The organism is Sphingomonas hengshuiensis (assembly GCF_000935025.1).
In the GTDB taxonomy this organism is placed as follows: Bacteria; Pseudomonadota; Alphaproteobacteria; order Sphingomonadales; family Sphingomonadaceae; genus Sphingomonas; species Sphingomonas hengshuiensis.
The window spans coordinates 57,672-114,123 of the sequence record NZ_CP010836.1; the positions used below are offsets into that span (position 1 = coordinate 57,672).

General features: G+C 65.3%; 53 protein-coding genes and 3 pseudogenes (2 of these 56 only partly in view). 24 read left to right on the forward strand and 32 right to left on the reverse strand.

The annotated features are described in order from the left end of the window. The 5 genes in view from TS85_RS00270 to cyoA are tightly spaced (at most 18 nt apart) and all read right to left on the reverse strand, a layout consistent with a single transcriptional unit that may run on beyond the window. Nucleotides 1-173, reverse strand: partial view of an SURF1 family protein gene (locus TS85_RS00270; protein WP_052507647.1) — the beginning only. The gene continues 547 nt to the left of window position 1, outside the view; 173 of the gene's 720 nt are visible here — the first part of the coding sequence; it begins with the start codon at nt 171-173; its stop codon lies beyond the left edge, outside the window. Next, entirely contained in the window at nt 170-547 is a 378-nt protein-coding gene (gene cyoD, locus TS85_RS00275; protein WP_044329685.1) for a cytochrome o ubiquinol oxidase subunit IV, read from the reverse strand. Before cyoD ends, TS85_RS00270 begins: the two co-directional genes overlap by 4 nt. Continuing rightward, nucleotides 544-1,173, reverse strand: coding sequence for a cytochrome o ubiquinol oxidase subunit III (gene cyoC / locus TS85_RS00280; protein WP_044329686.1), 630 nt, complete (start codon nt 1,171-1,173; stop codon nt 544-546). Before cyoC ends, cyoD begins: the two co-directional genes overlap by 4 nt. Before the next feature lies 1 nt (nt 1,174). Further along, nucleotides 1,175-3,187: a cytochrome o ubiquinol oxidase subunit I gene (gene cyoB, locus TS85_RS00285; RefSeq protein WP_044329687.1), complete on the reverse strand. Its 2,013-nt coding sequence runs from the start codon at nt 3,185-3,187 to the stop codon at nt 1,175-1,177. Nucleotides 3,188-3,205: 18 nt separating this feature from the next. Then, the gene (gene cyoA / locus TS85_RS00290; RefSeq protein WP_044329688.1) at nt 3,206-4,402 is read right to left on the reverse strand and encodes a ubiquinol oxidase subunit II; all 1,197 of its coding nucleotides are present in this window, start codon (nt 4,400-4,402) and stop codon (nt 3,206-3,208) included. 153 nt (nt 4,403-4,555) lie between these two features. Here cyoA and TS85_RS00295 point away from each other — a divergent pair, with 153 nt between their 5' ends. Together TS85_RS00295 and TS85_RS00300 are read left to right on the forward strand one after the other, a co-directional pair. Then, nucleotides 4,556-5,881, forward strand: coding sequence for an MFS transporter (locus TS85_RS00295; protein WP_044329689.1), 1,326 nt, complete (start codon nt 4,556-4,558; stop codon nt 5,879-5,881). A gap of 121 nt (nt 5,882-6,002) precedes the next feature. Then, entirely contained in the window at nt 6,003-8,942 is a 2,940-nt protein-coding gene (locus TS85_RS00300; protein WP_155006251.1) for a glycosyltransferase, read from the forward strand. 196 nt (nt 8,943-9,138) lie between these two features. Here the strand turns inward: TS85_RS00300 and TS85_RS24965 are convergent. The 3 genes and pseudogenes from TS85_RS24965 to TS85_RS00325 all read right to left on the reverse strand — a co-directional run. Then, nucleotides 9,139-10,141, reverse strand: a pseudogene (locus TS85_RS24965) (IS630 family transposase); the annotation flags it as partial. A 457-nt stretch (nt 10,142-10,598) separates the two neighbouring features. After that, nucleotides 10,599-11,658 (reverse strand): annotated as a pseudogene (locus TS85_RS00320) (IS91 family transposase). Nucleotides 11,659-11,693: 35 nt separating this feature from the next. Continuing rightward, nucleotides 11,694-12,536, reverse strand: coding sequence for a site-specific integrase (locus TS85_RS00325; RefSeq protein ID WP_320407131.1), 843 nt, complete (start codon nt 12,534-12,536; stop codon nt 11,694-11,696). A gap of 323 nt (nt 12,537-12,859) precedes the next feature. Here TS85_RS00325 and TS85_RS25090 point away from each other — a divergent pair, with 323 nt between their 5' ends. The 4 genes from TS85_RS25090 (at nt 12,860) to TS85_RS00340 (ending at nt 19,166) form a co-directional block, all read left to right on the forward strand. Then, nucleotides 12,860-13,267, forward strand: a complete 408-nt coding sequence (locus TS85_RS25090) for a hypothetical protein (RefSeq protein WP_155006252.1) — start codon at nt 12,860-12,862, stop codon at nt 13,265-13,267. A 324-nt stretch (nt 13,268-13,591) separates the two neighbouring features. Beyond that, nucleotides 13,592-16,822, forward strand: a complete 3,231-nt coding sequence (locus tag TS85_RS00330; RefSeq protein WP_077228372.1) for a glycosyltransferase — start codon at nt 13,592-13,594, stop codon at nt 16,820-16,822. 32 nt (nt 16,823-16,854) lie between these two features. Beyond that, nucleotides 16,855-17,826, forward strand: a complete 972-nt coding sequence (locus TS85_RS00335; protein ID WP_044329696.1) for a hypothetical protein — start codon at nt 16,855-16,857, stop codon at nt 17,824-17,826. 488 nt (nt 17,827-18,314) lie between these two features. Continuing rightward, the gene (locus tag TS85_RS00340; RefSeq protein ID WP_162184675.1) at nt 18,315-19,166 is read left to right on the forward strand and encodes an FkbM family methyltransferase; all 852 of its coding nucleotides are present in this window, start codon (nt 18,315-18,317) and stop codon (nt 19,164-19,166) included. Nucleotide 19,167: 1 nt separating this feature from the next. Here TS85_RS00340 and TS85_RS25095 read toward each other — a convergent pair whose 3' ends face one another. Both TS85_RS25095 and TS85_RS25950 read right to left on the reverse strand, forming a co-directional pair. After that, nucleotides 19,168-20,307, reverse strand: a complete 1,140-nt coding sequence (locus tag TS85_RS25095) for a DUF6492 family protein (RefSeq protein ID WP_155006253.1) — start codon at nt 20,305-20,307, stop codon at nt 19,168-19,170. A 191-nt stretch (nt 20,308-20,498) separates the two neighbouring features. Continuing rightward, nucleotides 20,499-20,665: pseudogene (locus TS85_RS25950) on the reverse strand (IS5/IS1182 family transposase); the annotation flags it as partial. Between the two features lie 108 nt (nt 20,666-20,773). Between TS85_RS25950 and TS85_RS00350 the strand changes: the two are divergent. The 12 genes from TS85_RS00350 (at nt 20,774) to TS85_RS00405 (ending at nt 33,596) form a co-directional block, all read left to right on the forward strand. Continuing rightward, the gene (locus tag TS85_RS00350; RefSeq protein ID WP_044329700.1) at nt 20,774-21,079 is read left to right on the forward strand and encodes a hypothetical protein; all 306 of its coding nucleotides are present in this window, start codon (nt 20,774-20,776) and stop codon (nt 21,077-21,079) included. A 90-nt stretch (nt 21,080-21,169) separates the two neighbouring features. After that, nucleotides 21,170-21,259: a potassium-transporting ATPase subunit F gene (locus TS85_RS00355; protein WP_044329701.1), complete on the forward strand. Its 90-nt coding sequence runs from the start codon at nt 21,170-21,172 to the stop codon at nt 21,257-21,259. A gap of 12 nt (nt 21,260-21,271) precedes the next feature. Further along, entirely contained in the window at nt 21,272-22,975 is a 1,704-nt protein-coding gene (gene kdpA, locus TS85_RS00360) for a potassium-transporting ATPase subunit KdpA (protein WP_044329702.1), read from the forward strand. An 11-nt stretch (nt 22,976-22,986) separates the two neighbouring features. Then, nucleotides 22,987-25,002 (forward strand): potassium-transporting ATPase subunit KdpB, encoded by a 2,016-nt coding sequence (kdpB, locus tag TS85_RS00365; RefSeq protein ID WP_044329704.1) that lies wholly within the window; start codon nt 22,987-22,989, stop codon nt 25,000-25,002. Between the two features lie 22 nt (nt 25,003-25,024). Continuing rightward, complete coding sequence (gene kdpC / locus TS85_RS00370; RefSeq protein WP_044329705.1) at nt 25,025-25,621, forward strand: potassium-transporting ATPase subunit KdpC; 597 nt, start codon at nt 25,025-25,027, stop codon at nt 25,619-25,621. Beyond that, nucleotides 25,618-28,272, forward strand: coding sequence for a sensor histidine kinase (locus TS85_RS00375; RefSeq protein WP_044329707.1), 2,655 nt, complete (start codon nt 25,618-25,620; stop codon nt 28,270-28,272). Before kdpC ends, TS85_RS00375 begins: the two co-directional genes overlap by 4 nt. Beyond that, a complete protein-coding gene (locus TS85_RS00380) occupies nt 28,269-28,952 on the forward strand; it encodes a response regulator (protein ID WP_044329709.1) in 684 nt (227 codons plus the stop codon). Before TS85_RS00375 ends, TS85_RS00380 begins: the two co-directional genes overlap by 4 nt. Nucleotides 28,953-28,992: 40 nt before the next feature. Next, on the forward strand, nt 28,993-29,715 hold the full coding sequence (locus TS85_RS00385) for a response regulator (protein ID WP_044329711.1): 723 nt from the start codon (nt 28,993-28,995) through the stop codon (nt 29,713-29,715). Continuing rightward, nucleotides 29,712-31,046 (forward strand): sensor histidine kinase, encoded by a 1,335-nt coding sequence (locus TS85_RS00390; protein WP_044329713.1) that lies wholly within the window; start codon nt 29,712-29,714, stop codon nt 31,044-31,046. The genes TS85_RS00385 and TS85_RS00390 overlap by 4 nt, the downstream gene beginning before the upstream one ends. Before the next feature lie 35 nt (nt 31,047-31,081). Next, complete coding sequence (locus TS85_RS00395) at nt 31,082-32,092, forward strand: SMP-30/gluconolactonase/LRE family protein (protein ID WP_044329715.1); 1,011 nt, start codon at nt 31,082-31,084, stop codon at nt 32,090-32,092. 29 nt (nt 32,093-32,121) lie between these two features. Continuing rightward, nucleotides 32,122-32,868, forward strand: coding sequence for an NUDIX hydrolase (locus tag TS85_RS00400; protein WP_044329717.1), 747 nt, complete (start codon nt 32,122-32,124; stop codon nt 32,866-32,868). Next, complete coding sequence (locus tag TS85_RS00405; protein WP_044329718.1) at nt 32,865-33,596, forward strand: extensin-like domain-containing protein; 732 nt, start codon at nt 32,865-32,867, stop codon at nt 33,594-33,596. The genes TS85_RS00400 and TS85_RS00405 overlap by 4 nt, the downstream gene beginning before the upstream one ends. A gap of 29 nt (nt 33,597-33,625) precedes the next feature. Here the strand turns inward: TS85_RS00405 and TS85_RS00410 are convergent, their stop codons facing one another. Next, nucleotides 33,626-34,177: a hypothetical protein gene (locus TS85_RS00410; protein WP_044329719.1), complete on the reverse strand. Its 552-nt coding sequence runs from the start codon at nt 34,175-34,177 to the stop codon at nt 33,626-33,628. 410 nt (nt 34,178-34,587) lie between these two features. On the opposite strand from TS85_RS00410, the gene TS85_RS00415 reads away from it, so the two are divergent. Then, complete coding sequence (locus TS85_RS00415) at nt 34,588-35,172, forward strand: CHAP domain-containing protein (RefSeq protein WP_044329720.1); 585 nt, start codon at nt 34,588-34,590, stop codon at nt 35,170-35,172. 7 nt (nt 35,173-35,179) lie between these two features. Here the strand turns inward: TS85_RS00415 and msrB are convergent, their stop codons facing one another. From msrB to TS85_RS00435, 4 genes are all read right to left on the reverse strand, one after another. Then, nucleotides 35,180-35,662, reverse strand: coding sequence for a peptide-methionine (R)-S-oxide reductase MsrB (gene msrB, locus TS85_RS00420; RefSeq protein WP_044329723.1), 483 nt, complete (start codon nt 35,660-35,662; stop codon nt 35,180-35,182). An 84-nt stretch (nt 35,663-35,746) separates the two neighbouring features. Continuing rightward, complete coding sequence (locus TS85_RS00425; protein WP_044329725.1) at nt 35,747-36,982, reverse strand: cytochrome P450; 1,236 nt, start codon at nt 36,980-36,982, stop codon at nt 35,747-35,749. A gap of 58 nt (nt 36,983-37,040) precedes the next feature. Further along, the gene (locus tag TS85_RS00430) at nt 37,041-38,270 is read right to left on the reverse strand and encodes an ABC transporter permease (RefSeq protein ID WP_044329727.1); all 1,230 of its coding nucleotides are present in this window, start codon (nt 38,268-38,270) and stop codon (nt 37,041-37,043) included. Continuing rightward, nucleotides 38,267-39,184, reverse strand: a complete 918-nt coding sequence (locus tag TS85_RS00435; protein ID WP_044329729.1) for an ABC transporter ATP-binding protein — start codon at nt 39,182-39,184, stop codon at nt 38,267-38,269. Before TS85_RS00435 ends, TS85_RS00430 begins: the two co-directional genes overlap by 4 nt. 72 nt (nt 39,185-39,256) lie before the next feature. Between TS85_RS00435 and queG the strand changes: the two genes are divergently transcribed. After that, entirely contained in the window at nt 39,257-40,369 is a 1,113-nt protein-coding gene (gene queG / locus TS85_RS00440) for a tRNA epoxyqueuosine(34) reductase QueG (RefSeq protein WP_155006254.1), read from the forward strand. Here the strand turns inward: queG and TS85_RS00445 are convergent. Together TS85_RS00445 and TS85_RS00450 are read right to left on the reverse strand one after the other, a co-directional pair. After that, a complete protein-coding gene (locus TS85_RS00445; protein ID WP_044329731.1) occupies nt 40,344-40,724 on the reverse strand; it encodes a hypothetical protein in 381 nt (126 codons plus the stop codon). The genes queG and TS85_RS00445 overlap by 26 nt on opposite strands. Then, nucleotides 40,721-41,416, reverse strand: a complete 696-nt coding sequence (locus TS85_RS00450; RefSeq protein WP_044329732.1) for an EI24 domain-containing protein — start codon at nt 41,414-41,416, stop codon at nt 40,721-40,723. Before TS85_RS00450 ends, TS85_RS00445 begins: the two co-directional genes overlap by 4 nt. A gap of 56 nt (nt 41,417-41,472) precedes the next feature. Between TS85_RS00450 and TS85_RS00455 the strand changes: the two genes are divergently transcribed. Then, nucleotides 41,473-42,471 carry an adenosine kinase gene (locus TS85_RS00455; RefSeq protein WP_044329734.1) on the forward strand — a complete coding sequence of 333 codons (999 nt, stop codon included), beginning with the start codon at nt 41,473-41,475 and terminating at the stop codon, nt 42,469-42,471. 175 nt (nt 42,472-42,646) lie between these two features. Here TS85_RS00455 and TS85_RS00460 read toward each other — a convergent pair whose 3' ends face one another. Further along, entirely contained in the window at nt 42,647-43,579 is a 933-nt protein-coding gene (locus TS85_RS00460) for an L-lactate dehydrogenase (protein WP_044329736.1), read from the reverse strand. Then, entirely contained in the window at nt 43,576-43,752 is a 177-nt protein-coding gene (locus tag TS85_RS25820) for a hypothetical protein (RefSeq protein ID WP_173426206.1), read from the reverse strand. The genes TS85_RS00460 and TS85_RS25820 overlap by 4 nt, the downstream gene beginning before the upstream one ends. Nucleotides 43,753-44,006: 254 nt before the next feature. Between TS85_RS25820 and TS85_RS00465 the strand changes: the two genes are divergently transcribed. Further along, entirely contained in the window at nt 44,007-45,059 is a 1,053-nt protein-coding gene (locus TS85_RS00465) for a sensor histidine kinase (RefSeq protein ID WP_044329737.1), read from the forward strand. A gap of 9 nt (nt 45,060-45,068) precedes the next feature. Here TS85_RS00465 and TS85_RS00470 read toward each other — a convergent pair whose 3' ends face one another. The 10 genes from TS85_RS00470 to hisB all read right to left on the reverse strand — a co-directional run bounded on the left by TS85_RS00470 (nt 45,069) and on the right by hisB (nt 53,051). Next, nucleotides 45,069-46,832, reverse strand: a complete 1,764-nt coding sequence (locus TS85_RS00470; protein ID WP_044329738.1) for a putative bifunctional diguanylate cyclase/phosphodiesterase — start codon at nt 46,830-46,832, stop codon at nt 45,069-45,071. 139 nt (nt 46,833-46,971) lie between these two features. Beyond that, nucleotides 46,972-48,591: an amino acid permease gene (locus TS85_RS00475; protein ID WP_044329739.1), complete on the reverse strand. Its 1,620-nt coding sequence runs from the start codon at nt 48,589-48,591 to the stop codon at nt 46,972-46,974. Between the two features lie 138 nt (nt 48,592-48,729). Further along, nucleotides 48,730-49,107 (reverse strand): histidine triad nucleotide-binding protein, encoded by a 378-nt coding sequence (locus tag TS85_RS00480; RefSeq protein WP_044329740.1) that lies wholly within the window; start codon nt 49,105-49,107, stop codon nt 48,730-48,732. A gap of 81 nt (nt 49,108-49,188) precedes the next feature. After that, nucleotides 49,189-49,506, reverse strand: coding sequence for a phosphoribosyl-ATP diphosphatase (locus TS85_RS00485; protein WP_044329742.1), 318 nt, complete (start codon nt 49,504-49,506; stop codon nt 49,189-49,191). A 32-nt stretch (nt 49,507-49,538) separates the two neighbouring features. Beyond that, complete coding sequence (locus TS85_RS00490) at nt 49,539-49,736, reverse strand: hypothetical protein (RefSeq protein WP_044329744.1); 198 nt, start codon at nt 49,734-49,736, stop codon at nt 49,539-49,541. Between the two features lie 34 nt (nt 49,737-49,770). Then, nucleotides 49,771-50,532, reverse strand: a complete 762-nt coding sequence (hisF, locus tag TS85_RS00495) for an imidazole glycerol phosphate synthase subunit HisF (protein ID WP_044329745.1) — start codon at nt 50,530-50,532, stop codon at nt 49,771-49,773. Nucleotides 50,533-50,674: 142 nt separating this feature from the next. Beyond that, on the reverse strand, nt 50,675-51,406 hold the full coding sequence (gene hisA, locus TS85_RS00500; protein ID WP_044329747.1) for a 1-(5-phosphoribosyl)-5-[(5-phosphoribosylamino)methylideneamino]imidazole-4-carboxamide isomerase: 732 nt from the start codon (nt 51,404-51,406) through the stop codon (nt 50,675-50,677). A gap of 172 nt (nt 51,407-51,578) precedes the next feature. Next, on the reverse strand, nt 51,579-52,181 hold the full coding sequence (gene hisH / locus TS85_RS00505; protein ID WP_044329749.1) for an imidazole glycerol phosphate synthase subunit HisH: 603 nt from the start codon (nt 52,179-52,181) through the stop codon (nt 51,579-51,581). Then, nucleotides 52,178-52,462 carry a YciI family protein gene (locus TS85_RS00510; protein WP_044329752.1) on the reverse strand — a complete coding sequence of 95 codons (285 nt, stop codon included), beginning with the start codon at nt 52,460-52,462 and terminating at the stop codon, nt 52,178-52,180. Before TS85_RS00510 ends, hisH begins: the two co-directional genes overlap by 4 nt. A 1-nt stretch (nt 52,463) precedes the next feature. Further along, nucleotides 52,464-53,051 (reverse strand): imidazoleglycerol-phosphate dehydratase HisB, encoded by a 588-nt coding sequence (hisB, locus tag TS85_RS00515; RefSeq protein ID WP_044329754.1) that lies wholly within the window; start codon nt 53,049-53,051, stop codon nt 52,464-52,466. 71 nt (nt 53,052-53,122) lie between these two features. Between hisB and TS85_RS00520 the strand changes: the two genes are divergently transcribed. Next, on the forward strand, nt 53,123-53,611 hold the full coding sequence (locus tag TS85_RS00520) for an SspB family protein (RefSeq protein WP_044329756.1): 489 nt from the start codon (nt 53,123-53,125) through the stop codon (nt 53,609-53,611). 183 nt (nt 53,612-53,794) lie between these two features. Here the strand turns inward: TS85_RS00520 and TS85_RS00525 are convergent, their stop codons facing one another. The 3 genes from TS85_RS00525 to TS85_RS00535 all read right to left on the reverse strand — a co-directional run bounded on the left by TS85_RS00525 (nt 53,795) and on the right by TS85_RS00535 (nt 56,168). Next, nucleotides 53,795-54,727 carry an IS110 family RNA-guided transposase gene (locus TS85_RS00525; protein ID WP_044329758.1) on the reverse strand — a complete coding sequence of 311 codons (933 nt, stop codon included), beginning with the start codon at nt 54,725-54,727 and terminating at the stop codon, nt 53,795-53,797. 260 nt (nt 54,728-54,987) lie between these two features. Beyond that, nucleotides 54,988-55,725: a TorF family putative porin gene (locus TS85_RS00530; RefSeq protein ID WP_052507648.1), complete on the reverse strand. Its 738-nt coding sequence runs from the start codon at nt 55,723-55,725 to the stop codon at nt 54,988-54,990. After that, complete coding sequence (locus TS85_RS00535; protein WP_052507649.1) at nt 55,722-56,168, reverse strand: hypothetical protein; 447 nt, start codon at nt 56,166-56,168, stop codon at nt 55,722-55,724. Before TS85_RS00535 ends, TS85_RS00530 begins: the two co-directional genes overlap by 4 nt. A gap of 200 nt (nt 56,169-56,368) precedes the next feature. On the opposite strand from TS85_RS00535, the gene fumC reads away from it, so the two are divergent. Continuing rightward, nucleotides 56,369-56,452, forward strand: the 5' end (the start) of a protein-coding gene (fumC, locus tag TS85_RS00540; RefSeq protein ID WP_044329763.1) for a class II fumarate hydratase. The gene runs 1,308 nt beyond the window's last position; only the first 84 of its 1,392 coding nucleotides appear in the window; it begins with the start codon at nt 56,369-56,371; its stop codon lies off the right edge, out of view.

Sequence of the window (56,452 nt, forward strand, 5' to 3'; positions counted from 1 at the left end):
TTCGGCCCCGGCGCCGCAACCGGCGCCGCCTGCGTCCGCTCGGTCACTGCGGCGATCAGCGCGTGCTTCCACGCCCGCCGCTCGACCTGCCACACTCCCAGCGCCGCCAGCCCCGCCGCGACCAGCAGCAGCGCTGCCGCCAGCGCTGCGGACCGGCGGGGCACGCTCGTCACGGCATTTGTCGCGTGTCGTGCGGCATCGGCATCATGTTGGTGTTCAGGTGATGCATCACCCACAGCGAACCGGCGAGCATGATGAACACGACAATCAGCGTGAAGATCAGCGACGTCATCGTCCATCCGCCTTCGGCCTTGGGGCTCATATGGAGGAAGTACACCATATGGACCACGATCTGAACTACGGCGAATCCGATGACCAGCGCGGCGGTGACACCTGCGGACAGCGGGTGGGCCATCACCAGCCAGAATGGAATCGCGGTCAGGATCACCGACAGCACGAAGCCGATTGCATAGTCGCGCATCGATCCGTGCGGCATTTCGATGCCGGCGTGCCCGGCCTCGGCGCTGGCGTGGGGATCAAGGCTCATCGCAGCATTCCCATCAGATAGACGATAGTGAAGACGCCGATCCAGATGACGTCCAGAAAGTGCCAGAACAGGCTGAGGCACATCAGCCGGCGCTGGTTGGCGGGGATCAGCCCGTGGCGGCTCGTCTGCACCAGCAACGTCACCAGCCAGATCGTGCCGAAGGTGACGTGAAGCCCGTGCGTGCCGACCAAGGTGAAGAACGCCGAGAGGAAGGCACTGCGCTGCGGCGTCGCGCCTTCGTGGATCAGGTGGGCGAACTCGTACATCTCGATGCTGAGGAACGCGAGGCCGAACAGCGCGGTGACGACCAGCCAGCCCTGCATCGCGCGCAATTTGCCGTGCTGCATCGCCAGCATCGCCATGCCGTAGGTGAGCGACGAGAAGAGCAGCATCGCGGTGTTGAGCGCGACCAGATCGAGGTCGAACAGGTCGCGCGGCCCCGGACCCGCGGCGTAATTGCCGCCGAGCACGGCATAGGTGGCGAACAGGATCGCGAAGATGAGGCAATCGCTCATCAGGTAGATCCAGAAGCCCAGCATCGTGCTGTGCCCCTCGGGATGGGCGTGCTCTTCGAGGTCGTAGAAGCGCACCGGCTCGCCGGCGGCGGGAAGCGTGGTCGTGCTCATCTTATCGGCCTCCTGCCGCTGCGAGCTGGCGGGTGCGCGCTTCCTCGGTCGCCGTCACGGTGGCGGCGGGGATGTGGAAGTCACGCTTGTAGTTGAAGGTGTGCGCGATCGCGGTGCCGAGCAGCGCGACGAATGCGAGCCCCGCCAGCCACCAGATATGCCAGACCAGCGCGAAACCCATCACCAGGCTGATCCCCGCGAGGATCGCGCCCGTGCCGGTGCTGCTCGGCATATGGATGTCGCGATAACCGTCGATCGGACGCGCCGCCTCGCGCTGTTTCATGTCGTACCACGCATCCAGGTCGTGGATGACGGGGGTGAAGGCGAAGTTATATTCGGGCGGCGGCGAGCTGGTCGACCATTCGAGCGTGCGTCCGCCCCAGGGATCGCCGGTGTTGTCGGCCAGCGCCTCGCGCCGCCAGATGCTCACGGCGAACTGGACCAGCATCGCGCCGATACCCGCCGCGATCAGCGCCGCGCCCAGCCCTGCGATCACGAACCAGATCTGGAGCGAGGGATCGTCGAACACGCGCATCCGCCGCGTCACGCCCATCAGCCCGAGGATGTAGAGCGGCATGAACGCCATCCAGAAGCCCACGACCCAGCACCAGAAGCTGACCTTGCCCCAGAACACGTCGAGCTTAAACCCGAATGCCTTGGGCCACCAGAAGTTGATCGCCGCGAACAGCCCGAACAGCACCCCGCCGATGATCACATTGTGGAAATGCGCGATCAGGAACAGCGAATTGTGGAGGACGAAGTCGGCCGGGGGCACCGCGAGCAGCACGCCGGTCATCCCGCCGACCACGAAGGTCAGCATGAACGCGATCGTCCACATCATCGGCAGCTCGAAGCGGATGCGCCCGCGATACATGGTGAACAGCCAGTTGAAGAGCTTGGCACCCGTCGGGATGGAGATCACCATCGTCGTGATGCCGAAGAAGCTGTTGACGCTGGCGCCCGATCCCATCGTGAAGAAATGGTGCAGCCACACGACATAGGACAGCAACGTGATGACCATCGTCGCATAGACCATCGACGTATAGCCGAACAGTTTCTTGCCCGAAAAGGTCGAGGTGACTTCGGAGAACACGCCGAACAGCGGCAGGATCAGGATGTACACTTCCGGGTGGCCCCAGATCCAGATCAGGTTCACGTACATCATCGGGCTGCCGCCGAAATCGTTCGTGAAGAAGTTGGTGCCGACATAGCGATCGAGGCTGAGCAGCGCGAGCACCGCGGTCAGCACCGGGAAGGATGCGACGATCAGGATGTTCGCGCACAGCGAGGTCCAGGTGAAGACCGGCATCTTCATCAGGCCCATGCCCGGCGCGCGCAGCTTCAGGATCGTGACGATCAGGTTGATACCCGACAGGGTTGTGCCGACGCCCGCGATCTGGAGCGACCAGATATAATAATCCACCCCGACATTGGGGCTGTACGCGATCCCCGACAGCGGCGGATAGGCCAGCCAGCCGGTCTGCGCGAATTCGCCGACGAACAGCGACATCATCACCAGCACCGCGCCCGCCGTCGTCATCCAGAAGCTGAAATTGTTCAGGAACGGGAAGGACACGTCGCGCGCGCCGATCTGGAGCGGGACGATATAGTTCATCAGTCCCGTGATGAACGGCATCGCCACGAAGAAGATCATGATCACGCCGTGGGCAGTGAACACCTGGTCATAATGATGCGAGTTGAGATAGCCCTCGGACCCGCCGAACGCCATCGCCTGTTGCAGCCGCATCATGATCGCATCGGCAAAGCCGCGCAGGAACATCACCAGCCCCAGGACCATGTACATGATCCCGATCTTCTTGTGATCGACGCTGGTGAACCACTCCTTCCACAAATAGCCCCAAAGGCGGTATTTGGTCAGCAGCGCCAGCATGGCGATGCCGCCGATCGCGACGACGCCGAAGGTGGCGACGAGGATCGGCTCGTGGAGCGGCAAAGCCTCTAGCGAGAGGCGGCCAAGGAACGGCCCGGCTTCAGGGGCGGGATGCGGAGTCATGGACTGTCTCGGTCGCGGTCAGGAGGTGGGGCGCTGCGGGCCGGCGGTGCCGGTGTCCGCTGCGAGCGTGATCGGGGGGGCGGGCTTGCGCATCGGCGTGAGCCCGGCCCCGCGCAGCGGCGCCATGCTGGGCAGGCCCGGGGAGGCGCGCATCGCCGATTCGGTCGGTGCGGCACAGATCGCCGCGACATAGCGCGAGTCGCCCGTGGAGGCCGGCCCGGTGCCGCGCGCGCCGAACTTGTCATAGGCAAGCTCGCGGACATTCGCGATGCCGCCGCGGCCCATGCCGCCGCGTGCGTCGACCGCCATCATGTCGTGCATGCACATCTTGCCGGGATCGACGCACAGATTGACGACCGCATCGAACAGGTTCGGGTCGACCGCCGCGAAACGGCGCACCGGGTCCTTGGCGCTCGGGCGTTCGAGCGCGAGATAGGTCGCGCGGTCGAGCGTCGCGCCGCTGGCGCGGTTGCCCTGAACCCAGGCAGCGAAGTCGCGGTCGCTCAGGCTGCGCGCCTTGAAGCGCATGTTGGAAAAGCCGGCGCCGCTGTAATTGGCGGAGAAGCCGGTGAAGTCGCCGGTGCGGTCGAACGCGCCGTGCAGCCGCGTCTCCATCCCCGGCATCGCGTAAATCTGTCCGGCAAGCGCGGGGATATAGAAGCTGTTCATCACCGACGACGCCGAGATGCGGAAGCGCACCGGGCGATCGACCGGCACCGCCATCTCGTTGACCGTCGCGATGCCCAGTTCGGGATAGATGAACAGCCATTTCCAATCGAGCGCAACGACCTGGACGTCGAGCGGGCGGACCTCCGCGGTGACGGGCCGCCCCGGCGCGGTGCGCGCGAGCGGGCGATAGGGGTCGAGCAGATGCGTGCCGACCCAGGTCAATGCGCCCAGGCAGATGATGATCAGCAGCGGCGCCGCCCAGATCACCAGCTCGAGCTGCGTCGAATGGTCCCAATCGGGCTTGTAGGTCGCCTCCTGGTTCGCCGCGCGATAGCGCCACGCGAAGAAGATCGTCAGCGCCATCACGGGGACGATGATCACCAGCATCAGCAGCGTCGATGCGATGACCAGGTTGCCCTGTTGCCGTGCGACATCGCCGGCGGGATCGAGCACGACCATCTTGCACCCTGCCATCAGCGGCAGCAGCGCGAGTGCGGCGAGGGGGCGGAGCTTCGACAGGCGAAGCGGTCGGAGGAAATCGGACATAGGGCGCGCCTAGGCCCGCTTTGCTGCACCGCACATAGGACATTTTGTCCAATCCCTTGATGGCGATCAATGCCGCAGGGGGATTTGCGATGCCGCAGCGCGGCATGACGACTCACGCCGTTCGAACGGCCCCCGTTTCAGGAATGCGATCCGATGCCCGCCGATACCGTCCCCACCACCCAGGCCGAAGACGATGCCCGCGCGCTGCACGACGACGGGCACAAAATCGCGCCGGGCGAGATCGCGATCGGCGTGGTGATCGGCCGCACGTCGGAGTTTTTCGACTTCTTCGTCTATGCCATCGCCTCGGTGCTGGTGTTCCCGAAGCTGGTCTTCCCGTATCTCGATCCGCTTACCGGAACGCTGTGGTCGTTCGCGATCTTCGCGCTCGCCTTTGTCGCGCGCCCGGTGGGCACGCTGATCTTCACGGCCGTCGACCAGGCCTATGGACGCGGCGCCAAGCTCACCATTGCGCTGTTCCTGCTCGGCGGGTCGACGGCGGCGATTGCGTTCCTGCCCAGCTATGAGTCGGTCGGCATCGCCTCGGCGCTGCTGCTCGCACTGTTGCGCATGGGGCAGGGCGTGGCGCTGGGCGGATCGTGGGACGGGCTCGCCTCGCTGCTCGCGCTCAACGCGCCCGAGAACAAGCGCGGCTGGTATGCGATGATCCCGCAGCTCGGCGCGCCGTTGGGGCTGATCGTCGCCAGCCTGTTGTTCCTGTTCCTGATCGATTCGCTGCCCGCGGCGGATTTCCTCGCCTGGGGCTGGCGCTATCCGTTCTTCGTGGCGTTCGCGATCAACGTCGTCGCGCTGTTCGCGCGGCTGCGCATCGTCGTGACGCCCGAATATGCACGGCTGTTCGAAAACCGCGCGCTCCAGCCAGCGCCGCTGAACGAGACGGTGCGGTCCGAATGGCGCGTGATCGCAGCCGGGGCGTTCGCACCGCTCGCCAGCTTCGCGATGTTCCACATGGTGACGGTGTTCCCGCTCTCCTGGGTGTTCCTGTTCACCGAGGACAGCCCGACGCGCTTCCTGGTGATCGAGGCCGTGGCGGCAGCGGTGGGCGTTGGGGCGATCATCGTGTCGGGCCTGCTCGCCGATCGGCTGGGCCGACGCACGGTGCTCGGCTTCACCGCGGCGGCGATCGCGGCGTTCAGCGGCTTCGCCCCGCAGTTGCTCGACGCGGGCGAGGTCGGCGAATCGGCATTCATGCTGCTCGGCTTCGTGCTGCTCGGGCTGTCGTTCGGCCAGGCATCGGGGGCGCTCTCGTCGAGCTTCTCGCAGCGGCATCGCTACACCGGCTCGGCGCTGACCTCGGACCTCGCCTGGCTGTTCGGCGCGGGCTTCGCGCCGCTGGCCGCGCTGTGGCTGTCGAGCAACTTCGGACTGCTCGCGGCGGGCGCCTATCTTCTGTCGGGCGCGATCGGCACCCTGGTCGCCCTGTGGCTGAACCGCGAACTGGGCAAGGCGATCGGGTAGCGCGGGGCGAGTCGACGATCAGGGGCCATTGCGACTAGCTGTCTGAGCCTGCGGGAGTTAGAATTATCAGCGCGCGCCTAAGAGCACTGCGATTCTACGAACGGCAGATCAGGAGTCTCCTTTGTCCGATCCAAATGGCAAGCTCGTCGGATGGTTTGGTTCGACAAAGCATGGTATTAGCGGATGGATAGCAAACACAGGAATGCCGGGCCTTCCGATCGAAGTTGAATTATACTTTCAAGGCGAACTGGCGGGCAAGACGATAGCGCGCGAACCGCGTGAAAAGCTGGCCGAGCGGGGACTAGGCTCGGTACATCACGGCTTCTCCTTTCCGCTCCCCATCGGTGCGGCGAAGGTGGAAGAACAAGGTGTCGAACTCGTCGCGACGCAGTTCCCCGAGCTTCGATTCAAGCCTGGCAGCTTCCGGCAGGCGGTCGAAGCTTCAAAGGCGGTGAAACAGGAGCCGCTCGAGGCGGTCAACGATGCCGAGCACGCGCGGGATTCATCCGGGCCAGCGGCGGTGGATACCGCGGCGGTTGCGGAACTGAAGGAGCAAATCGAGAAGCTTGTTTCGCAGAATAAGCGGCTGCGACGCTTTCTCGATGCGCGCAAGGCGGAAGCGGAGGCACAGGAGGCCGGCGACCCACATATGGCCCGGCTGATTTCGAACGGCACGGCCGCGGTGTCCCGCGCCGTGGCAAAGCTGTGGGGCGGGCATTCGGCAACTGGACGCAGCGAGTTGCTGGCTCTGGCCAACGGCAACTGGGTGGCGCCGCAAGTGCGCGCGACGGCTGCCTACGAATTGGCGCGCCTCAGTGCGGATGCGGGAAAACCCCACCATGCCTCCCGGCTGATGGCGCAGGCGCGTCGGGCCGATCGTTCGCTGATGCGGAGGCTTCGGCCCAGGCTTCTGGAAGCCGATCTCCTCTGCCGGATCGGGAATGCGGAAACGGCGCTTGCCCGGTTGGACAAATATGTCGCGGAAGACCCGACGAATCCCAATTTCCTCATCGGTCGCGGCAACGCCCGTTATGCGCTTGGCGACCGTCAGGGGCAATTATCCGACCTGAACCGGATGTTCGCCAATGGTGGACTGACCCCGATAGGGATCGCCGATGCGGACGAACCGTTCCTTTCGCTCCAGGCGACTGCTGCAAGCCCGATCAACGATGGCCCGAAGGTCTCGGTGCTTATTTCGACATATAATGCCGCCGAGTATCTTCGGCTCGCGATCGGGAGCATCCAGAATCAGACGTGGCGCAACCTTGAAATACTGGTCACCGACGATTGCAGTACCGACGATAGCCTGCGCATTCTCGCAGAGATCGCTGCGGAAGACCCCCGTGTTACCGTGTTCGAGAATCCCGCCAACAAGGGCACGTACGCCAATCGCAATGCCATGTTTCAGGCATGTACCGGCGAATTCGTGACGTCACACGATGCGGACGACTGGTCCCATCCGCAGATGATCGAGCACCAGGTTCGACATCTGGTCAACAACGAGTCTATCAAGATCAATACGACCATGGGTTGTCGTGTGACGCGCGATCTTCGCTTCATGCTTCGCCTGCATTCCAATAACAGCGATTTCTGCATGAAGAATTATGCTGGCTTCATGATGCGCAAGCGCGACATCGGCGCGCTCGGCGGATGGGACGCGACGATGGCCGCCGCAGATTCCGAGTTCTTGCGGCGCGTTATCGAATTGTATGGCAAGGAAGCGGAGGGGGTCGTCAATCCAGATACGGTCTATTCTTCCTTCTTGCTTCACGAGAATTCTCTGACGCAGCAGGAAACGACCAACCTCAAGAGCCTCACTTTCGGCTCACGCAAGGAATATCGCCGTCAATCCCAGTTGTGGTCGGAACTCCGGAGGAACGCGGCTGCGGACGAGGATCCGCTGCGCCCGTTTGCGATGCCGCCCCGCACCTCGCGTTCGGACCCCTTCCCGGCGCCGAACAGCCTGTTGCCCCCCGCGCTCAAGTCCGAGGTGCTCGCGTTCGACGTCCTGATAGTGTCCGAACTCAATCTCCCAGGCGGCACCCGGGGGTGCAACCTCAATTACATCAAGGCGCTGCGCAGCATCGGCCTGCGGGTTGCGTTGTTCGACTGGCCGCGCGCAGATCGGCGGCACGCAGCGGATATCGACCGCACGTACCGGCTGCTCAAGCAGCAGGGGGATGTCGAGATCGTCACCTGGGAGGATTCGATCGCCGCCAAGCGCGTGATCGTTCACGATCCGGCTATCGCGGTCCATATGCTGGACCGCTTCCCCAAAGTGCAAGGCGAACGGGTGGCGCTCCTCGTGAACCAGCTTCCTTTCGAAACCATAGAACGAGAGGCATCTCTCTACGATCCCCAGTCGGTCGATCGCTCGCTAAGGAGGCTCTTCAACGTCAGCGAGATCGAGTGGATCGCGACTTCGCCGCTGACCAGGCGCTATCTCGCCGAATATGCCGACGTCGTGAAGCTTTCCCCGGAGATCTGGTTTCCGCCCTATGCCCGCGAGGCGGATTTCGCGCCGCTCCCGACCGCGGCGCGACTGCACCGCATCCGAAGCGGGGCCCCCTCCTTCGCGCGGCACACGCGCGATCACTGGACGAAATGGCCCTCGTTACGCCAGCAGGCGCGCAGTCTTTACATGGCCGATGCGAACCTGAATTTCTCGGTTCTGGGCGGCGACCGCACGATTTCCGGGGTTCTGGGCGAGCTCCCGAGCGCATGGCGCATGTTCGCCAATGACTCGATCCCGACCGACGATCTTCTGCGTTCGGCGGACATTTATCTCAACTTCAATAACGAAGTGTACATCGAAGAGTTCGGCCGCAACATGATGGAGGCCATGGCGCATGGGGTTCCCGTGATCGGCGACGCGGTGTTCACCGAAAACTTCGGCGACGCGATCCTCTTCCCGGAGGATGGGAGTGTGGAGAAGGTTGTCGCGCGCCTTTGCGACGATCGTTCGGTATATGAAGCCCAGGCTGAGCGCGGACTTGCATTTGTGCGAGATCATTGCTCGATGGAGGCGGTTCAAGCAAGGTTGCTGCAGTTCATCGCCTAGCGGCTCGCCTCAATGTGCCCGCTATATTCTCCGCGGACAGCGACCAGGGTTTCTTGAAGGCAGTCAAGGCAGCGGTGAAGGCCGAAAAATCTTCGTACCAGAAATTGGGCTCGCATACGTGACGAGTCCGAATGCGTGCGATGGCCCAAATATGCCACATCGATTGGCAAGTTATTACACCAAGTCCCACTGATGGTCACCCATGCGCCCATGCTCTCGTGCCGATGGACATGATGCGCCATGGCTGCTCGACGAGACGGTTCCATGCGAAGCAGCAGTGGTCGAGGATGTCGGCATAGGACTTGAATATCCGGTTGGAGAGCGAGTTTTCGCGCATGAACTGCCAGATATTCTCAACGGGGCTGAGCTCGGGGCATTTCGACGGCAGCGGCAGCAAGGTGATGTTGGCCGGGGGGTGAGAGCGCCGGAACCATGCCATTCCGCCTGGTCGAGCAGCAGGATGGCGTGCGCGCCCGGCGCGACGGCGGCGGAGATTTCGGCCAGATGCAAGTTCATGCCCTGGGTGTTGCATCGTGGCAGTACGAGCGCAGCGCCCTTACCCTCGGCCGGGCAGATCGCTCCGTAGATATAGGCGGATGCCGTGCGTTGGTCCTTCGGCGCCGAAGGTCGGGTTCCGCGACGCGCCCAGCGACGGGTGATCCCGTCTTGCGGGGGAATGATCCCCCGGATCATTCCCTGTTCCGCGCGATCTGGCCGATCCGCGCCTCGTCTTGCCACCAAAGCTCTATCGGTGTGCCGCGCGGGAGCGTTGCCCGGATCGCTGCCACTTGGGCGGGGAAGTTTTTCAAACGTCGCAATGGCGTCATCCTCCTGCGCATGATGACGCGGGCGTGCCGACAGCTTGCGGTACCCCATGGCGCGCAACTCCCGGCTCAATGTCTGCTTGCTGATGCTGATGGCGAACGCGTCCCACACCCACTGCCAGATCGATCAGCCGCCAGCGTACGACACCGTGCGATGCCGGGATCGGGCCACTCTCGCGATCTGCACCAAGGCGCGACGTTGCGCGTCGTCGAGCAGTGGCACGCCGCCAGGCGGCACCGCGTCGATCAGCCCGTCAGGCCCGGCGGCGTTGAACCGCAATACCCGATCGCGACCCGTCTGAAGCCCACCCCGCCGACGCGCGCCGCCTCGCTCCGTGTCCCGCACTCGTAAATCGACGCCAGCGCCCGCATCTTGGCCGCTGCGAATCCGATCGAAGCGCCACCGCCGATGCCATCGCCAACCTCCCTCAGGCCCGCGATCATTGAATCGGAGGTCTGGCCGTTTGGGAATCTGGAGGGTTCTGTGAGGTTGCGCGGCGCTGCACGCCGGGCTTGGCGCGTGCGCGACCTCATTGAAGCCGGATTGAGCGAACCCGCTGACGCGGCCACGCGCTATGGGATTAGTGTCGCGACGCCGGTTCCTGGCGACTGGCTTCGGGCGACGCGGAGCGCTCGCGTCGGTGGCGGCGACGCCAAACCACCGGTGTTAGCCGGGGAGATCGATGCACGGATCGGCTTTTTGGGTTGGATTGCGAGATCGACGCCGGCTCGGCGGACATGTCGGCAAGATATTGGACACGGGGCATCATTACGTCGGTCGACGCTGATGTCGCGACGCCGTCAGGATCGATGTTCGGATCGAAGCGTGTGCTCACGACGTATCAGGCGGCGGCCGAGGTGGCCGGGTCCGCCATCGCGGCAGCGTGGCGGTGATGCGTAAAATGCCGCGACAGCAGGGACAGACGGTTGGGTCAAAACGTGGGAGCGACCTGGTGACTTCGCTGGCTGCCGCGGTCGAAGGCGACTTCATCGCCGCCAGAAGCTGCCGGATGATCGCCGGGCGCGTTGCGGCGGCGGTAATCGCGCCAGCGGAAGGTCACGCTGGCCTCATCGGCGCTGACCAGGCGGCTGTTGGCGATGGCGACCCGGTGGGTATAGCGGCCGAGATAGGCGAGGACATGTACGGGCGAGCCGAACGGCGGCTTGGCATAGACGACCCAGTTCTTGCGACGAAGCCGCCGGATCGCCGCGGTGAAGCCATCGTCATCCCCAAGCTCGGTCAACGTACCGGAAAAGCGCAGTTGGCCGACCGCGTGGGCCGCGTGAAGCCGCTCGAGGAACAGCCGCCGGAACAGGCGGGAGAGGACATGGATGGGCAGGAAGAAACGGGGCCGGCAGTCGAGCCAGCGCCCATCGGCAGAAAGCGCTCCGCCGGGGACGAGGCAATGGATGTGGGGATGATGGGTTAGCGCCTGGCCCCAGGTGTGAAGAATGGCGAGGAAGCCGATCGCGCCGCCGAGGTGCCTGGGATCGGCGGCAATGATCTTGAGCGTCGCGGCGACCGCGTCGAACAGGATCGCATAGACGACCGCCTTGTTGTGGAAGGCGATCTCGGCGACTTCGGCCGGCACCGTGAACACGACGTGGAAGTAAGGTACCGGCAGCAGATCGGCCTGGCGGTCGGCGAGCCACCGCTCGCGCGTCGCGCTCTGGCACTTGGGGCAATGCCGGTTGCGACAGGAGTTGTAAGCGACACGGGCATGCGCGCAGTCTTCACAAGCCTCGAGATGCCTCCCGAGCGCTGCTGTCCGGCAGAGCTCGATCGCGGACATGACGCGGCGGTCCACGCGGCCGAGATGACCGTCGTGAGCATGACGATAAGCGGGACCATAGCGGCGGAAGATATCCGCCACCTCCAGATCGGAACGCAACGGACCGGCTCAGGCGGGCGGCACCAACTCCAGCGTCAGGCGATCGAAGGGGCTCTGCGTCCCCACGATCGTGCTTGTTGCCGCATGCGTGTAGCGCGCGGTCGTCGACAGACTGTTGTGCCCCAGAGCACCTGGATGATCCGGATATCGACGCGGCCTTCGAGCAGATGGGTCGCAAAACTGTGGCGTAGCGTGTGCACGCTCACCCGCTTGACCAGGCCCGCCGCCTTGGTCGCGGAACGGCAGGCCGAGTGAAGGACCTGCACGTCGATCGGCTTGTCGCCGCGCCCGGGAAACAGCCAGCCCTCCGGGCGGGCCAGTCGCCAATAGGTCCGCAAGATCTCGAGCAGCTGCGGCGACAGCATGATCGTGCGATCCTTGGCGCCCTTGCCATGGCGGACCTGGATCAGCATCCGGTCGCTATCGATATCCGCCACCTTGAGGCTCACCGCCTCCGAGGCGCGCAATCCAGCAGCATAAGCGGTCGTCAGCGCGGTGCGCGCCTTCAGCGACGGCACCGCTTCCAGGAAGCGCACCACCTCGTCGGCGCTCAGGATATCGGGCAACTTGCGCGGCGTGCGCGCATAGACGATCCGCTCCGGGATCTCCGCCCGGTCGAGTGTCACGCCGTAGAAGAAGCGTAGCGCGCAGACTGCCTGGTTCAGCGCCGGCCAGGAAATGCCCTGCGACACCAGATAGACTTGGAAGGCGCGGACATCCTCCAGCCCCAGCCGATCCGGCGACCGGCCGAAATAACGGCTGAACTTCGTTACCGCATGAAGATAGGATCGTTGTGTCGCGGGCGACAGGTTGCGCAAGCTCATGTCGTCGATCATGCGACGACGCAGCGGGCTCGCCGCTGCCGGGGCTTCAGCCATGGGATGGTCTTCTGGTCACGGGTTGGTATCAGCAACCAAACCTTCCCATCAGGAGGCCATGCAGGCCAAACACTCACGCCAATCCCCCGTCAGCGGGTTCGTTCAATCCCCTATGAGTCCAGCCTCACGGGATTTGGTATAAGGCTTCGCTATTAAGTATAGGCAACATCTTTTCCTTCCACCCTCCACTGTCAAACCGAACGTTTCGCGGGGCGTCGCGCGCGCCAAGGGATTTTTGGATGCCCTGAAAGCCATTCTGACGCAAGGCTCACAGCGGATCGTGGTTTTACGGCCCTGCAGTTCGCTCCAACTCGCGCGGGCGCGTGGCGAAATTTGCGCCGCAGCGCATTTCCAAACAGCGTCTTGGCCGCGCAGTCTCTTGCCATTTCGTCCAGAATTCCGGCGCCACCGCATTGCCTACATCCGCCAAAGTGGGTATCAGCGAAGAGGCGCACCATGTTTCAGGCAAGGGCAGCACAAGGAGTCGGGGTCGCCATACGCATGCTGGCGTTCATAGCAGATTGACCGGACTTCGCGGTCCGAGACGTCTTATTGTACCTCCCGGCCATTTTAGTTTGGTTGACAAGGAGATTGCCGCCAACATGAAGGTTGTGTTTTTCCATCCCGCTAAAATGCCCACGACACTGGCAGGAAATACAACGCATAGACGTTCCAATATCGCTAACGCATGCCTCGATCGGGCAGCAGGGTTTCGCGAGATTTTCTCGTGATTGTCTGCGGTCAGGTGTGGCCCGGGATGTCCGTTGCGCGGTACTTGGCCGCAATCGCTCCGGATTTTACAAGGAGGCGCCATCCGCTTCGATTTTCGCAAGCGCTCCTGCGCCCGATGAATTGAAGCAATAGCATGCATCCTCTTTCCGCAGTGCCCGGGCCGTTGACGCGCTCTACCTGCAAACCGTCCATTCGTTGCTAATTTGCTTGCTAGGTCGTGCAACTCCGTCGAGCCAGTCGGCCCGCGTAAGGTCCACGGGTGGCTGCGCTCTCAAGTAATTCTATGTTTGCTATCGACGGGTAAATTTGGGGGGAAGGATTGAATGCTTGTTGAACGACAAGTGCGCAGCAATGGCTTGAGGGTACTGATCGCCGAGCGCGTTGTGCTGCGGCGGTTGCTTTCCCGTTCCTTCCGGGAAGAAAAATTTGGCGCGTTCGATCATATTGTTCGCGTCGTCGCTGCGGATGTTAAGCAAGTGGAGGCCATGCTCCTCGCCGGCGGCCTGGAGCGGGCGGTAGCGCGCTACTTGGATCCGGACATCGACGATCTTGAGTTCGTGCTGGAAGATGCGGAGTCGATAAAGCCGGCCGAAACTGGCCAGGAGGCCCGAAGGCTTGCGATCCGCCTCATCGCCGATTGCGTCGCAATGCTGCGTCTTCTGCGGTTGCAAGCGGATGTTGATACGGCGCCTTTCAAGGCCAAGGAGCCGCTGCATCAGGTAGCGCGCTGGCTGCGCAAGCTTCGTCCCGACATTTCTCAGAACCTCTGGCAGATTGGGCGCGGAGAGGTCTCCGACCTTGCCGAGCTCGAAGCCGACGCGGGCACGCGCGTCGAGTTGTACATGTCTGCGTTGCGGTCGTCCCGCACGGGCCCGATCAATTTGCCAACCCCGGAAGTGGTAGCGCCCCCCCCGGAGGCCAAACGGTCCGGCAAGCCGGCGGCCAAAGCGGAAACGGCGGGTCGTGCATCCAAGGCTGATGCACCTGCCAAACCCGCACCCGAACCCATTGAAAACAGCTTTCCGGTGTATTTGCGAACCGAGGCCTGTTTCAACGACTATCTGCCGACCTTCCGATCGCAGTCGAATGCCCTGGAGCGCGTTGCTCTGCGAGAGCGGTCATGGCGCACGCGCGAATTGCTGGCGCGGACGGCAAGTGAAGGTATAATGGCCTATGACGCGCTGGTAGATTTTTGCCGCACGATCCGAGGCTATTCGAGTGCGCGCGCAGCGGCGACGCTGTTGGGTTTCGACGCACATCGCGCGCGCTGCATGGCCTCTCTTGCGCGCATCGTTGCAAATCAAGGGTTGTCTGAGCGCGATGCTACCGACGCCCTCGAGATATACCAGGCCCTGCACGCGATCGCGCCGCAGGCGCTGCGCGCGATCGACTATATACAGTTCTGTATATTGAAGCTTGCTCGCGGCGAAATAGATGCGGCGTCGGGACTTTTGGAGCAGTCCAAGTTAGAACAGGATAATCCGCTAGAGGCGGCGCTGCTCTTTTCCAATATCTTGCGCGCGTACACTCGGCAGGATGCAATGGGCGGCGCCAATTCTTTTGAGCATCTTCAACCGCTCAACCTGCTTTATCGCAAATATGGAATGGAACCCGTCCGGCGACGGGAGTCGGCCAATCCTTTTTCAGGCCTCCATGCGGGTCCGCTGGATCATTATATCAATGACGGCCCCAAAGTAACCGTTCTAATGACCACCTACAACCCGACCGTTGACATGTCGGTGGCCGTTAATTCCGTGCTGGCACAAAGCTGGCGCAATCTTGAACTCATAATAATCGACGACTGTAGCGCGGACGATCTCTTCACCACCGTCAAGGCGTGGGAAGAACGTGACCCTCGCATCAAGGTTTTGCGGCAATCGGTCAACGGCGGCACTTATGTCGCGAAGAATCAGGGGCTCGCGGTCGCGGACGGCGAGTTTATAACCTGCCACGATTCCGACGACTGGTCGCATCCGCGCAAGATCGAGCATCAGATGGAAACGCTGGCGCGCTCTGATGCGCCGGCTTGCTCGTCGCAATGGGTGCGTGCGTCGCTGGATCTCGAATTTCTTCTGTTTAGCGGAAGCGGGTTCTTATCGTATGAGAATCCGTCCTCACTACTCTATCGGCGTGACGCGATCCGCGACCGGGTCGGCTTCTACGACTCGGTGCGAACCGGCGCCGATTCAGAGATGAAGCACAGGATCGAGACCGTATTCGGCAAGTCCGTTGTCGAGGCGTCTGAAGTGCCGCTGGCATTCGGCCTGGTTCACGACGGGGCGCTTACCGCGAATACCCTCGGTCGCGGCTGGTTTTCACCCGAGCGCCGCTTCTATCGCAGCGCGTGGCGCGCATGGCATGACCGGATTGCAGAGGGTTCGGACGACCCGTATCTGCCGCTGGAGACCTTGCCCCGACGTTTCGAGGTCCCGCCAGGCATCAGGCCGAATCGTCCCGAGCCCAAGCCGGAGGGGCATCGGGAGCAGTTCGATGTCGTAATGATCAGCGATTTTCGCATGGGCGGGGGCAATACCATGTCCACGCTTGAGGAAATTCTTGCGCAGAACAAGGGGGGGCTGCGAACCGCGATCTGCCAGGTAGGGGCGTTTCGTAAAGGCTTCTTTCACAAGGAGTTTATCGATTCCAAGGTTCAGGAGGCCGTGTCTGCGGGCTTGGTGGAATGGATCGATCTGAGCGAGCAGGTGGACACCAAGCTGCTGACGATTCGCTATCCCGGGGTCTTTCAGTTCGCGGATAGGCTGGAGAGCGGTATCCAGCCGGAAACGGTTATGGTCATCCTCAATCAGCCGCCCGCCGAGGCAAACTCGCTGGACCGCCGCTACGATGTCGAGGATTGTCGCGCCAATATCGACCGCATCTTCGGCCGCCAGCAGAAATGGGCGCCGATCGGTCCAGCGGTGAGAGACGCAATAGATCCTGCCAGCGCAATTGGTCTCCTGACCGAAAGCGATTGGGTGAACATCGTTGACGTCAGCGAGTATTCGGGCCCTCGTAGCGGGTTCGTAGGCGATCGCCCGGTGCTCGGGCGTCACGGCCGTGACGATTACTCAAAATGGCCCGAGACGCGGGAAGCTGTCTTTCAGGCGTATCCAGATACCCCCGATTTCGCAGTCAGGATTCTGGGCGGTGCGGCATCGTTGAAGCCGTTGATCGGAGAGCAGGTCCCTGACAACTGGACGGTGCTGGAATTCAATTCTGTAAGAGTACCGAAATATCTTGAAACTATCGACTTTTTTGTGTTCCATCACCATCCAGCACGTATCGAGGCGTTCGGGCGAACTGTGATCGAGGCGATGGCGGCGGGGTGCGTTGCCATCCTGCCCCCAAGCTTTCGGCCGCTGTTCCAGGATAGCGTGATTTACTGTTCGCCGGCAGAAGTTAAAGCTGTCGCAATTAATTTATATAAAGATTTGGAGAGGTTTAAGCACTTAAGCAAAAAGGGCTATGATTTCGTTTGTAAAAATTTCGGATACGAAGCGCATTCTTCGAGACTAAATTTGCTGGGAGTTGGCTCTCGCGTAATAGGCGATTAAATCCCGGCGATATTTCAGATTAGGGGGTTTTTATGAAGCAGATTGTGGTGCCGGAGCTTGACCATTTTCTTCGCGAAAAGGTCGACAAAGAACTGCAAAATTATCCGTCGTTGATGTCTGCAAATGAAAAGATGCTTTTGTATACGCTGGCCGCGAAAGTATATACTGGGGAAGGCTACATCGTCGATGGCGGCGTGTATCTTGGCGGTTCGACGTTCAGCCTGGCCAAGGGTCTTGCCGACAACATACGGGTAAAGCTGCCCGACGGCAAAACGATTCATTCTTATGATCGCTTCCAAGTGCAGGAATCTTTGATCAAGCATCTGCAGCGTAGTTCGACGCTGGCGAAGATTGGTGATGTTGCGCTCGAAAAAGGCGACGACTTTCTTCCTGTGGTGCAGGAACTGACGAAAGAGTATAGCGAGTATATAGAGTTCCATCCGGGCGACATATTGGATGCCGAGGTTCCGGGGCCTATCGAAATAGCATATTGGCATGTGCTGAAGAACGCTGAAATCGACGCGAGTGTCTTCGACAAGTTTGTTCCCCATTTCATCTCAGGCAAAACTATCATTGTATTCCAGGAGTATTTTTTCGAAGGGTTGCCCTTTGTTAAGATCCGGCAGGAGTATTTTGCCGATTATTTCGAGTTTCTGGGTGAATCGGGTGCAGCGGCGGTTTTCCGGTTTAAGAAAGCGCTTCCGAAGCGTGCCTTTTCCGGCGATCCGATCGCCAAGCTTTCGTCGTACGAGCGCTGCGCCCTCATTGATCAGGCCGCAGCACGAACGGTGGTTCCCGATCGGAAGCTCCTCGTGGAACTGTCAAAAATTCCGATTATCACAAAGGAGCAAGGGCAGCGGGAGGCGGTTCGGGCGTTGGAAGACATCGAGACGCGGTACCATCGTCAGATCCTCGATGCGGCGCTTCCCGGCAGCGGCGAAAGCCATTTGCTGCGCGCGTGGCGCAAGATCGCACAAAAGGTGCGCGCTGAAGTAGCGGCGTGAAGTGACGGCTCGGCGGTCGCGGCTTATTGCCGCGACCGCCGGGCCGCACCGGATTCGTTCGGGTGGTGGAGTCTCGTGGTCGTTATTGCCGGCAATCGGCGGTTGACACGCCGCCGCCGAGATAAGCCCTTGCGTCTGTACGCACTCGTCAAATCCTCTTTACTCAGGTCAACGAACAGGGCGGACTCTCTGGTGGTTGATCCGACTGGTTGGTCCAGGACCGGACGGCAGGCCGCAGGCCCTATCGACGCAAGAACGGCGCTGCTCTGCGGCAACAAGCGCGAACGCCTTCTTGACTGGCTAGGTGTTATCTCAGTTTTGAGGACGTCGACCGAAAACGATGATCACCCGAATACAACGAGCGAGCGAACCGCAGTCATACGTGTAGCGCATAGCGCTCTGCGTGACAGACTAATGATCTAACATCTTCCAAGTTTAAATTCAGTGACGGCAAAACAAGATAAATGGCACCGAGAAGGGGACGATTAATGAAAATTGCCACATTCCAAAATGAACTTGGAGTTTTTTCAAAGGCGACGAAGCCTCGGATTGGAATTCTGCTTAGGAGAGAGATTCCCCAGATAAGAATGATATTAGCAACAATCGCTCAGCATAAATCTAATATATTTTTGGATATCGGCGCCAACGTAGGTATATATTCATCAGTCATTCAGAAATTCTCGAATATCGAAGAAGTACATGCGTTCGAGGCCTCCCCCGCGTCCTTTAAAGAAATGCGCACTAACTTTGATCTTCAAGGGTTCAGTGAGATTCGCGCCCACGAGATTGCGCTAACAAACTTCGATGGTGAGGTAAAATTCTCTGACCTAGAGGCGCTTTCCGGAGTTAACGCGATTGTAGAAAGCGACAACGTGGGAGGCGAAATACCCACCGTGACGGTCCCAGCGGCAAAGATCGACTCAATCTTTCAGATGAACGGGCAGCGTATAGCGATTAAGCTCGACGTCGAGGGCCATGAGGTGCAGGTACTGGAAGGTGCGCGGCAGCTTCTCGAAGCAAACGACTGCGTTTTGCAAGTCGAGATTTTGACAAAGCAGAACGATCTAGAATGTACAGATTTCTTGGCGGGGCGCGGGTACGAAAGGGCTCTTCATATATACAATGATCATTATTTTATTCGGAAAGGAAACGAGGCGCTGCGCGAAACTATGCGTGATGAAGCGTTCGTTGCTTTTGATAGCCTAATGCACATGTACCTAGACCTGAGCCGCGTAAGCGGTAAGGTCAGCAGCGACGTAAAAAAATTTCTTACGAGGCATCCGGAGCATGCGCAGCATTTTCCTACTCGCAAGATGCCCGAGCGCCCCATTTTGAAGTAATTTAGACTGGGCGAGGTTTGAGGCGTTTTCGGTGCAGTCTAGCCACCTCAAACCTCGCCCTTTCCTGATCAGCTAGAGCGTTGAAGTGCCTTTCCAGTTTATCAAGCGCGCTGGTTGCTTCTGTCAGCGAGTCGAAGAGGCCGTGCTTCATCCACACTGCGAGAGTTAGCTCTCTATCCTCCGGAGGTAGTGCGATTAGATGTTTGCGGTGGATGCCGAAACACCAAAAGCGGGAATCGCCCTTTAGCCCACGCCTCAGCGCCGCACGACGTTGCTCGGTAGTTCCGATGCGCATAGTAAATAATCCGTTCGGACCATCGACTAAGTGCATGGATTGTGTTTGATTTGCGACCAACCGCGCATAGTAAAGGGTAAATTCGGTACTACGATCGCTCTTCGTGTCGAAAAACTTAACGAGATCCATGCCCTCCCTCGCTGTGATTTCCTGAACCATCTCCCTGACGGTGCATGCATGCATAATAAAAGGCGGGGCGCTAGCGGGAGATCGTTCGGAAGCAGCGGCAGGGTTGGCATCAAAATATCTTAAGCTATCTTCCAGCCACGGAGCCTGATCTGGTCGGGCCTCAACGAATGGCTTGATTGGCCTGCCATGATCATCGAAGAGATCAATAACATCGATCGGCGATACAATATGATGTTTCGCGTCGAGAGTAAGGTAGTACGTCGATTCGACAAAACGTGCAGCTTCTAGCTTACACGCCTGCTGAGAAAGCCATCCAACTGTGGCTTTATATTCGCTGATATCCCTAACGGTCTTGATAATAACCTTGTCGGCCAAGCTGCCATAAAGTGGAACAACGGACTTCAGAATCGAGTTCTCTAGCTGACCCGAATCATACTCATTTATAAATATGACTATGCTTCCGATTAGATCCTTCGGAACGAACCGGGCGATTGACCTAGCTTGAAGGGCCAACAATGGTTCTTCGTCCGTAAATACAACCGTAACTATGTCAAGCCGTGTATCCCTCGAAGCGGTCTCGGGCATTTTTCTTCTCACCTCGCTGTCGATCCCACGGAGCTTTTCTAGCCCGCAGGCGTAGAGTCTGCTTACTGCTGCCCCGGGACGGTGACAAGCAGACCCAGGCGATCTGGCTATCGCCTGAAGGATTCCGGACATCACCTATCCAGCTACGGTTGCGCGTCGCCTCAAATCGGGAGTCCGTTGGCTGGTACCATAAATACATAGGTGGTGAACCCATAAAGTGATGCCGGTGGACGCAGGGTTCTCTCGGGCATAAGCTTCTGCAATGGAGAGCGACGGCGCTGGTGTTCGCAGGCGGATGCGGGAAGGCGTAATTGCCTTGGCACACCCTTGAAGTCAGAGACCTCCGCGCCGGTGAGGGCGACTGCCATGGGCAAGCCGAGCGCATTGATGCGGAGATGGATCTTGGGCGTAAGGCCACCTTTTGAGCGGCCAAGACCCTGACGCGGAGTTTCCCTTTAGCACCGGCTGAACACTGATGTGCCCGGATCACATCCCGCGCGGCTTTACGCTTCCTTTATGCCGGCGCTGACCTTCCCCGTGGAACCTTAACCCGGCTTTGCACCACATCGCGCCTTCGAAACCCGAAGGAGTGCGCGCAATGCCGGCTATCGCAGGCCCTCTCGAACCATCCCGGCGCCTGAGCGCGGTCGACGCTGCGTTGCGCGGTGCCGGGATCGCGCTGCTTGCATTCTGTGCGACGACCAGCCTGTGGCTGTGCCGCGCCGTGCAGCACGCCCCCGCCCATCCGCCGACCGCCCGCGAAGTGGCGGGTGCCGCCAGTGCGGTTCTCGGCTGGTCCTTCGGCTGGGCGCTGCTGGTCGAGGGGCGGGGGCTGTTCGCCCGTGTCCCCGTTCCCCCGCGCCACGCCCGTTTCGTCCCTCACGAACAAAGGAGCCTGACGTGACCGATCTCCTGTGGCTGGCGGTGCTGGCGGGGCTCGCCCTGCTGACCTTCGCCTATATCCGCCTGTGCGACCAGGCATGAGGACCCTCCCATGACTCTGTCCCTCGCGCTCGCCGGGCTGACTGCGCTCGGCCTTCTCGTCTATCTCGTGGCCGTGCTCGTCCGGCCCGAAAATTTCTGATCGGACCCGACCATGACTTTTGCCGGATGGGCGATGATCGCCATGTTCGTCGCGATCCTCGTCGCGCTTGCCAGGCCCGTCGGCGGCTGGCTGTTCGCGCTGTACGAGGGACGCACCACGCCGCTCCACCGCGTTCTCGGCCCCGTCGAGCGCGGCTTTTACCGTCTTGCCGGGATCGACCCGACTGCCGAGCAGGGCTGGCGTCGCTATGCCGTGCACCTGCTGGTGTTCCAGCTCGCGCTGCTGCTGTTCACCTATGCGGTGTTGCGCCTCCAGGGCGTGCTGCCGATGAACCCGCGCGGGCTGGCGGGGCTTGGCGCCGACGGCGCGATGAATGTCGCGATCAGCTTCACCACCAACACCAACTGGCAATGGTATTCGGGCGAAGTCGCGCTGTCGAACTTCAGCCAGATGTTCGGGCTGGTGATCCATAATTTCCTGAGCGCCGCGACTGGCATTGCCGTTGCCTTCGCGCTGTTCCGCGGTTTCGCGCGGCGGCAGGCGAGCGGCGTCGGCAATTTCTGGGCCGATGTCACGCGCGTCACGCTGTACCTGCTGCTGCCGGTCAGCATCGTCTATGCGCTGTACCTGATCTGGAGCGGGGTGCCGCAGACCTTTGCGTGGAGCGCGGACGCGACCACGCTGGAGGGCGCGCGCCAGACGATCGCGCTGGGCCCGGTGGCCAGCCAGGAAGCGATCAAGATGCTGGGCACCAATGGCGGCGGCTTCTTCAACGCCAATTCGGCGCACCCGTTCGAAAACCCGAACGCGATCACGAACTTCGTCCAGATGCTGTCGATCTTCGTGCTCGGCGTCGGGCTGACCAACACCTTCGGCCGGGCGGTGGGCAATCCGCGCCAGGGCTGGGCGATCCTGTCGGCGATGCTGGTGCTGTTCGTCGCCGGCGTGGCCGTGACCTATTGGCAGGAAGCCGCGGGCAACCCGGTGCTCCACCATCTGGGCGTCGCGGGCGGCAATATGGAGGGCAAGGAGGTCCGCTTCGGCATCGCCGGGTCGGCGCTGTTCTCGGTCGTCACCACCGCGGCGTCGTGCGGCGCAGTCAATGCGATGCACGACAGCTTCACCGCCCTGGGCGGGATGATCCCGCTGTTCAACATGCAGCTGGGCGAAGTCGTGGTCGGCGGCGTCGGCGCGGGCATCTATGGCTTCCTGCTGTTCGCGATCCTCGCGGTGTTCGTCGCCGGGCTGATGGTGGGCCGCACCCCCGAATATGTGGGCAAGAAGATCGAGGCGCGCGAGGTCAAGCTCGCAGTGCTCGCCATCGCCGCGCTGCCTTTGTGCATCCTGGGCTTCACCGCGCTGGCATCGGTGCTGCCGCAGGGGCTGGCCGGGCCGCTCAACAAGGGGCCGCATGGGTTTACCGAGATTCTCTATGCCTTCTCGTCGGCGGCGGCGAACAACGGCTCGGCCTTTGCGGGGATCAGTTCGGGTACGCCCTTTTATAACGGGTTGCTGGCGGTCGCGATGTGGATCGGGCGGTTCTTCATCATCGTTCCGGTGCTCGCGGTGGCGGGCAGCCTCGCGGCCAAGACGACTCACCCTGAATCGGCGGGTTCGTTCCCGACCACCGGGCCGCTTTGGATCGGGTTGCTGGTGGGCATCATCCTGATCGTGGGCGGGCTCACCTTCCTCCCCGGCCTCGCGCTTGGACCGATCGCCGATCATGTCGCGATGGTTCGCGGCCAGCTCTTCTGAAGGCATTTGTCATGACAAACGCATCCTCGATGTTTTCCGCCAAGCTCGTCGCGCCGGCGATCGGCGACGCTTTCAGGAAGCTCGCCCCGCGCCAGCTGGTGAAGAACCCCGTGCTCTTCACGACTGCCGTGGTCGCGGCGCTTCTGACCGTGCTGGTGTTCCTCGGCGGCGACGGGCTCTCGATTCCGTTCCAGCTCCAGTTGATCGTGTGGCTATGGCTGACGGTGCTGTTCGGCACCTTTGCCGAGGCGCTGGCCGAGGGGCGGGGGCGCGCACAGGCGGCGTCGCTGCGCGCGGCCAAGAGCGAGCTGAAGGCCACGCTGCCCGACGGTAGCGTCGTCCCCGCGACCCAGCTGCGCAAGGGGCAGGTGGTGATGGTCCGGACCGGCGACCTGATCCCCGCCGACGGCGAAGTGATCGAGGGCGTCGCATCGGTCAACGAAGCCGCGATCACCGGCGAAAGCGCGCCGGTGATCCGCGAAGGCGGCGGGGATCGTTCGGCGGTGACGGCGGGCACGCGCGTCATCTCCGACTGGATCAAGGTGCGCGTGACGCAGGAGCCGGGCGAAGGCTTTCTCGACCGGATGATCGCCTTGGTCGAAGGCGCCGAGCGGCAAAAGACGCCGAACGAGATCGCGCTGACGATCCTGCTGGTCGGGCTTACGATCATCTTCCTGATCGCGGTCGGGACGATCCCCGGCTTTGCCGCCTATGCCGGGGGCGCGATTCCCGTGGCGATCCTCGCGGCGCTGCTCATCACGCTGATCCCGACGACGATCGCCGCGCTCCTCTCTGCGATCGGCATTGCCGGGATGGACCGGCTGGTCCGCTTCAACGTGCTCGCCAAGTCGGGCCGCGCGGTCGAGGCGGCGGGGGATATCGACGTGCTGCTGCTCGACAAGACCGGCACGATCACGATCGGCGACCGCGCCGCGAGCGAGTTCCGCACGCTGTCGGGCGTCAGCGGCGATGACCTTGCCGAGGCGGCGCTGCTGGCGAGCCTCGCCGACGAGACGCCCGAGGGGCGTTCGGTGGTGACGCTGGCGCAGGGCCGCTACGCGGTCGCGACGCGCAGCCTTCCCGCCGATGCCGAGATCATCGCCTTTACCGCGCAGACTCGCATTTCGGGCGTCCGCACCGGCGGCAGCCTGATCCAGAAAGGTGCCGTCGATGCGGTGCTGCGCGCCAATCCGGGCGCAGGGACGAGCGCGGCGGCAACCGAATTGCGCCGGATCACCGACGAGATCGCGCGTTCGGGCCAGACGCCGCTGGCGGTGGCGCAGGATGGCCGGCTGCTGGGCGTCATCGCGCTCAAGGATGTCGTGAAAGCGGGCGTGCGCGAACGTTTCGTCGAACTGCGCCGCATGGGCATCCGCACCGTGATGATCACCGGCGACAATCCGCTGACTGCCGCCGCGATCGCCGCCGAGGCGGGGGTCGACGATTTCCTCGCCGAGGCGACGCCCGAGGACAAGCTGGCGCTGATCCGCAAGGAACAGCAGGGCGGACGGCTGGTCGCGATGTGCGGCGACGGCACTAACGATGCGCCAGCACTGGCCCAGGCCGATGTCGGCGTGGCGATGAACACCGGCACCCAGGCGGCGCGCGAGGCGGGCAACATGGTTGACCTCGACAGCGATCCCACGAAGCTGATCGAGATCGTCGGGCTGGGCAAGCAATTGCTGATGACCCGCGGCGCGCTGACGACCTTCTCGGTTGCCAACGACGTTGCGAAGTATTTCGCGATCATCCCGGCGATGTTCGTCACGCTCTATCCGGGGCTGGGCGTACTCAACGTGATGGGGCTGGCATCGCCGCAGAGCGCGATCCTGTCGGCGATCATCTTTAACGCGCTGATCATCCCATGCCTGGTGCCGTTGGCGCTGAAGGGCGTGGCCTATCGCCCGATGGGCGCGGGCGCGCTGCTGGCGCGCAACCTCGCGGTCTATGGCCTGGGCGGGCTGATCGCGCCGTTCGTCGGAATCAAGGCGATCGACCTGCTCGTCGCCGGCCTCCACCTCGCCTGATCCGAACCAAGGACATATCGACATGCTTCGGGATTTCACCACTGCATTCCGTCCGGCGATCGTGCTGGCCGCGCTGTTCGCCCTGCTGCTCGGGCTTGCCTATCCGGCGGCGCTCACCGGGATCGGCCAGCTTGCCTTTCCGGAACAGGCCAATGGCAGCCTGATCCGAGACGAGGGCCGCGTGGTCGGCTCCGCGCTGATCGGGCAATCCTTTGCCGGTCCCGGCTATTTCCATGGCCGCCCCTCCGCTGCGGGTGCGGGCTATGACGCAATGGCCTCGTCGGGCTCCAACCTCGGCCCGACCAGCCAGGTGCTGGCCGATCGGGTGAAGGCCGATCTCGCCGCCAATACCGCCGCACCAGCCAATCGGGTTCCTGCCGATCTGGTGACTGCCTCCGCCTCGGGGCTCGATCCCCATATCAGCCCCGAGGCGGCCTTGTATCAGGCGGATCGGGTGGCGGCGGCGCGCGGCCTTTCGCGCGATGCGGTGCGCGCGCTGGTCGCGCGACAGACCGAGGCGCCGTTGCTGGGCATGTTCGGCGAGCGCCGCGTGAATGTCCTGCTGCTCAATCGCGCGCTCGACAGAGCGGCACGCGCGGGCGCAAAAGCCGGCGCGTGACCGACGATAGACCCGATCCCGAGGCCCTGCTGCGCGCCACCGCGCAGGAGGGCCGTGGCCGTCTGAAGCTCTTCCTCGGCGCGGCGCCGGGCGTAGGCAAGACCTATGAGATGCTGCGCGAGGGCGTGGCGCGGCTGCGCGCGGGCGTTGATGTGGTGATCGGGATCGTCGAGACGCATGGCCGCGCGGAGACCGAGGCGCAGGTCCAGGGGCTGGAGATCGTGCCCCGCCGCGCCGTCGACTATGAGGGCCGCAGCCTCGACGAGATGGACGTCGATGCGATCCTGGCGCGGGCGCCGCAACTCGTGCTGGTCGACGAGCTGGCGCACACCAACGTACCCGGAAGCCGCCACGACAAGCGCTACCAGGATGTCGAGGAGCTGCTGGCGGCGGGGATCGACGTCTATTCGACGGTCAACATCCAGCATCTGGAGAGCCTGAACGACGTCGTCGCGTCGTTCACCAAGGTCCGCGTGCGCGAGACGTTGCCCGATCGCGTGCTCGAAAACGCCGAGATCGAAGTCGTCGATATCCCCCCGGACGAGCTGATCGAGCGGCTCCGGGAGGGGAAGGTCTATATCCCCGAGGAGGCGACCCGCGCGCTGGGGCATTTCTTCTCGAAGTCGAACCTCTCGGCGCTGCGCGAACTCGCGCTTCGCCGCGCGGCGCAGGCGGTGGATGCACAGATGCTCGACTATCTGCGCGCCCATGCGCTGGCGGGCACCTGGGCCGGTGGCGACCGTGTCGTGGTGGCGGTCCACGAACTGCCCGGCGCCGCCGAGCTGGTGCGCGCCGCAAAGCGTGTCGCCGACGCACTACGCGCGCCCTGGACCGCAGTGCATATCGAGACGCCGCGTGCGGCGCAGTTCAGCGACGCGGAGAACGCCCGACTGGCCGCGACGCTGCATCTGGCCAGCCAGCTTGGCGCGCAAGTGGCGTCGGTGCCCGCCGAATCGGTTCTCGCGGGGCTGAAGCGCTTTACGGTCGAGGCTCGGGCGACGCAGTTGATCGTCGGCAAGTCGGCGCGATCGCGCTGGTTCGAGTTGCGGCACGGATCGGTGGTCGACCGGCTGGTGCGCGAAACCCCCGGAATCGCCGTGCATGTCCTGCCGATGGCGGAAGGCGCACCCGCGCCGCGACAGCGCCCGCGCCGCGGCCCCGGCCATGGCTGGGGCAAGCCCATGGGCTATGCCGTATCGCTGGGGCTGACCGGGCTGGTGACGCTGGTCGGCGCCAGCATGGGCAACGTCACCAATATCGGGCTGCTGTACCTGCTGCCGGTGATGGTCGCGGCGACGCGCTATGGCGTGCGCACCGGCGTCGTCACCGGGCTCGCCTCGTCGCTGGCGTATAATTTCTTCTTCATCCCGCCGACCCACACGTTCACGATCCAGGACCCGCAGAACATCCTGACGGTGCTGACGCTGATGGCGGTGGCGGTGGTGAGCAGCCAACTCGCGGCGCGGGTGCGCGCCCAGGCGGTGCTGGCGCAGCGCAGCGCGGGACAGAATAGCGCGCTCGCAGGCTTTGCGCGGCTGCTGACGGGCACCAGCAAGCGCGACGAGCTGGGCCAGATATTGTGCGCCGAAGTGGGCCGGTTGCTCGATGCCAGCACCGTGCTGCTGCTGCCCGAGCACGGCGAGCTGGCGTTGGTGGCCGCGTTTCCGCCCGAGGACCGGCTGGAGGCGATCGAGCAGGCGGCGGCGCGCTGGGCCTTCGATCATAACCAGCCGACCGGGCGCGGATCGGATACGCTGACCGCATCCGAATGGCTGTTCCACCCGCTGGCCGCGGGCGGGCGCGTGCTCGGCGTGATGGGGCTGGCGCGTCCCGACGCGACGACGGTGCTGCGTTCGGACCAGCTGCCGCTGCTGCTGAGCTTGCTCGACCAGGCGGCGCTCGCGCTCGAGCGGATGGCGCTGGAGGCGGAGATGGCGACGGTGACGCAGCTCAAGGAGCGCGATCGCCTCCGCGCCGCGCTGCTATCGTCCGTCAGCCACGATCTTCGCACTCCGCTGACCACCGTGCTGGGGATGCTGGCGGAGATGGAGCCCGCGTCGCCCGAACAGGCCGGGCAACTCGCCGCCGCACGCAGCGAGGCGGAGCGGCTGCACCGCTTCGTCGCGAACCTGCTCGACATGGTGCGGATCGAATCGGGCGCGCTGCACCAGGCGATCGAGCCGGTCGACCTGGCCGAAGCGGCGGCAAGCGCGGTCCACGACCTTCGCCGCGCGCTGGAAGGGCATGCGATCCGGCTGGACGTGTCGCCCGAACTTCCCTTTGTCTCGGTCGATGCGCAGCTATTCCACCATTGCCTGATCAACTTGCTCGAAAACGCCGCGAAATATGGCGATTCCGGATCGCCCATCACGATTTCGGCGCGGCGCCAGCCCAGCGGCATGACGCTTAGCGTGCTCGACGAGGGGCCGGGGCTGGCGGCGGGGGAAGAGAAGCGCATCTTCGAAACCTTTGCCCGGATCGAGGGGTCCGACCGCAAGGGCGGCACCGGGCTGGGGCTGGCCATCGTCAAGGGCTTTGCCGAAGCGATGGGGCTGCGCGTCGATGCCGCCAATCGCGCCGATGGCGCCGGGGCGTGCTTCACGCTGCGAATCCCCGAAAGCCATTTGCGCAAGGGCGGGGGCGGCGAATGAGTATCCAGCCGAAGATATTGGTCGTCGACGATGAGGCCGCGATCCGCAGGCTGCTGGCGACTGGGCTGGCCCGGGCGGGCTATCGCGTGGTCGAGGCGGCGAATGCGCGCGAAGCGATGGCGGCGATGCAGATCGACAAGCCCGATGCGGTGCTGCTCGACCTGGGGCTGCCCGATCGCGACGGGCTGGAACTGGTCCCGCTGATCAAGGCGGCGGGCGCGGCGGTGGTGATCGTGTCGGCGCGGGACGCGACCGATCAGAAGGTAACCGCGCTCGACCTGGGCGCCGACGACTATGTCACAAAGCCATTCGATACCGAGGAGATATTGGCGCGCATCCGCACTGCGCTGCGCCACCGGCTGTCCGCCGAGGCGGAGGCGGCGGTGGTCCGGATCGGTATGGTGGAGATCGACCTGACCGCCAGGCTGGTGCGCAATGGCGGCGTGGAGGTGCACCTGACTCCGAAGGAGTTCGGCTTTCTCGCCGAACTCGCAAAGCATCCCGGGCGAGTGATCACGCATGTCCAGCTTCTCCGGACAGTGTGGGGGGCCGGGCACGAAAGCGACGTCGAATATCTGCGCGTGGCCGCGCGCGGAGTCCGCAAGAAGCTTGAGAGCGAAGGGGCCCCCGCATCGTTCATTCGCAACGAGCCCGGGATCGGATATCGGCTGATGGCTTGAATCAGTGCAATTCTCCCGCGACTTGACGTAGAATAGCCGGATGCTCGGCTCCAACGACATGACAGGCGATTCGGCGAGGCTTCTGGTTGTCGACGATGATCGCGACATTCGGATGCTGCTCGCCAGCAGCCTGGGCGCGCGCGGATACCAGGTCGAAACCGCCGCCAACGCGCGCGACATGGACGATATATTGGCGCGAAAGCCGATCGACCTGATCATTCTGGACGTGATGATGCCGGGCGAGGACGGGTTGTCGGCCTGTCGGCGCATCGTCGGCAATGGCGGGCCCGAAGTCATCCTGCTGAGCGCGCTGGGCGAGGAGCAGGACCGGATATTGGGGCTGGAAGTCGGCGCCGGCCATTATTTGCCCAAGCCGTGCAGTCCGCGCGAAATCCTGGCGACGGTGCGTGCGGCGCTGCGTCGGCGCGGATCGGCGGCGGTGCCGGTGGGCGAAGCCTATGCCTTCGAAGGCTGGCGGATCGACCTGGGCTCGCACGAGCTGTTCGATCCCGACGGCGTGCTGGTCGGGCTGACCGATGGCGAGTTTGCGGTTCTGCGGGTCTTCGTCGAGCGCCCGCGGCGCGTATTGTCGCGCGAGGCGTTGCTGTCGGCGGCGCGCGGCCCCGATTCGGACGCCTATGACCGCGCGATCGACGTGCAGGTCAGCCGGCTGCGGCGCAAGCTGCGCGCCCGCGGCGAAGAGATCATCCGCACCGTCCGCAACGAAGGCTATCTGTTCGTACCGCGCGCCGTTCGCATATGAATCGATTGCAGGGCAGGGCGCGCACGTCGCTGTTCCTCCGCGTCTTCGCCCTGATGCTGTTGTGCGTCGGCGCGGTGCAATTGTTGAACTTCGCGCTGCTGATCGCGGTGCAGCCGCCCGCGGGCAAGATCTACACCGTGGGCCAGCTTGCCGAGGCGCTGACCGATGCCGATGCCCGCGCGGGTTTCCGCGTGACCAGGCTTACGCATGTCGAACCCGCGCCCTGGCACCCGCGCGCGGAGCGGCTCCAGCTGGCGCTGGCGATGGTGATGGGGGTCGCGCCCGACCGCGTCCAGATCAGCTTCCCGGCGCCGTTTCTCCAGCGGGCGCCGGTCTATGACCGGACCAGCGTGCCGCGCGTCGATGCCGCCACGATCCGCCCGGTGGCGCGCGATCTGGTGTTGATCGACGGTTTCCGCGCCGAGTTCCGGCGGGATGACGGCAGTTGGCTGCGCGTCGAATCGAACCGGGTCGTCGATCCGTGGCGGTGGTTCGTGCTGTTCTGGCTGGTGTTGGCGGTGGTCGCGGTGGCGCCGTTCGCCTGGATGCTGGCGCGGCGGCTGGCGGGTCCGATCGGCGCGTTTGCGGCGGCAGCGGAGCGACTGGGGCGCGATCCACGCGCGGCGCCGCTGACGCTGGCCGGGCCCGCCGAAATTGCGGACGCTGCGGCGGCGTTCAACCGGATGCAGGCGCGGCTCAACCGCTATGTCGATGATCGCACGACGGTGATGGCGGCAATTGCGCACGACCTGCGCACCCCGTTGATGCGGCTGGGGCTGCGGCTGGAGGGCACCCCCGAGCCGGTGCGGGAGGCGTGCGAGCGGGACATTGGCGAGATGCAGGCGATGTTGTCGGCAGCGATGGCCTATGTCCGTGACGCCGGGTCGCTGGCGGGATCGCGGCGACCGCTGGATCTGCGCTCGCTGGCGGAGACCGTGGTGGACGATATGAGCGATCATGGCGACCCGGTGACGATCGCGACGGGCGCGCCGGTCGTCGTCGAGGGCGATTCGGTGGCGCTGAAGACGCTGCTGACCAATTTGGTGAGCAACGCTGTCAAATATGCCGGCGATGCGACGGTCGCGATCTCGCGCGCGCAGGGGCAGGCCGTGGTCGAAATCCGCGACCATGGTCCCGGTATCCCCGCCGAGGAAATCGATCGCGTGTTCGAACCGTTTTTCCGCAGCGAAAAGTCGCGCAGCCGCGATACCGGCGGCACCGGGCTGGGGCTGGCGAGCGCGCGGGCGGTGGCGCGGGCGCATGGCGGCGAAGTGACGCTGGAGAATTGCCCCGAAGGCGGGCTGGTCGCACGGGTGACGCTGCCCGCCTGATCAGGCTATGCCGGGGTAACGAGGAGAGGGAAGTCATGGTTGAGACGACACGCCGGGCATTGATCGCCGCCATCGCGGCGGCGCCGCTGCTGCCCGGACTCGCGCGCGCTCAGGCGACGAGCGGGATCACCCGGCTGGACCCGGCGCTGGACGCGATACTGGACGCCCGTGTCCCGATCGAGAGCATCGCCGATGGCATCCAATGGGCCGAGGGGCCGGTTTGGGTCCGCGAGGGCGGTTATCTGCTCTTTTCCGATCCGCCCGTGAACATCGCCTATCGCTGGAAGCAGGGGGAGGGCAAAAGCGTCTTCCTCCAGCCATCGGGCCTCGCCGGCCCGGTCCCCGCAGCGCTCCGCGAGCCCGGATCGAACGGGATGGTGCTGGATCGCGAGGGCCGGTTGGTGATCGCGGACAGCGGGACGCGCGCGATCGTGCGCGTCGACCTGAAAACCCGCGAGAAGACGATTCTCGCCGATCGGTTCGAGGGCAAGCGGCTGAACAGCTGCAACGATCTGGTGATCGCCGCGGATGGCACGATCTACTTCACCGATCCGCCTTACGGCCTGACCGAGGGCGATACGTCGCCGCTGAAGGAGCAGTCGGTCAATGGCGTCTATCGGCTGGCGGCCGATGGCACCGTCACGCTGGTCGACGGGACGCTTACCCGGCCCAATGGCATCGGCCTCTCGCCCGACGGTCGCGTGCTCTATGTCTCGGTCTCCGATCCGGCGACCGCCTATATTTATGCCTATCCGATCGATCGCGCAGGCCAGCAGGGGACGCGAAGCGTGCTTGCCGACTTCCGCGCCGATGCCGCGAAGGGCCTGCCGGGCCTGCCCGACGGGATGAAGGTCGCCGCGAGCGGGCATTTGTTTGCCAGCGGGCCGGGTGGCATCCATATCCTCGATCACACCGGGCGGCGGCTGGGGCTGATCTCCACCGGCCAGTCGGCGGCGAACTGCGCGTTCGGCGAGGACGGGCGGACGCTGTTCATCACGTCGAGCGACAAGGTGTTTCGCGTGCGGCTGAAGATGTCGGGGTGGTGAGCGCCGCGCCGGCCCCCTAAGTCAGGGACATGGACCAGCCCGAGGCGATACCCGCCGCTACTGTCATCGTGATGCGCGAGGTCGCCGGCGGCCCGCCCGAATTGCTGATGGTCGAACGCGCGCGGGCGATGGCGTTTGCGGGTGGCGCGCTGGTTTTCCCCGGCGGACGGATCGATCCGGGCGATCGGGCATTGGCCGCTCTGATGGCTGGAGATCCCGACGATATGGCCGCGCGCGTGGCGGCGGTGCGCGAGACGCTGGAAGAGGCGGGAGTCGCCGTGGGCGTCGACCTTCCCGGCGATGCGATTCTGGGGCTACGCGAGCGGATTTACGCCGGTGCCCCGATGGGCGCCGAAATCGCCGCAGCGGGCGGCATGTTGCGGCTCGATGCGCTGATCCCCTTTGCCCGCTGGCTGCCGCACGGGGTGCCGCATCGGGTGTTCGACACGCGCTTCTACCTCGCGCAAGCGCCCGCCGATGCGGAACCGGTCGTCGACGGCAACGAGAATGTCCGCGTGTTCTGGAGCAGCGCGCGCGCGGTGCTCGCCGCCGCGGATGCCGGGGCCGCCACGATCATTTTCCCGACGCGGCGCAATCTGGAGCGGATGGCGCTGTTCGGGTCCTTTTCCGACGCCGTCGCCGATGCGCAGGCGCATGCGATCCGCCCGATCACGCCGTGGATAGAAGCGCGCGAGGGCGTCGACCATCTCTGCATTCCCGATGACCTGGGCTATCCGGTGGCCGCGCAGCCGCTCAGCGCGGTGCGGCGGGCGTGAGGGCGGTCCGCCAGGTGCTGACCGCGATTGTAGTCGCCGCGGTGTTGCTGGGCGTGGCCTTCGCGATCTATGCGATGGTGCGCAGCCGTCCGCAGGACCTGCCCTGGACTCGGCTGGACCTCGGGGCGCCGATCGGGGCGTTTACCGGGCGCAAGCTGGCAGGGCTGACCGACGATTATGCCGGGTGCCGGGCGCAGTTGCGCGCCGCGGGGGTGCGCTACACGATGCTGCCGCCGGTCAAGTCCGACGGCAAATGCGGCTATACCGACGCAGTCCGCTTCGCGCCGGGCGGGACGCAGCAGATTGCGTACAGCCCCGCGCGGCTCGGGGTCGCGTGTCCGGTCGCGGCGGCGCTGGCGGTGTGGGAATGGAATGTGCTCCAGCCCGCTGCGCAACGCCATTTCGGCGCGCGGGTCGAGACGATCGAGCATCTCGGGAGCTATTCGTGCCGCCGTCTCTATGGGCGCGGGTCGGGAGATTGGAGCGAGCATGCGACCGCGGACGCGCTCGACGTCGCCGCCTTCCGCCTGTCGGACGGAACGCGGGTCAGCGTGCTGGCCGACTGGGACGAGGGCGGGGAGAAGGCCGCGTTCCTCCATGAGGTACGGACGGGTGGATGCCGGCTGTTCTCGACGGTATTGTCGCCGGATTACAATGAAGCGCACCGCGACCATTTGCACCTCGACCAGGCCGAGCGCGGCGAAATGGGCTGGCGGGCGTGCCGCTGACCCCTCCCGCTGGGGAGGGGTGGGGCGGGTCAGTTGGGCAGGGCGGTGGCGTCGACCTTTTCCACCCATTGCGGGAAGAACGCCGGCTGGCGGTTCGACCAGCCCGACGCGGTCGCTGCGGCTTCGCTGATCGACTGGAGCAGCTTGCGGCGCAGGTCCGGGTGCAGATGCGGCAGAGCCGCCGCCGAGCAGAACGCCGCGGGAAGCCAGGGCCGCACCTCGGCGCCGATCAGCCGCTCGTACAGGAAGCGATAGGCCGAAAAGGTCGTCAGCCGCCCCTGGCTCAGATCGAATGCCGATACGGTGACCAGCGGCGCCATGAACGGCTCGATCGTGTCGAGATCGCTGTCCTCGGGCATCAGCGCGCGGACTTCGGCAAGCCGATCGTACATCCGCGCCTGCGCCCGGATGCTCGCCGCCTCGACGACGTCGCGCGACCAGCGCTCCAGTGCGTCGTCACGTTCGAGCCCGATGTCGAGCGAGCGGCGCACATAGCGTTGCGTCGCCGCGGTGAACCCTGCGAATTCCTTCATCTCGGCCAGCGTCATGGCGCCTTCGGCCGGCTTCATTCTCGATGCCATTCTACCGTCACTCCCACCCAGTCGAAACCCTCCGACCCGGATCATGCGGCTGTTTGGTTAACGCGCCGCTTAATGCCGTGTCGTCCCCCGTTCATTATAGGAACCCGAAAGGTGTTGCGGCGCAACATGCATTGCGGCGAACCGAGCAAATTCGGGCGAAAATTTCGTCGGCGATGATGCGATTGCGCAACATACGGCGAATTTCTGCCATTTCCGCATTGCGGCGAACATCAACGGCTCAGGAATGATCCGGAGGCAAAAAAGGGGTGCGATGAACCGCCCGCCGCAAGTTCCTGCAGCCCATCGGCTCGTCGCAACGGTTCGTCGGATCGGGCGATCCGGGGGGTGTACCGGTCTTCTATGATCTGAGTATGAACCTGCAACGAACAACTTCCTTGACCGGGGGGTCCATGAATTTCCGAGTTTTCGCAGCGCGTTTTGCGCTGGTGGCGGCGTGCGCCCTGATGACGGCGGTCCCGGCCCAGGCCAAGGGGACCTTCTGGCAGTGCGTGACCTATGCCCGCGAAATCTCGGGCGTGCAGATCCGCGGCAATGCCTGGACCTGGTGGGCGCAGGCCGCCGGCCGCTATGAGCGCGGCAATGCGCCGCAGGTCGGCGCGGTGATGTCGTTCCAGCGCACGCGCAAGATGCCGCTCGGCCATGTCGCCACGGTGTCGCAGGTCGTCGGCGAGCGTGAAGTCCTCCTCACCCATGCCAACTGGTCGCGTCCCGGCCGCGTCGAGCGCGACGTTCGCGCGATCGACGTGTCGGCGGCGGGCGATTGGAGCAAGGTCCGCGTCTGGTTCGGACCAATCGGCGGGCTCGGCACCTCGACCTATCCGGTCAACGGCTTCATCTATGCGGCTCCGGCGTCCGATCGCGGCTGGGAAGCCCCGCTCATGGCAGATGCCGGGGTCAAGGCCAGCCCGGTGCTGGTCGCCGCGCTCGATGCCAGCCTTCGCCCCGAGAACCTGCTGGCGGTCGGCGTCAATTGATCGCCGGTCAGGCCCTGGCCCGGAAGGTCATCGCCACACCGTTCATGCAATAGCGAAGCCCGGTCGGCTTCGGGCCATCGTCGAAAACATGCCCCAGATGCCCGCCGCAACGGCGGCACCGCACTTCGGTCCGCGCCATGCCCAGGGTGCGATCGGTCCGGGTCACCACGGCATTGGCGAGCGGCGCGTAAAAGCTGGGCCAGCCGGTGCCGCTGTCGAATTTGGTCGACGACGAGAAGAGCGGCAGCGCGCAGCCCGCGCAGGCGAATACCCCGGCGCGATGCTCGTTGTTGAGCGCGCTCGAATAGGGGCGCTCGGTCCCGTCGTTGCGCAGGACATTGTAGGCGGCGGGTGAGAGGCGCTTCTTCCACTCGGCATCGCTGAGCTGGAACGGGAATTTCTGCGCGGCCTCCGCAGGCTCGGAACTGCACGCGGCGGTGAGCCCGCCGAACGCGGCGACGGTGACGAAGGTTCGGCGATCGACGGTCATGGTTCGGCTCCCGGCTGGTTGGTGCGATATAGGTTCGTATCGCGCCGCCGAAAGGATGCGGCTCGCGCCGATTTCATCGCGCGATCAATAGCGGCTGAGCTCGACCGGCAATTTGCGATAGCCATGCACGAAGCAGGCGGCGACTCGCTCGGGTGCGCCCACCACATTGACCCGCAGCCGGCGACGCGCCATCTCCTCGAGCAATATCCCGATCTGTAGCTCGGCCAGCCGCGCGCCGACGCAGCGATGGATGCCGTGCCCGAACGCCAGGTGGCGGCGGGCATTCTCGCGGTCGAGGCGTATCCGGTCGGCATCGGCGAACACCGATTCGTCGCGATTGGCCGATACATACCACAAAGCGAGCTTGTCCCCGGCGCGGATCGTCTGCCCCTCCAACTCGGTATCCGCCGTCGCGGTGCGGCGCATGTGCGACAAAGGCGTCTGCCACCGGATGATCTCCTGGACGGCATTGGGGATCAGCCCCGGATCGGCCTCGAGCTTTGCCCGCTCGTCTGGGAACAGGTCGAGGCCATAGGCGAAGGCGCTCATCGAATTGCGCGTCGTGTCGTTGCCGCCGACAATGAGCAGGATCAGGTTCCCGAGGAACTCATGCTGGTCCATGTGCGACATCGCATCGGAATGGATCATCATCGAGATCAGGTCGGGGGTCGGCGGCTTGCCCAGCTTGCTCTGCCACAGAGTGCCGAAATAGGCGGCGCATTCGAACAGATGCTGGAGCCGCTCCTGCTTCTTGATCGGGTCCTTGGCGATTTCGATATCGCCCGCCCAGTCGGACCAGAAGGTGAGCTTGCGCCGGTCGGCCCAGGGGAAGTCGAACAGGATCGCCAGCATCTGCGTCGTCAGTTCGATCGAAACCGAATCGACCCAGTCGAACGTCTCGCCGACGGGAAGCGAATCGAGGATTTCGGCGGATCGCGCCCGGATATTCTCGCGCATCCGCGCCATTTCGCTGGGCGTGAAGGCGGGCGCGACGGTGCGGCGCTGGCCGGTGTGTTTGGGCCGGTCCATCGCGATGAACATCGGCATCTTGATATCGCCCTCCTGCAGATCGGCGACGGTGATCCCGCCTGCTTCGGACGAATAGAGCTCAGGCAGCGATTCGACTGCGACGATGCCCTTGTAGCTCGACACCGACCAATAGGGGCCGAAGGCGCTGTCCGGCGTGTAGCGCACCGGCGCCTCGGCGCGGAGCTGGCGAAAGGGTTCGTGCCAGGTGTCGTCGCGGTACAGTTCGGGTCGGGTCACGTCGAGCGGATCGACGCGCGAGCCGGGCGCGGTTTCGGGCGCAAGCGTTGCCATGATGCCTCTCCTGTCTTTTTGGCAGGAGACGCCTAACTGACAATCCTGTCAATAGCAGTCAGCGTGCGAACAGCCGCCGCAGGCGAAGCTTTGGACTCCCCGATTTGAGCACCCCGCGACGGAACCAGCGCGCGCCAAGCCCGACGGTGATCGCGACCCATAGCAACTGCCACGCCAGCGCCGCGCCGTGGCGCCACAATTCGGGGGAATTGCTGGCCCGCGCGATCATCGCGAAGGGCGAGCTGAACGGGAACAGTTCGGCTGCGGTCGCCATCCAGCTATCGGGATTGTTCGCCGCCGAGAGCGAGGCGCCGAACATCAGCATCTGAAAGATCGTGATCGGAAGCGACAGCATCTGCAGTTCGCGCGGAGTCGAGGTCTGCGCGCCGATGCCCAGGAACACTGCCCCCAGCAGCATATAGGCCATCGTGAAATAGGCGACGAACAGCAGCGGATAGGCGATCGGGCCGACCGCCGCGCCGGTGCTGAACAGCCCGTCGGCGATCGCTGGGGGAAGGAACTTCGCGGCATTGGTGAGCAGCGTCGCCCAGAACAGCAGGAACAGCAGCGCCGAGCCGAACATCCCGATGAGCTTGCCCAGGAACACGCTTTCCAGCGGAACCGCGGCGGCGAGGATTTCGATCACCTTGTTCGACCGCTCCTCGGCCATCGTCCCCACGGCCTGGCCGGAGAGGAACAAAGTGAGGAAGAAGATCGCGAACACTCCGATCGCCGCAGTCTGGCCGCGGCCGCCCGTCGACACGCTGCCGCGCTGGACCACCGTCTTGGTCACGGTGCTCAGCGGCGCAGTGCTGCCGAGGCGTTGCGCGCGCAGGGTCTGTTCGGCGACCTGCGCCAGGAACTGCGCCTCGGTCCAGCCGCGGGGGAGGTACAGGATTTCGGGGGCGTTGAGCGGGCCGTACAGCACCGCCGCGACGTCGGTCTCGCTGTCGATCAGCGCGCGTGCCTGCGCCGCGGGATCGCCGGCGGGCGCCGCGATCGTGAGCGGGGGCGGCATCAGGTCGCTTTTCCTCGGAAACAGCGCGCGCAGCTGGCGGTCGGTCTGGCGCAGCGTCGCGGCCTGTTCGGCGGGGGCGATCACGATCATCTGAAGCCGGCTGTCGTCGCCGACGATCGACTGGGCGCCGAGCCCGCCGACCGTGCCGAACCCGATCATCAGCGCCGGCGCGAGCAGGAACAGCAGGAAGGTGGGGGTGAACACCGTGGCGATGAAATCTCGCCGCGCGACGGTCATCGTCTGGCGCAGCATGCGTCGGAACTTGTTCATGCCGCGGCCTCCAGCGCCTGTTCGCCGACGATCCGCACGAAGGCGTCGTGCAGCCCGGGACGCTCGATCGAGAGCCCCGACACGCCGTGGCCGCCATCGATCAGCCGCACGAGCAGCGCCTCGATACCCTCGTCGGGCACGGTGAAGCGCCAGCTGCCATTCTCGCGCTCGGCATCGGCCGGAAGCAGCGCGCCGGCACCGTCGGCATCATAATGCGGGGTGTAATGCGCCTTTAGCGGCAGCGTCGCGCGGGCATCGGCGACAGTGCCCTGGAAACGCACCTTGCCGCCGGCGATGATCGACAGCCGGTCGCACAGCCGTTCGGCATGCGCCATGACATGCGTCGAGAACAGGATCGTCGCACCGCGATCGCGCTGGACGCGGATCAGCTTCTCCAGCCGTTCCTGGTTGACCGGGTCGAGCCCCGAAAAGGGTTCGTCGAGCACCAGCAATTCGGGCTCGTGGACCACCGATCCCAGCAACTGGACGAGCTGCGCCATGCCCTTGGACAGTTTGCGGATCTTGTCGTCGACGGCATGGCCGAGCCCGGCAGCCTCCATCAGCGTCACGGCGCGCTTGCGCCCGACCGCCCAGGGCAGCCCCCGCAGCGCACCCATGAACGCGATCGCCTCGCGTGCCTTCATGTTCGGATAGAGGCCGCGTTCCTCGGGCAGATAGCCGACCTGGTCGCTCGCCTCCGAAGGCGCGGAATGGCCGAGCAGCATCCGCTCGCCCGCATCGGGCTCGATAATGCCCAGCAGCATCCGCAGCGTCGTGGTCTTGCCTGCGCCATTCGGGCCGAGCACGCCGTAGACCTCGCCGCGGGTCACGGCGATGTCGACGCCATCGACGACCCGCCGGTCGCCGAAGCGCTTGACGAGCCCCTTGGCGCTTACCGCCAATTCGCTGCTCACTTTGTCGCTCTCCCTGTTCGGATTTCGTGGTAGCGGGTGCGCGTGCGGCAAGACAAGCCATTCGAAGCGCGGATGAAGCTCAAAGCAGCGGAAATCGGGTTTGCCGCGTGCGGCGTCGCGCGTGCCGATGCCGCGCCTGCGGCGGGCCGGCGGCTGCGCGAATGGCTGGCGGACGGCGCGCATGGATCGATGCTGTGGATGGAGGCGCGCGCGCACCACCGCGAAAGCCCTGCCGCCTTGTGGCCCGAGGTCCGCTCGGTGATCGCGCTGGGCATGAGCTATGCCCCCGCCACCGATCCGCTCGCGCTCGCCGATGCAGGCGAGCATGCCCGCATCTCGGTCTATGCGCAGGGCGGGGATTATCATGACGTGATCAAGCGGCGGCTGAAGGAGCTGGCGCGCTGGATCGTGGTGGAGGCGCCGGGGGCCGATGTGAAGGTGTTCGTCGATACCGCCCCGGTGATGGAAAAGCCGCTGGCCGAGGCGGCGGGGCTGGGGTGGCAGGGCAAGCATACCAATCTGGTCAGCCGCAGCCATGGCAGCTGGCTGTTCCTCGGCGCGATCTATACCACGCTCGCGCTCGACCCCGATGCGGCGGGGCAGGGGAGCTGCGGCAGTTGCGATGCGTGCCAGACGGCGTGCCCGACCGATGCATTCCCCGCGCCCTATCGGCTCGATGCCCGGCGGTGCATTTCGTACCTGACGATCGAGCATAAGGGGCCGATCCCGCATGAGTTTCGGGCCGCGATTGGCAATCGCATCTATGGCTGCGACGATTGCCTGGCGGTGTGCCCGTGGAACAAGTTCGCGGCGGCGGCGCAGGCCAATAGGGCGTTTGCGCCGCGTGCCGAACTCACCGCGCCCGAACTGGCCGACCTCCTCGCGCTCGACGATGCGGCGTTTCGCGAGGTGTTTGCCGGATCGCCGATCAAGCGGATCGGGCGCGGTCGCTGGGTGCGCAACTGCCTGATCGCGGCGGGTAACAGCGACAGCGCGGCGCTGGTCGCGCCGGTGGCGGCGCTGCTCGACGATCCGGCGCCTGAGGTGCGCGGGGCGGCGGTGTGGGCGCTGTCGCGGCTCGACCGGCTGCGCTTTGCCGCCGAGCGGGCGGCTCGGCTGGCGGGCGAGGGCGATGCCGGGGTGCGGGCCGAGTGGTCGCTCACCGACCCGGCGGCGACCGCTTGACCAGCGCCGCGACGCAGCTTGCCTGGTCGATCGGGCTGCCGTCGCGCTGACGGGTGTCGAGATAGGCGACCACCGGCTCGCCGCGCCCGTTCTGGGGCGGGTAGAGATAGGCGTCGAGCACGCAGATCGGCCCCGCAAACTGGAGCTTGCGCCCCTGTCCCTCGCTCACGTCGAGCAGCGGCGCGCCTAGCTGGCCGACCAGCCGCTGCGCGCTGAGCCCCTTGAGCGCGCCGACGCTCGCCGGCACCGGCGCGGCACTGGGGACGGGGACATAGCCTGCGGGTCGCGCATCGGGGATCATGCTGCCGCCGCACCCGGCCAGCGCCAGCGCCGCGCCGATTATCCAAAACCTCATTGCCGTCTCCCACGGTGGAATGCATGTGTCGCCATCGCCGCGCCGATAATCGGCGCGACCAGATTGAGCACCGGCACCAGCAACAGCCCGGTGCCGATCGCTCCCAACGCGAAGCGAAGCCAGATGGTCCGTCCGCGCCATCGTGGCACCTCGGCATAGGGCATGTGCCGCGCCGCGACCATGTCGCCCAGATCGCGCCCGAGCAGCCAGGCGTTGACGAGGAAGAACAGGATCGCGGTGCCGACGCCCGTGACGATCAGCAGCAGATACACCGGCGACAAGAGCAGGTTGACTGCGACGATCCGCACCCCGGAGCCGACCCCCATCGCCACCGATCGGGCCAACGGCACGTCGCGGGCGCTGGCCAGCGCCTGTGGATAATGCCGCGCCTCGACCGCCGCGACGACTTCGTCGGCGAAGATGCCGATGACTGCGATCGCGATCGCCCGGAACAACAGCCACCAGGCGAGGAGCAGCAGCACCAGTGTCGCGAGATCGGCAAAGGCGCCGCCGCTTGCCGCGCCGAGCCCCAGCCACGGGCCGACCACGCCGCTAAGCCAGCGCATCGCGAACCACAGCCCGACCCCGGCGCCCGCGAACACCACCAGCGTCACCAGCAGCGATTTGAGGAACACGATCGCGATGCGCCGGTCGAGCAACTGGCCGAGCGAGAGGAAGAACGCCTGGATCATTGCACTATCCCTTGCCTGCCCCTAGGGCTTCGGCGCAACCGAATTGGAGCCACGACTTGACCAGCACCACCTATGACGTGGTCGCGATCGGCAACGCCATCGTCGACATCCTCGCCCAGGCCGAAGACAGCTTCATCGAGGAAATCGGCGTCGCCAAGGGCTCGATGCAGCTCATGTTCTCGCCCGAGGAAGCCGATGCGCTCTATGCCAAGATGGGGCCGGGCCGCGAGGTTTCGGGCGGGTCGGCGAGCAACACCGTCGCCGGCATCGCCGCGCTGGGCGGCAAGACGGCGTTCATCGGCCAGGTCGCCGACGACCAGCTCGGCGCGGTATTCGCGCACGATCTGCGTGCGGCGGGAGTCGATTTCGCGACCGCGGTGCGCCCCGGCCAGCCGACCACCGCGCGCTGCCTGATCTTCGTCACGCCCGATGGCCAGCGCACGATGAACACCTTCCTCGGCGCGTCGCAGTTCCTGCCCGCCGCCGCGCTGGACGAGCAGGTGATCGCCAGCGGCGCGATCCTGTATCTCGAAGGCTATCTGTGGGACCCCGAAGAGCCCCGCGCGGCGATGCGCAAGGCGATCGACATCGCCCGCGCCAATGGTCGCAAGGTCGCGTTCACTCTGTCCGACGTGTTCTGCATCTCGCGCCATGGCGACGACTTCCGCGCGCTGATCGCCGACGGGCTGATCGATATCCTGTTCGCCAACGAGAACGAGCTGCTTGCTTTGTGCGGGCATGAGGCGTTCGAAGCGGCGGTGGCACACATGGCGGACAAGGTGCCGTTGCTCGTCGTCACCCGCAGCGAGAAGGGCGCGATGGCATTGTCCAACGGCGCCCGCGTCGAAGTGCCCGCCGAGCCGATCGAGAAGCTGGTCGACACCACCGGCGCGGGGGACATGTTCGCGGCGGGGTTCCTCCACGGACAGGCCCGCGGCAAGAGCATCGAGGACTCGCTGCGGCTGGGCGCGATCTGCGCCGCGGAGATCATCCAGCATTACGGTGCGCGGGCCGAAGTCGACCTGAAGAAGCACGCCGAGGCCAAGCTGGGCTGAACCCGGCGGGGCTGCGAAGTTTACGAAGTTTAGGCATCTACGCCCCTCGCTCCGCCCTGCGGGGCGGGGGGCGCGTCGTTTGGGAGGGGCGGCGGGCAGCGGCATGGCGCCGGAGATCGCAGCAGTTGAAATCCAACATTGCAAGGGGGCTGACGGCCAGGAGCAGGCGCCCCGCTCAGGCCGGCGGCACGATGCCGTCGATCGCCGCCTGCACCGCCGCGGCGGATGCCTGAAAAGCCGTTTGTTCCCAATGGTTTAGCTCTGGAATCATTGTCCGCTCGATCCCGCCCGCGCCGACCAGGCAGGGCAGGCTGAGATAGAGGTCCTCCAACCCGAACTGCCCCGTCAGCAGCGACGATACCGGCAGCACGACATGCTCGTCGCGGGCGATCGCCTCGCAGATCCGGACCGCGGCGGTCGCCACGCCGAACGAGGTATAGCCCTTGCCCGCCATGATGTCATAGGCGGCACAGCGCACCTGTTCGGCGATGTGCGGCAAGTCGAGCGGCGCGTGCCCGGACTCGAACTGCGCGATCGGCTGGCCGCCGACGCGGATCGACGAGAGGATCGCGACTTCGCTGTCGCCATGTTCGCCGAGCACCATCGCGTCGACCGAAGCCGGGGCGACGTGGAGTCGGGTGGCGATTTCCTGGCGCAGGCGCAGGCTGTCGAGCAAGGTCCCGGTGCCGATGACGCGCGCGGCGGGCATTGCCGAGCAGCGGAAGGCGGTGCGCGCCATCACGTCGACCGGATTCGAGGCTACGACCAATATGCCGTCGAACCCCGCCGCCCTCAGCTCGGTGACGCAGGCGGTGACGATCGCGGCGCTGCGGGCAGTCACCGCGAGGCGACTTTCCGAGCCATGCGTCGCGGCCCCCGCGGTGAGCACGGCGATCCGCGCGCTGGCGGCATCGGCATAGCTGCCGGCGAAAACCCGCGTCGGCCTGGTCAGCGCGCCCGCATCCGAAATGTCGGCAGCCTCCGCCGCAGCGAGTTCGGCATTGGTGTCGATCAGCACAATTTCGGCGAACAGCCCGCGCAGCATCAGCGCATAGGCCGTGGTGGCGCCGACATGGCCGGCGCCGATGATCGCGATACGCGACGTCATCGCGGGACGACTTTCGCGGGCGTTGCGAGGTCGGGCAGCGCGGCGCGGCTGCGCGCGATCCGGCCATAGGCGCGGGCTAGCCCGGCATGTGCGATCCGTGCCTCGATGCTGTGCGCGGTCCGTGACCGGCGCAGGGAAACGGCTTCGCGTTCCAATAGATAGTCGATGTCCATGACAATAATCCCCGCAGGGAGCGAGGGCACGAGGTCCCTCAGTCACGCGATGCTCGGATGGAATCCGGTGATGGCGCATCATAGCATCCGCCGCGCCAGCCCGCCATGGCCTCGCGATTCCGCCCCCGCCGATTTGATGCGTCCCGCGGGCGCCGGGCATGCTAGGTGGTTCCCAGGCAAAAGGCGCAGCCAAAGCGTTCCGACGCTGCCCATCGGGCTTTCGCTTCGAAAGTCCGGGGACCGAAGGGGCCCCTATGCCTTCCACACCGTCAGACATCGGGCTGAATCTGGCCATGGCCGTCGTTGCGTCGTCGCACGCGCCGGTGCTGCTGCTCGACGAGGCGCGCGTCGTCGTGGGCGCGAGCCATGCGTTCTGCATTGCGTTCGACGTCAGCGCCGCCACGATCCGGGGACGCGAGTTCGCGACGCTGGGCAAGGGGGAATGGGCGGTTCCGCAACTCCAGTCGCTGCTCAAGGCCACCGCCTCCGGCCTTGCCGAGGTGCGAAACTATGAGTTCGACCTGAAGCGCGCGGGACAGGCGCCGCGCCGGTTGATCCTCAACGCGCACAAGCTCGACTATGGCGAAGGCGAGGCGATCCGGCTGTTGCTCGCGGTCACCGACGTTACCGACGCGCGCATCGCCGAGAAGCTGAACAGCGACCTGATCCGCGACAAGGGGCTGTTGCAACAGGAACTCCAGCACCGCGTCGCCAACAGCCTCCAGATCATCGCGAGCGTGTTGATGCAGAGCGCCAAGCGCGCGCAATCGGACGAGGCACGCGGGCATCTGCACGATGCGCATAACCGCGTGATGTCGGTCGCGGCGATGCAGAAACAGCTAGCGGTATCGGCGGCGGACCATGTCGACCTGCGCCCGTATCTGACTCAGTTGTGCGAGAGCATCGGCGCGTCGATGATCCACGATCACGACCAGGTAAAGCTCGACGTGCGCAGCGACGACAGCCGCGTCAAGGCCAATGTCTCGATCAGCCTGGGATTGATCGTCACCGAACTGGTGATCAACGCACTCAAACACGCCTTTCCCGGCGAGAGGCAGGGCAAGATCGTCGTCCAATACGGCAGCGCGGGCGATGCGTGGCACCTGTCGATCGCCGATGACGGAGTCGGGATGCCGGCCCAGCCGAGCGCGTCGGCGGGGCTCGGCACCAACATCGTCCAGGCGCTCGCCAAGCAGCTCGACGCGCAGATCACCGTTACCGACACCGCGCCGGGAACCACCGTGACGCTGGACCATCCGGCCAGCGAGGAAGGGCAGCCCGACGCCGAAGTGCCCGTCGCGGTCTGACCGGCGCCGTCAGGCTGCCTGTAGTGCCGGGTCTCCGCCCGCGAACCAGCGTTCGAAATCGCTGGCTTCCATCGGGCGCGCGAAGAAATAGCCCTGTGCCTCGTCACAGCCCATCGCCATGAGGATGCCGACCATCTCGGCGGTCTCCACCCCCTCGGCGACGACGCGATAGCCCAGCCCGTGCGACAGCGCGATCATCGAGCGGACCAGCGTTCGCTCGCGCTCACCGCGGCACAGGTCGCGGACGAAGGACTGGTCGATCTTCACGACGCTGGCCGGCAGCCGCTGGAGATAGGCGAGGCTGCTATAGCCCGTCCCGAAATCGTCGATCGCGAGGCGGATGCCCGCTTCGTCGAGCATTGCGAGCTGGGCGGTGGCGGTGCCGGCATCGTCCATGATCGCGCTTTCGGTGACTTCGAGTTCGAGCAATCGGGGCGCGACGCGGTGCCTGAGCAGATGGAGCTCGACCTGCTGCGCGAAATCGCTCTCGGCCAGATTGGCTGCGGAGACGTTGATCGACAGCTTGATGTCGATTCCCGCCGCCGACCAGGCGCCGAGCTGGGCAAGGCCGATGTCGAGTACGCGCGCGGTGGTCGGGCGGGCCAGCGAGGTCTGTTCGACGATGGGGATGAACTCGGCGGGCGAAATCTCGCCCAGCTCCGGATGCGTCCAGCGCAGCAATGCCTCGGCCCCCACGCAGCGGCGGGTGGCGAGATCGATTCGCGGCTGGAAGACGAGCCGGAGTTGCGACGGCTGTTCCAGCGCCGCGCCGAAATCGGCGAGGAGGCGGAAGCGGCGCTGGTGCAGGCTGTCCTGCGCGGTCGAATAGAGGCTGACCGGGGTTTCGAGCGCGCGCGCGTCGAGCGCGGCGCTGTGCATCGTCCGCAGCACGGTCTCCGGCGGGGTCTCGCCGGTGACGAAGGGGGCGACGCCGACGCTGGTGGTCATCACGAACTGGACGCTCGATCTGGCCCGAAGCCGATGCACCAGCGCGCCGAGCTGTTCGACATAGCGGCCCTCGTCCACGCCATCGGGCGCGAGAAAGGCGAATTGCGTCGCGGCGACGTGATAGGCCGTGCGATCGGGGCCGAGCAGCGTGCGCAGCGCGCGTGCGGCGTCGCGGACCATCGCATCGACATAGGCCGAGCCCATCGCGCGGACGCCGTTGTTGAGCTGCTCGCCGCGGGCAAGGTCGACCAGGACGGCAAGGCGGGGGCGGCCGGGGGTGTCGCGGCCAAGGTCGGCGAGATCGTCGAGAAACTGGGTGCGGTTGGGCAGCCCGCTGAGCGGATCGATGCGGCCAAAGGCGTGCTGAAGCTCGATCTGCGCCATCACCATCTGGGCAAGGTCGTGGAGCGCCGCCATTTCGGCGGGCGTCGCGGTGCGCGGCTCGGTGCCGAGCACGCAGAGCGCGCCGAGGCTGAAGCCGTCGCGCGTGGTGAGCGAGGCGCCGGCGTAGAAGCGGATGCCCTGGCCAGCCAGCACGCTGTCGGCGTAGAAGGTGTCGGCGAGGAGATCGGGGATCAGCACGGTGCTGGCGCTTTCGGCCACCGCGGCGCAGGGCGCCTTGTCGCGCGGAATCGACTGGTGCTCGACGCCGACGCGCGACTTGAACCATTGGCGATCGCGATCGGTGAGCGACACGGCGGCGATCGGCAGCCCGAAAATCTGGCTCGCCATCCGCGTGATGCGGTCGAAGCTTTCGCTGGGCGCGGTGTCCAGCAAGCCGAGCTGATGCAGCGCGTCGAGGCGCGCTTCTTCGTGGTTCTGCATGGCAATCCTTGTCGGACCAGGAAGCAGGCGGAGGTTAACAACGGGAAAAGGGGGGATTAAGGGGCTGTACGTGGGTCCAACGCAAAGGGCCGGAGGATCGATCCCCCGGCCCCTTGATTAAATCGCCCAGAGCAGGCGATCAGGCGTCCTTATACCCCGGCGTATGCGCGTCGCCGATCGGCGGCACCGGCTGGGGCGGGGCGTCGCTGTCGGTTTCGTGGACTTCCACCAGCCCGCGCCCGACATGGCTGTGGCCGCGGCTATAGGCGAAATACACGATCAGCCCGAGCACCGCCCAGCCGACGAACAGCGAGAGCGTGTAGGTCGAGAGGCTGAAGAACAGGTACAGACAGCCGAGCACCGCGACCGGCGCGACCAGCCAGATCGCGGGGGTGCGGAACGGGCGCACGCGGCCCGGATCGGTCCGGCGCAGCACCAGCACCGCGATCGCGACCATCGCGAAGGCGAACAACGTGCCCGAGTTCGAGATGTCGGCCAGCGCACCCACCGGGAACAGCGCGGCGAACATCGCGACGAAGACGCCGGTGATCATCGTGACGACGTGCGGCGTGCCATATTTGGGGTGGATCTTGCTCAGCGATTCGGGGAGCAGCCCGTCGCGGCTCATCACGAAGAAGATGCGGGTCTGGCCGAACATCATCATCAGGATGACCGAGGGAAGCGCGATGCCGGCGGCGAGGCCGATCAGATTGCCGATTTCACGCCAGCCGATTTCGCGCAGCGTCCATGCCAGCGCTTCCTTCGAGCAGACGACCGCCTGGCCGCCGATATTGGCGCAGGCTGCGGCCAGTTCGGTGCTGCCCGGGGCGATGCCCTTGCCCGCGGCATCGACCAGCGGCGATGCCCCGACGGTGCCGATCACGCCCGAGGCGACGAGGATGTAGAAGATCGTGCAGATTGCGAGGCTGCCGATCAGGCCGATCGGCATGTTGCGCTGGGGGTTCTTGGTTTCCTCGGCGGCGGTCGAGACCGCGTCGAAGCCGACATAGGCGAAGAAGATCGATGCGGCGGCAGCGGAGACGCCGCCGATGCCGAGCGGCATGAACGGCTCGAAATTCTGCGACTTCATCACCGGCAGCGCGAGGATGCAGAATACGGTCAGCGCGGTGATCTTGACCATCACGAGGATGGCGTTGACGAACGCGCTCTCCTTGGTGCCGACGACCAGCAGCCAGGTGACGAGCAGCGCGATCAGCATCGCGGGCAGGTTGATATAGCCGCCGGTGGCGATCGCGGTCTGGATCGCTTCGGTCTGGGTCGCGCCGAACGCGACCTGGACATGCGCGATCAGCGCGTCGGCGTTGACGATCGAGGAGGGCAGCGCGACGCCGAGATATTCGCGCAGCAACCCGACGAAATAGCCCGACCAGCCGACCGACACCGCGCCCGCGGCGACGGCATATTCGAGGACGAGCGCCCAGCCGACCATCCAGGCGAGCATTTCGCCCATCACGGCATAGCTATAGGTATAGGCAGAGCCCGAGACCGGCACCATCGACGCCATTTCGGAATAACACAGCGCCGCGACTGCGCAGACAAAGCCCGCGATCACGAAGCTGAGGATCATGCCCGGCCCCGCTTTTTGCGCGGCCTCTGCGGTCAGCACGAAAATCCCGGTGCCGATGATCGCGCCGACGCCCAGCATGGTAAGCTGGAAGGCGCCGAGCGATCGGTGCAGCGATTTTTTCTCCGCTGTCGCCAAAATGGCATCGAGTGGCTTTATGCGCCCGAATATCATCTAGATGGTCCCCTTGCAGCGTCGTTGCGCCGCCCCGTTTGGTGAAGGGCGCGAGCCTAACCGCAAAAGCGGGGCGCGCAATCCCTTAGTGTTCGCGTGTGCGGCAAGGCGCGGGAAAGTGGGCGCGCGCGGGGCGCTTTAGCCCGCCAGCATCGGCCCGAGCGGGCGGCCTGCAAAGACATGGACGTGGAGGTGGGGGACCTCCTGGTGCGCGTCGAGCCCGGTATTGGCGAGCAGCCGATAGCCGGGGGCGACGAACCCGGCGTCGCGCGCGACGATGCCGACCGCGCGGACGAAGCCCGCGATCTCTGCGTCGGATGCCTTTGCCGAGAAATCGTCCCAGCTGACATAGGCACCCTTGGGGATCACCAATAGGTGGTGCGGCGCCTGGGGGTTGATGTCGTGGAAGGCGAGCGCGAAGTCGTCCTCATAGACGCGGCGGCACGGGATTTCACCGCGCAGGATCTTCGCGAAGATATTCTGGTCGTCATAGGGGCTGGTGGCGTCGATCGGCATGGTTTCGGTTCCCTGCGGTGGCGTCGCGGTGCGGATTGCCCATGCCCTCCCCCGACCCCTCCCGCAAGCGGAAGGGGAGGATCAGGCCGGGCGCGCGGCTTTTTCGGCGATTCCCGACACGCCCTCGCGGCGGGCGAGTTCGGCGCGGACATCGTCGAGGCTGAGCCCGGCATCGGCGAGCAGCACGCAGAGGTGGAAGAGCAGGTCGGCTGCTTCGCCGACCATGCCGGGCTTGTCGTCGGTGACGGCGGCGATGACGACTTCGGTGGCTTCCTCGCCCACCTTCTGCGCGATCTTGGCGCGGCCCTTGTGGGTCAGGCGCGCGACATAGCTGGTGTCGGGATCGCCGGTGCGGCGTGCGCGGATTGTCGCTTCGAGCGCGTCGAGGGAGTCGGTCATGCCCGTTGCGCTGCGGGAAGCCGGGGTGGGTGTCAATCCTTTGGCTTGGCCCGAAAGCGTGCGCGCAGGCGGCGGCGGACGAACCACACGCCCCCGGCGGCGCAGGCGAACAGCGCGAGATCGGAGAGTTCGGGCATCGATCGGCTTCCCGCGACGCCGGTGTGCGGCGGCTCTTCAGCGGCCAGCGCGGGGGCGGCGAGGAGGAGCAGGGGCAGAGCGAGGCGCAGCATGGTGGGGGTGTAGCGCGGCGGCGTTGGGGAAGCGTTAAGCGCGGACCGGGATGCCCGCGGCTGCCAGTGCGGCATGCGCCTCGGCAATCGTCGCGTCGCCGAAATGGAAGATCGAGGCGGCGAGCACGGCGGAGGCATGGCCGTCACGGATGCCCGCGACCAGATCGCCAAGCCCCCCGACGCCGCCCGATGCGACCACGGGCACGCTGACCTGATCGGCGATGGTGCGGATCAGCGCGAGGTCATAGCCGTCGCGGGTGCCGTCGCGGTCCATCGAGGTGACGAGCAGTTCGCCCGCGCCCAGATCGGTCAGCCGCAGCGCGTGTTCGACGGCGTCGATGCCGGTCGCGCGGCGTCCGCCATGGGTGAAGACTTCCCAGCGCCCCTCGGCGACGCGGCGCGCGTCGATCGAGGCGACGACGCACTGGCTGCCCATGCGATCGGCGATCTCGGCGACCACTTCGGGGCGGCTGACTGCGGCGGAATTGACCGCGACCTTGTCCGCGCCCGCGAGCAGCAGCGCGCGCGCATCCTCGACGGTGCGCACCCCGCCGCCGACGGTGAGCGGCATGAAGCACACTTCGGCAGTGCGGCGGACGACATCGACCATCGTGCCGCGCGCCTCGTGGGACGCGGTGATGTCGAGGAAGCATAGCTCGTCGGCGCCGGCGGCATCATAGGCGCGCGCCTGCTCGACGGGGTCGCCGGCATCGATCAGGTCGACGAAGTTCACGCCCTTCACCACGCGGCCATTGGCGACGTCGAGGCAGGGGATCACGCGGGCACGGACGGTCATTGTTTAAAACCCTTGGTTCCCCTTCCGCTTGCGGGAGGGGTTAGGGGAGGGGATGGAAGACACAGGGCGGTGAGCGAGGAGCCAGAGCCAGCCCCTCCCCCGACCCCTCCCGCAAGCGGAAGGGGAGCGCTTTTGGCAGCCCTCACCCCCGCGCCACGCCGATCGCCCAGGCGAGGTCGAGCCGCCCGTCATACAGCGCGCGGCCGGTGATCACGCCCTCGATGCCATCCTGAACATGCGCGGCGAGGGCGTGGATGTCCGAAATATCGGTCACGCCGCCGCTGGCGATGACGGGGATCGATACCGCGCGGGCCAGCGCTACGGTCGCCTCGACATTGCAGCCCTTGAGCAGCCCGTCGCGCCCGACATCGGTGAACAGCAGCGCCGCGACGCCCGCATCCTCGAACCGGCGGGCGAGATCGACCACCGCGACGTCGGACACATCGGCCCAGCCGCGCGTCGCGACCAGCCCGTCGCGCGCATCGACCGCGACGACGATGCGCCCCGGATGGTTGCGGGCGGCCTCACGGACCAGATCGGGATTTTCCAGCGCGGCGGTGCCGATCACGACGCGCGCGACGCCGAGGTCGAGCCAGCGATCGATCGACTCGCGAGTGCGGATGCCGCCGCCGAGCTGCACCTTGCCGCCGAAGCGCTGAAGGATGCCCGCGACTGCCGCGCCATTGACCGATTCGCCGGCAAAGGCGCCGTCGAGGTCGACGACGTGGAGCCACTCAGCCCCGGCCTGCGCGAAACTCTCGGCCTGTGCGGCGGGATCGTCGCCATAGACGGTGGCGCGCGCCATATCGCCCTCGGCGAGGCGGACGACCTGCCCGCCCTTGAGGTCGATGGCGGGGAAGACGATCAGGGTCATGCGCCCACTTTTCCTACGCCGTCATGCTGAACTTGTTTCAGCATCCAACCCTCAACCCGCACCGCGTCTGCTTGTGGCGCGATGGATGCTGAAACAAGTTCAGCATGACGGGAAGCGAAGAAAGGGGCGTTCAGCGCTCCATTCGCTGTCCTTTTCGAGGCCCAATTTCCAGTCACGGCTTCCATGCGAGGAACCTTTCCATCAGCGCGATGCCATAGCGCTGGCTCTTTTCGGGGTGGAACTGGACGCCGACCATGTTGTCGCGGCCGATCGCGGCGGTGACGGGGCCGCCATGGTGGGTGGTCGCGAGGATCGAGTCGCCGTCAAACGCATAGCTGTGGAGGAAATAGGCCTCGCCGCGCTCGATCAGCGGGTGCGGGACGGCGGGGATCACGTCGTTCCAGCCCATGTGCGGCACGCGCACGCCCTCGCCGGGCATCAGGTGGCGGACGACGCCGGGAATCCAGCCGAGCCCGGCGTGCGAGCCATGTTCGTCGCCGCGATCGGCCATCAGCTGCATGCCCACGCACACGCCCAGGAACGGCGCGCCCTCTGCTCTCACACGGCGGTCGAGCGCCTCGACCATGCCGGGGATCGCGCGCAGCCCCGCCGCGCACGCCCCGAACGCGCCGACGCCGGGCAGGACGATGCGGTCGGCGGCCAGCACAGCCTGCGGATCGGCGGTGACCGCGATGTCGGTCGCCCCCGCCGCCTTCAGCGCATTATGGACCGAATGGAGATTGCCCGCGCCGTAATCGATCAGCGCGACGCTCATCCGGCCAGTGCTTCCAGTCCGGGCGCCAGGATGCTGGGGGCGACTTCGGTGAAGCTATATTCGGCGGCCCCGGCCAGCGCGAAGGGATCGGTCGCGGCCCAGGCCTGGACCTCCTCGAGCGACCCGCGCGCCAGGAACATGCCCCCGGTCACCGGCACCTTGCGCCCCGCGGCGAGCAGGCGGCCCTCGGCCAGCCCGGCCTTCAGCCAGTCGACATGCGCGGGGCGCAGCGCGTCGATTTCAGCGAGGTCGACGACATAGTTCAGCAGCACGACGATCATGTCAGAGTACACCCTTGGTCGAGGGAATGGCACCGGCCTTGCGCGGATCGATCTCGACCGCCTCGCGCAGCGCGCGGGCCAGCCCCTTGAACGCCGCCTCGGCGATATGGTGGTTGTTCGATCCGTACAGCGTCTCGACATGGAGGGTGATCCCCGCCGTCTGCGCGAAGCTGTGGAACCAGTGTTCGAACATCTCGGTATCCATCTCGCCCAGCCGTTTCTGGCTGAACTCGGTCTTGAATACGAGGAAGGGGCGGCCCGAAATGTCGATCGCGACGCGCGTCAGCGTCTCGTCCATCGGCGAGAGCGCGTCGGCGTAGCGGCGGATGCCCTTCTTGTCGCCCAGCGCCTTCGCCACCGCCTCGCCGATCGCGAGCCCGGTATCCTCGACGGTGTGGTGCTGATCGATATGGAGGTCGCCGACCGTCTTCACGTTCAGGTCGATCAGCGAATGCCGGGCGAGCTGTTCGAGCATATGGTCGAAAAAGCCGATGCCGGTGGAAATGGCATATTGGCCGGTGCCGTCGAGGTTGACGGTGACGTCGATCGACGTTTCGCTGGTCTTGCGACTGATCGTGGCGGTGCGCATTCGCCCCACATAGCGACGTAAGGATTCCATGCAATCTTGACCCGCAGCTTCGAGCCGCTACCCAAGGGCGCATGACCGGCACCGTACCAGACAGCCTGATTCCCTATGACGAGATCGTCCAGGAGGCGCTCCGCGCCGTCGTGGGTCGCGTGCTGGGGTCGGTCGCCGCCACCCAGGCGCTGCCGGGGGCGCATCATTTCTACATCACGTTCAAGACGCACGCGCCGGGAGTCGACATCCCCCAGCGGCTGATCGAGCGATTCCCCGACGAAATGACGATCGTGATGCAGCACCGATTCTGGGACCTGCGCGTCGATGCCGAGAAATTCTCGGTCGGGCTGAGCTTCAGCCAGGTGCCGTCGATGCTGACGATCCCGTTCTCGGCGATCACCGGCTTCCACGATCCCGCGGTCAATTTCGAACTGCGCTTCCAGGCGAACGAGGGCCCCGAGGGTCCCGAGCCGCATGACGAAGCAGAGAATGACGGACAGGCGCCGATCGCGACTCCGGTCGAGGACGGGTCGAACGTCGTGTCGGTGGACTTCAAGCGGAAGAAATAGGGGCGGGGGCGTCCGTTATCTGCTGCTGCTCCCCTGCGCAGGCAGGGCAATCGCATATGGATGCGTATGCTCCCCTATTACCGCCGTCATGCTGAACTTGTTTCAGCATCCATCGCGCAACAAGCGACGGAAATGCGCGCTGAGGGTTGGATGCTGAAACAAGTTCAGCGACTGTCTTTGGCGTCAAGCGGCGAGCCATGGGGATTTGCTCCTCAGGATGGCGTTTGCGAAGGTGAGCAGGCGGCGGGCGAGGGCGATCAGGGCGACCTTTTTGGGTTTTCCGCTGGCGATGAGGCGCTGATAGAGCGCCTGGAGCACGGGATTGTAGCGACTGGCGACGAGTGCGGCCATGAAGAGGGCCGAGCGGACGGTGGGGCGTCCTCCGCCGATCATGGCCTTTCCGCGCCATTGGCCGGACTGGCGGGTCCAGGGCGCGACGCCGGCGAGCGCGCTGATCTGGCGGCGTCCGAGCTGGCCGAGTTCGGGCAGTTCGGCAAGCAGCGTGCGGGCGGTGGTCGGGCCGACGCCTGGGATCGAGGTCAGCAGCGCCTCCTGATCGCGCCACAAGGGCGAGCCCCGCACGGCCTCGTCGATCGTCCGTTCAAGGTCGGACAGTTCCTTTTGCAGCGCAGCCAGCAGGCGCTCGATGCTTTTGCGCAGCGGCAGAAGCGTTGCGCGCCGCAGCCGCTGGCGCTCGCTCACCATCATCGCGATGATCTGCCGGCGCCGCGCCACCAGGTCGGCCAGCGCGCGCGTCTCGGTATCCGCCAGTGCGCGCGGCGGCGGGCGCGTTGCCTCGACAAAGCGCGCAATCACCGCGGCATCGATCGGGTCGGTCTTGGCGCGCTTGCCCAATGCGCGCGCAAAATGGCGGATCTGCGCGGGATTGATCACCGCCACCGGCAAGCCTGCTGCCCCCAGCGCGGCAGCCACCACCGTCTCATAGCCCCCGGTCGCCTCCAGCCCGATGCACAACGGGGCCGATACGCCCAGTCGCGCGACCAGCGCCTCCAGACCCTCGGCATCGCGCCCGACCGTCCAGGCCTCGCCCGCGGGCGAGACATGGACGTCCAGGCGATCCTTCGAAACATCGATACCCACATACGTCATGGTCATCGTCTCCCGGGCTTGCGCAATCGGGCTTGCCTTGCAGAGGCCCAAGCGACTGTTCGGGTTCAATGACCTTACAGCGGGCTGTTCACGCTGAACTACGGGCTCTGCAACCCTTGCATGATTCGAACTTCCCGCCGAAGCCGCACCGCATTCTTCATGCAATGCTGCAGTTGGCAAGTTACAAGCATGACGGGAAGTGGGAAAAGCGCCCCCCGCTCCATATGCGATTGCCCTGCCTGCGCAGGGGAACGGAATCCGCCGGATCAGAAGGACAGCCGCGCCCGTCCGATCAGCCGGTCTCCGGCGTGCCGCGCATCGGCGAAGGGCGATGTCCCCGCGCGATCGTCGATGTCGGTGCCGACATAGTCGATGCCGAGCGTCAGCCCCATCAGCCGGCGCTCCACGCCGATCTGCCAGTCGGTATAGCTGCCCGTGGGGCGCAGCCGCGCCGCGCGGGGATCGCCGCCGCTGTCTCCGGTCGAGCGCCCGATTCGCGCCGACACACTGAATGGCGTGGCGGGAATGCCGGCACGGGCATCGGCATAGACGTAGAGATTGTCGCCGCCGATCGCGTCCTGATCGGGGGCGTAGACCAGCCCGGCGCGCGCCTGCACCGGGCCGAGCGTATAGGCGCCGCTGCCGCCCAGTTCCCAGTAATCCATGCGACCACGGGCATCGACGAAGAAATGGCCGGTCGCATGCCCGCGAAAATCCCAGCCGCCGGTCCGCACGCTATGGCCCAGTTCGATATCGGCCACCGCCTTTGCCCCGCCGTGGCGGACCGACCCGCGCGTGTCCGCAGCGCGGCCCGACAGGTCGAACCCCGCCAGCGTGACGCTCACATCGGCGGACGGGGCGATGCGCCCCTGGCTCCAGCTGATGCCGCGGCGGCTTTCGTCGGTGGCGATCTCGACTCCGCCCGAGGGAAGCGCCTGGCCGTGCGCGGGGGCAGCGGCCAGGAGCAGCAATGCGGTTACGCCGGGGATGCGCAATGCCGTCAACCGCCGGCTCCGCGATGGAGCCGGTCGAGCGCCTGGGTCAGCGCGCCATGGTCTTCCTGTGCGACGTCGACCAAATGGCCGCGCGTCGATTCGACGCGCAGGCTGACTTCCTCCGCGATCGCGTCGCGCTGGCTGGCGCACCAGCCCCGCCGGCTGCCGCTGGCGATGGCGTCGCGGCGCAGCGTCGCCTGGAGCAGCGAGCCCGAGCTGTGGCGCGCCTCGCGATCGACATGCAGATTGGCCTGCCACGCACAGCGCAGCGTCGATGCCGCGCCCGGCGGGGCGACCGCGCCGATCTGACGGTGCTCGATATCGATGCGCGGGCGATACCGGGCGTCGACCGGGCCGGCGGGATGATCGAGCTGGACGCGGTGCTCGATTTCCCCCGGCACCGGCACGGGGGACATGCCGAGCAACAGCCCGGTGGCGATAAGGTGGATCATGGTTCGTCTCCTGCAAAAGCCCCGGCCTTTTGGCGCGGTGGCGCGCCGGCGGACGATGCCGGCACCGTTTGATGTAGTCGCCCGCGCCCCCCGGACAAGTTTCCTAATGTTTCCAAGGCCTGGCCCGGCGCGACGCATCCGGGCTTGGCGAAGGCCGACTTTTCCCCGTAGAGCGCCGGGCAAATGATCCGGAGGCCCTGATGACCGATACCCGTACCGAAACCGACTCGATCGGCGCGATCGAAGTCCCCGCCGACGCCTATTGGGCGGCGCAGACTCAGCGT

Excerpts from the sequence above, each read along its gene's own strand:
- cyoD (WP_044329685.1), bottom strand. The coding sequence starts at position 547 with ATGAGCCTTGATCCCCACGCCAGCGCCGAGGCCGGGCACGCCGGCATC.
- cyoC (WP_044329686.1), bottom strand. The coding sequence starts at position 1,173 with ATGAGCACGACCACGCTTCCCGCCGCCGGCGAGCCGGTGCGCTTCTAC.
- cyoB (WP_044329687.1), bottom strand. The coding sequence starts at position 3,187 with ATGACTCCGCATCCCGCCCCTGAAGCCGGGCCGTTCCTTGGCCGCCTC.
- cyoA (WP_044329688.1), bottom strand. The coding sequence starts at position 4,402 with ATGTCCGATTTCCTCCGACCGCTTCGCCTGTCGAAGCTCCGCCCCCTC.
- TS85_RS00295 (WP_044329689.1), top strand. The coding sequence starts at position 4,556 with ATGCCCGCCGATACCGTCCCCACCACCCAGGCCGAAGACGATGCCCGC.
- TS85_RS00325 (WP_320407131.1), bottom strand. The coding sequence starts at position 12,536 with ATGGCTGAAGCCCCGGCAGCGGCGAGCCCGCTGCGTCGTCGCATGATC.
- TS85_RS00330 (WP_077228372.1), top strand. The coding sequence starts at position 13,592 with ATGCTTGTTGAACGACAAGTGCGCAGCAATGGCTTGAGGGTACTGATC.
- TS85_RS00335 (WP_044329696.1), top strand. The coding sequence starts at position 16,855 with ATGAAGCAGATTGTGGTGCCGGAGCTTGACCATTTTCTTCGCGAAAAG.
- TS85_RS00340 (WP_162184675.1), top strand. The coding sequence starts at position 18,315 with ATGAAAATTGCCACATTCCAAAATGAACTTGGAGTTTTTTCAAAGGCG.
- TS85_RS25095 (WP_155006253.1), bottom strand. The coding sequence starts at position 20,307 with ATGTCCGGAATCCTTCAGGCGATAGCCAGATCGCCTGGGTCTGCTTGT.
- TS85_RS00350 (WP_044329700.1), top strand. The coding sequence starts at position 20,774 with ATGCCGGCTATCGCAGGCCCTCTCGAACCATCCCGGCGCCTGAGCGCG.
- TS85_RS00355 (WP_044329701.1), top strand. The coding sequence starts at position 21,170 with ATGACTCTGTCCCTCGCGCTCGCCGGGCTGACTGCGCTCGGCCTTCTC.
- kdpA (WP_044329702.1), top strand. The coding sequence starts at position 21,272 with ATGACTTTTGCCGGATGGGCGATGATCGCCATGTTCGTCGCGATCCTC.
- kdpB (WP_044329704.1), top strand. The coding sequence starts at position 22,987 with ATGACAAACGCATCCTCGATGTTTTCCGCCAAGCTCGTCGCGCCGGCG.
- kdpC (WP_044329705.1), top strand. The coding sequence starts at position 25,025 with ATGCTTCGGGATTTCACCACTGCATTCCGTCCGGCGATCGTGCTGGCC.
- TS85_RS00380 (WP_044329709.1), top strand. The coding sequence starts at position 28,269 with ATGAGTATCCAGCCGAAGATATTGGTCGTCGACGATGAGGCCGCGATC.
- TS85_RS00385 (WP_044329711.1), top strand. The coding sequence starts at position 28,993 with ATGCTCGGCTCCAACGACATGACAGGCGATTCGGCGAGGCTTCTGGTT.
- TS85_RS00390 (WP_044329713.1), top strand. The coding sequence starts at position 29,712 with ATGAATCGATTGCAGGGCAGGGCGCGCACGTCGCTGTTCCTCCGCGTC.
- TS85_RS00395 (WP_044329715.1), top strand. The coding sequence starts at position 31,082 with ATGGTTGAGACGACACGCCGGGCATTGATCGCCGCCATCGCGGCGGCG.
- TS85_RS00400 (WP_044329717.1), top strand. The coding sequence starts at position 32,122 with ATGGACCAGCCCGAGGCGATACCCGCCGCTACTGTCATCGTGATGCGC.
- TS85_RS00410 (WP_044329719.1), bottom strand. The coding sequence starts at position 34,177 with ATGGCATCGAGAATGAAGCCGGCCGAAGGCGCCATGACGCTGGCCGAG.
- TS85_RS00415 (WP_044329720.1), top strand. The coding sequence starts at position 34,588 with ATGAATTTCCGAGTTTTCGCAGCGCGTTTTGCGCTGGTGGCGGCGTGC.
- msrB (WP_044329723.1), bottom strand. The coding sequence starts at position 35,662 with ATGACCGTCGATCGCCGAACCTTCGTCACCGTCGCCGCGTTCGGCGGG.
- TS85_RS00425 (WP_044329725.1), bottom strand. The coding sequence starts at position 36,982 with ATGGCAACGCTTGCGCCCGAAACCGCGCCCGGCTCGCGCGTCGATCCG.
- TS85_RS00430 (WP_044329727.1), bottom strand. The coding sequence starts at position 38,270 with ATGAACAAGTTCCGACGCATGCTGCGCCAGACGATGACCGTCGCGCGG.
- queG (WP_155006254.1), top strand. The coding sequence starts at position 39,257 with ATGAAGCTCAAAGCAGCGGAAATCGGGTTTGCCGCGTGCGGCGTCGCG.
- TS85_RS00445 (WP_044329731.1), bottom strand. The coding sequence starts at position 40,724 with ATGAGGTTTTGGATAATCGGCGCGGCGCTGGCGCTGGCCGGGTGCGGC.
- TS85_RS00450 (WP_044329732.1), bottom strand. The coding sequence starts at position 41,416 with ATGATCCAGGCGTTCTTCCTCTCGCTCGGCCAGTTGCTCGACCGGCGC.
- TS85_RS00460 (WP_044329736.1), bottom strand. The coding sequence starts at position 43,579 with ATGACGTCGCGTATCGCGATCATCGGCGCCGGCCATGTCGGCGCCACC.
- TS85_RS25820 (WP_173426206.1), bottom strand. The coding sequence starts at position 43,752 with ATGGACATCGACTATCTATTGGAACGCGAAGCCGTTTCCCTGCGCCGG.
- TS85_RS00465 (WP_044329737.1), top strand. The coding sequence starts at position 44,007 with ATGCCTTCCACACCGTCAGACATCGGGCTGAATCTGGCCATGGCCGTC.
- TS85_RS00470 (WP_044329738.1), bottom strand. The coding sequence starts at position 46,832 with ATGCAGAACCACGAAGAAGCGCGCCTCGACGCGCTGCATCAGCTCGGC.
- TS85_RS00475 (WP_044329739.1), bottom strand. The coding sequence starts at position 48,591 with ATGATATTCGGGCGCATAAAGCCACTCGATGCCATTTTGGCGACAGCG.
- TS85_RS00480 (WP_044329740.1), bottom strand. The coding sequence starts at position 49,107 with ATGCCGATCGACGCCACCAGCCCCTATGACGACCAGAATATCTTCGCG.
- TS85_RS00485 (WP_044329742.1), bottom strand. The coding sequence starts at position 49,506 with ATGACCGACTCCCTCGACGCGCTCGAAGCGACAATCCGCGCACGCCGC.
- TS85_RS00490 (WP_044329744.1), bottom strand. The coding sequence starts at position 49,736 with ATGCTGCGCCTCGCTCTGCCCCTGCTCCTCCTCGCCGCCCCCGCGCTG.
- hisF (WP_044329745.1), bottom strand. The coding sequence starts at position 50,532 with ATGACCGTCCGTGCCCGCGTGATCCCCTGCCTCGACGTCGCCAATGGC.
- hisA (WP_044329747.1), bottom strand. The coding sequence starts at position 51,406 with ATGACCCTGATCGTCTTCCCCGCCATCGACCTCAAGGGCGGGCAGGTC.
- hisH (WP_044329749.1), bottom strand. The coding sequence starts at position 52,181 with ATGAGCGTCGCGCTGATCGATTACGGCGCGGGCAATCTCCATTCGGTC.
- TS85_RS00510 (WP_044329752.1), bottom strand. The coding sequence starts at position 52,462 with ATGATCGTCGTGCTGCTGAACTATGTCGTCGACCTCGCTGAAATCGAC.
- hisB (WP_044329754.1), bottom strand. The coding sequence starts at position 53,051 with ATGCGCACCGCCACGATCAGTCGCAAGACCAGCGAAACGTCGATCGAC.
- TS85_RS00520 (WP_044329756.1), top strand. The coding sequence starts at position 53,123 with ATGACCGGCACCGTACCAGACAGCCTGATTCCCTATGACGAGATCGTC.
- TS85_RS00525 (WP_044329758.1), bottom strand. The coding sequence starts at position 54,727 with ATGACCATGACGTATGTGGGTATCGATGTTTCGAAGGATCGCCTGGAC.
- TS85_RS00535 (WP_052507649.1), bottom strand. The coding sequence starts at position 56,168 with ATGATCCACCTTATCGCCACCGGGCTGTTGCTCGGCATGTCCCCCGTG.